General features: G+C 44.8%; 62 protein-coding genes (2 of these 62 cut by a window edge). 28 read left to right on the forward strand and 34 right to left on the reverse strand.

Features of this window, described 5'->3' with window-relative positions; all coding sequences use genetic code 11:
• The 8 genes from J7W08_RS09490 to J7W08_RS09525 form a co-directional block, all read right to left on the reverse strand.
• On the reverse strand, window positions 1-314 hold the beginning of the coding sequence (locus tag J7W08_RS09490) for an SLC13 family permease (RefSeq protein ID WP_233084237.1). 1078 nt of this gene lie to the left of the window's left edge; the window shows 314 of its 1392 coding nt (coding positions 1-314); it begins with the start codon at window positions 312-314; the stop codon falls past the left edge of the window.
• Between the two features lie 40 nt (window positions 315-354).
• Window positions 355-1905 carry a sulfate adenylyltransferase subunit CysN gene (gene cysN / locus J7W08_RS09495; protein WP_233084238.1) on the reverse strand — a complete coding sequence of 517 codons (1551 nt, stop codon included), beginning with the start codon at window positions 1903-1905 and terminating at the stop codon, window positions 355-357.
• Window positions 1902-2810: a sulfate adenylyltransferase subunit CysD gene (cysD, locus tag J7W08_RS09500; RefSeq protein ID WP_233084239.1), complete on the reverse strand. Its 909-nt coding sequence runs from the start codon at window positions 2808-2810 to the stop codon at window positions 1902-1904. The genes cysN and cysD overlap by 4 nt, the downstream gene beginning before the upstream one ends.
• A 9-nt stretch (window positions 2811-2819) precedes the next feature.
• The gene (cysC, locus tag J7W08_RS09505; protein WP_233084240.1) at window positions 2820-3350 is read right to left on the reverse strand and encodes an adenylyl-sulfate kinase; all 531 of its coding nucleotides are present in this window, start codon (window positions 3348-3350) and stop codon (window positions 2820-2822) included.
• A gap of 8 nt (window positions 3351-3358) precedes the next feature.
• Window positions 3359-4165: a 3'(2'),5'-bisphosphate nucleotidase CysQ gene (gene cysQ, locus J7W08_RS09510; protein WP_233084241.1), complete on the reverse strand. Its 807-nt coding sequence runs from the start codon at window positions 4163-4165 to the stop codon at window positions 3359-3361.
• Window positions 4166-4179: 14 nt separating this feature from the next.
• Entirely contained in the window at window positions 4180-5211 is a 1032-nt protein-coding gene (gene gmd / locus J7W08_RS09515) for a GDP-mannose 4,6-dehydratase (RefSeq protein WP_233084242.1), read from the reverse strand.
• Between the two features lie 132 nt (window positions 5212-5343).
• A complete protein-coding gene (locus tag J7W08_RS09520; protein ID WP_233084243.1) occupies window positions 5344-6696 on the reverse strand; it encodes a mannose-1-phosphate guanylyltransferase/mannose-6-phosphate isomerase in 1353 nt (450 codons plus the stop codon).
• A gap of 247 nt (window positions 6697-6943) precedes the next feature.
• Complete coding sequence (locus tag J7W08_RS09525) at window positions 6944-7336, reverse strand: DUF5658 family protein (protein ID WP_233084244.1); 393 nt, start codon at window positions 7334-7336, stop codon at window positions 6944-6946.
• 163 nt (window positions 7337-7499) lie between these two features.
• Between J7W08_RS09525 and J7W08_RS09530 the strand changes: the two genes are divergently transcribed.
• The 5 genes from J7W08_RS09530 to J7W08_RS09550 all read left to right on the forward strand — a co-directional run bounded on the left by J7W08_RS09530 (window position 7500) and on the right by J7W08_RS09550 (window position 11692).
• The gene (locus tag J7W08_RS09530) at window positions 7500-8675 is read left to right on the forward strand and encodes a M24 family metallopeptidase (protein WP_233084245.1); all 1176 of its coding nucleotides are present in this window, start codon (window positions 7500-7502) and stop codon (window positions 8673-8675) included.
• 42 nt (window positions 8676-8717) lie between these two features.
• Window positions 8718-9611: a type II methionyl aminopeptidase gene (map, locus tag J7W08_RS09535; RefSeq protein WP_233084246.1), complete on the forward strand. Its 894-nt coding sequence runs from the start codon at window positions 8718-8720 to the stop codon at window positions 9609-9611.
• A gap of 12 nt (window positions 9612-9623) precedes the next feature.
• A complete protein-coding gene (locus tag J7W08_RS09540; RefSeq protein WP_233084247.1) occupies window positions 9624-10250 on the forward strand; it encodes a hypothetical protein in 627 nt (208 codons plus the stop codon).
• Window positions 10251-10346: 96 nt separating this feature from the next.
• Window positions 10347-10634 carry a YunC family protein gene (locus tag J7W08_RS09545; protein WP_233084248.1) on the forward strand — a complete coding sequence of 96 codons (288 nt, stop codon included), beginning with the start codon at window positions 10347-10349 and terminating at the stop codon, window positions 10632-10634.
• A 17-nt stretch (window positions 10635-10651) separates the two neighbouring features.
• The gene (locus J7W08_RS09550) at window positions 10652-11692 is read left to right on the forward strand and encodes a methyltransferase domain-containing protein (protein ID WP_233084249.1); all 1041 of its coding nucleotides are present in this window, start codon (window positions 10652-10654) and stop codon (window positions 11690-11692) included.
• A 79-nt stretch (window positions 11693-11771) separates the two neighbouring features.
• Here J7W08_RS09550 and J7W08_RS09555 read toward each other — a convergent pair whose 3' ends face one another.
• Window positions 11772-12341: a M48 family metallopeptidase gene (locus tag J7W08_RS09555; protein WP_233084250.1), complete on the reverse strand. Its 570-nt coding sequence runs from the start codon at window positions 12339-12341 to the stop codon at window positions 11772-11774.
• Entirely contained in the window at window positions 12338-13165 is an 828-nt protein-coding gene (gene truA / locus J7W08_RS09560) for a tRNA pseudouridine(38-40) synthase TruA (RefSeq protein ID WP_233084251.1), read from the reverse strand. The genes J7W08_RS09555 and truA overlap by 4 nt, the downstream gene beginning before the upstream one ends.
• 191 nt (window positions 13166-13356) lie before the next feature.
• On the opposite strand from truA, the gene J7W08_RS09565 reads away from it, so the two are divergent.
• Window positions 13357-14427: a formate--phosphoribosylaminoimidazolecarboxamide ligase gene (locus J7W08_RS09565; RefSeq protein ID WP_233084252.1), complete on the forward strand. Its 1071-nt coding sequence runs from the start codon at window positions 13357-13359 to the stop codon at window positions 14425-14427.
• Between the two features lie 310 nt (window positions 14428-14737).
• Here J7W08_RS09565 and J7W08_RS09570 read toward each other — a convergent pair whose 3' ends face one another.
• From J7W08_RS09570 to J7W08_RS09580, 3 genes are all read right to left on the reverse strand, one after another.
• A complete protein-coding gene (locus tag J7W08_RS09570) occupies window positions 14738-16165 on the reverse strand; it encodes a carbon starvation CstA family protein (protein WP_233084253.1) in 1428 nt (475 codons plus the stop codon).
• 208 nt (window positions 16166-16373) lie between these two features.
• Entirely contained in the window at window positions 16374-16862 is a 489-nt protein-coding gene (locus tag J7W08_RS09575) for a hypothetical protein (protein WP_233084254.1), read from the reverse strand.
• A 61-nt stretch (window positions 16863-16923) separates the two neighbouring features.
• Window positions 16924-17544, reverse strand: coding sequence for a diacylglycerol/polyprenol kinase family protein (locus tag J7W08_RS09580; RefSeq protein WP_233084255.1), 621 nt, complete (start codon window positions 17542-17544; stop codon window positions 16924-16926).
• Between the two features lie 49 nt (window positions 17545-17593).
• Here J7W08_RS09580 and J7W08_RS09585 point away from each other — a divergent pair, with 49 nt between their 5' ends.
• From J7W08_RS09585 to J7W08_RS09610, 6 genes are all read left to right on the forward strand, one after another.
• Window positions 17594-18877 (forward strand): ATP-binding protein, encoded by a 1284-nt coding sequence (locus J7W08_RS09585; RefSeq protein ID WP_233084256.1) that lies wholly within the window; start codon window positions 17594-17596, stop codon window positions 18875-18877.
• 5 nt (window positions 18878-18882) lie between these two features.
• Window positions 18883-19824 (forward strand): aminopeptidase, encoded by a 942-nt coding sequence (locus J7W08_RS09590; protein WP_233084257.1) that lies wholly within the window; start codon window positions 18883-18885, stop codon window positions 19822-19824.
• A gap of 132 nt (window positions 19825-19956) precedes the next feature.
• Entirely contained in the window at window positions 19957-20439 is a 483-nt protein-coding gene (locus J7W08_RS09595; RefSeq protein ID WP_233084258.1) for a 3-isopropylmalate dehydratase small subunit, read from the forward strand.
• Window positions 20440-20541: 102 nt separating this feature from the next.
• Window positions 20542-21669, forward strand: a complete 1128-nt coding sequence (locus tag J7W08_RS09600; RefSeq protein ID WP_233084259.1) for an isocitrate/isopropylmalate dehydrogenase family protein — start codon at window positions 20542-20544, stop codon at window positions 21667-21669.
• A gap of 304 nt (window positions 21670-21973) precedes the next feature.
• Window positions 21974-23329, forward strand: a complete 1356-nt coding sequence (locus tag J7W08_RS09605; protein WP_233084260.1) for an AAA family ATPase — start codon at window positions 21974-21976, stop codon at window positions 23327-23329.
• Window positions 23304-24155, forward strand: a complete 852-nt coding sequence (locus J7W08_RS09610) for a DUF4435 domain-containing protein (RefSeq protein WP_233084261.1) — start codon at window positions 23304-23306, stop codon at window positions 24153-24155. Before J7W08_RS09605 ends, J7W08_RS09610 begins: the two co-directional genes overlap by 26 nt.
• A gap of 60 nt (window positions 24156-24215) precedes the next feature.
• On the opposite strand, the gene J7W08_RS09615 is transcribed toward J7W08_RS09610, so the two are convergent.
• From J7W08_RS09615 to gatC, 9 genes are all read right to left on the reverse strand, one after another.
• Window positions 24216-25190, reverse strand: coding sequence for a DUF128 domain-containing protein (locus J7W08_RS09615; protein ID WP_233084262.1), 975 nt, complete (start codon window positions 25188-25190; stop codon window positions 24216-24218).
• A gap of 112 nt (window positions 25191-25302) precedes the next feature.
• Window positions 25303-26982 (reverse strand): ABC1 kinase family protein, encoded by a 1680-nt coding sequence (locus tag J7W08_RS09620; protein WP_233084263.1) that lies wholly within the window; start codon window positions 26980-26982, stop codon window positions 25303-25305.
• Window positions 26983-27080: 98 nt separating this feature from the next.
• Window positions 27081-27392: a phasin family protein gene (locus tag J7W08_RS09625; RefSeq protein ID WP_233084264.1), complete on the reverse strand. Its 312-nt coding sequence runs from the start codon at window positions 27390-27392 to the stop codon at window positions 27081-27083.
• Window positions 27393-27500: 108 nt separating this feature from the next.
• Window positions 27501-29228, reverse strand: a complete 1728-nt coding sequence (locus J7W08_RS09630) for an ATP-binding cassette domain-containing protein (RefSeq protein WP_233084265.1) — start codon at window positions 29226-29228, stop codon at window positions 27501-27503.
• Between the two features lie 27 nt (window positions 29229-29255).
• Window positions 29256-29999: a phosphoglycerol geranylgeranyltransferase gene (locus J7W08_RS09635; protein ID WP_233084266.1), complete on the reverse strand. Its 744-nt coding sequence runs from the start codon at window positions 29997-29999 to the stop codon at window positions 29256-29258.
• A 7-nt stretch (window positions 30000-30006) separates the two neighbouring features.
• Window positions 30007-30156, reverse strand: coding sequence for a 50S ribosomal protein L40e (locus J7W08_RS09640; protein ID WP_048195887.1), 150 nt, complete (start codon window positions 30154-30156; stop codon window positions 30007-30009).
• Between the two features lie 561 nt (window positions 30157-30717).
• Window positions 30718-32139 (reverse strand): Asp-tRNA(Asn)/Glu-tRNA(Gln) amidotransferase subunit GatB, encoded by a 1422-nt coding sequence (gatB, locus tag J7W08_RS09645; RefSeq protein ID WP_233084267.1) that lies wholly within the window; start codon window positions 32137-32139, stop codon window positions 30718-30720.
• Window positions 32140-33567 (reverse strand): Asp-tRNA(Asn)/Glu-tRNA(Gln) amidotransferase subunit GatA, encoded by a 1428-nt coding sequence (gene gatA / locus J7W08_RS09650; RefSeq protein WP_233084268.1) that lies wholly within the window; start codon window positions 33565-33567, stop codon window positions 32140-32142. It lies immediately after the preceding gene.
• 10 nt (window positions 33568-33577) lie between these two features.
• Complete coding sequence (gatC, locus tag J7W08_RS09655; protein ID WP_233084269.1) at window positions 33578-33859, reverse strand: Asp-tRNA(Asn)/Glu-tRNA(Gln) amidotransferase subunit GatC; 282 nt, start codon at window positions 33857-33859, stop codon at window positions 33578-33580.
• Between the two features lie 46 nt (window positions 33860-33905).
• Here gatC and J7W08_RS09660 point away from each other — a divergent pair, with 46 nt between their 5' ends.
• Entirely contained in the window at window positions 33906-34085 is a 180-nt protein-coding gene (locus tag J7W08_RS09660) for a hypothetical protein (RefSeq protein WP_233084270.1), read from the forward strand.
• Between the two features lies 1 nt (window position 34086).
• Here J7W08_RS09660 and J7W08_RS09665 read toward each other — a convergent pair whose 3' ends face one another.
• Complete coding sequence (locus J7W08_RS09665; RefSeq protein WP_233084271.1) at window positions 34087-34491, reverse strand: pyridoxamine 5'-phosphate oxidase family protein; 405 nt, start codon at window positions 34489-34491, stop codon at window positions 34087-34089.
• A 129-nt stretch (window positions 34492-34620) separates the two neighbouring features.
• Here J7W08_RS09665 and J7W08_RS09670 point away from each other — a divergent pair, with 129 nt between their 5' ends.
• Entirely contained in the window at window positions 34621-35382 is a 762-nt protein-coding gene (locus J7W08_RS09670) for a winged helix-turn-helix domain-containing protein (protein ID WP_233084272.1), read from the forward strand.
• A gap of 672 nt (window positions 35383-36054) precedes the next feature.
• On the opposite strand, the gene J7W08_RS09675 is transcribed toward J7W08_RS09670, so the two are convergent.
• From J7W08_RS09675 to J7W08_RS09685, 3 genes are all read right to left on the reverse strand, one after another.
• Window positions 36055-36198, reverse strand: coding sequence for a hypothetical protein (locus J7W08_RS09675; RefSeq protein WP_233084273.1), 144 nt, complete (start codon window positions 36196-36198; stop codon window positions 36055-36057).
• Between the two features lie 54 nt (window positions 36199-36252).
• Complete coding sequence (locus J7W08_RS09680) at window positions 36253-36447, reverse strand: hypothetical protein (protein WP_233084274.1); 195 nt, start codon at window positions 36445-36447, stop codon at window positions 36253-36255.
• A 226-nt stretch (window positions 36448-36673) separates the two neighbouring features.
• On the reverse strand, window positions 36674-37519 hold the full coding sequence (locus J7W08_RS09685; RefSeq protein ID WP_233084275.1) for an EamA family transporter: 846 nt from the start codon (window positions 37517-37519) through the stop codon (window positions 36674-36676).
• 220 nt (window positions 37520-37739) lie between these two features.
• Between J7W08_RS09685 and hcp the strand changes: the two genes are divergently transcribed.
• The 5 genes from hcp to J7W08_RS09710 all read left to right on the forward strand — a co-directional run bounded on the left by hcp (window position 37740) and on the right by J7W08_RS09710 (window position 41663).
• Window positions 37740-39428, forward strand: coding sequence for a hydroxylamine reductase (hcp, locus tag J7W08_RS09690; RefSeq protein WP_233084276.1), 1689 nt, complete (start codon window positions 37740-37742; stop codon window positions 39426-39428).
• Window positions 39429-39587: 159 nt separating this feature from the next.
• Window positions 39588-39938 (forward strand): hypothetical protein, encoded by a 351-nt coding sequence (locus J7W08_RS09695; protein ID WP_233084277.1) that lies wholly within the window; start codon window positions 39588-39590, stop codon window positions 39936-39938.
• 118 nt (window positions 39939-40056) lie between these two features.
• Complete coding sequence (locus J7W08_RS09700; RefSeq protein ID WP_233085756.1) at window positions 40057-41046, forward strand: radical SAM protein; 990 nt, start codon at window positions 40057-40059, stop codon at window positions 41044-41046.
• A 25-nt stretch (window positions 41047-41071) separates the two neighbouring features.
• Window positions 41072-41401 carry a hypothetical protein gene (locus J7W08_RS09705; RefSeq protein WP_233084278.1) on the forward strand — a complete coding sequence of 110 codons (330 nt, stop codon included), beginning with the start codon at window positions 41072-41074 and terminating at the stop codon, window positions 41399-41401.
• A gap of 52 nt (window positions 41402-41453) precedes the next feature.
• Entirely contained in the window at window positions 41454-41663 is a 210-nt protein-coding gene (locus J7W08_RS09710) for a hypothetical protein (RefSeq protein ID WP_233084279.1), read from the forward strand.
• 38 nt (window positions 41664-41701) lie between these two features.
• On the opposite strand, the gene J7W08_RS09715 is transcribed toward J7W08_RS09710, so the two are convergent.
• Entirely contained in the window at window positions 41702-42721 is a 1020-nt protein-coding gene (locus J7W08_RS09715) for a restriction endonuclease (RefSeq protein ID WP_233084280.1), read from the reverse strand.
• Window positions 42718-42882 (reverse strand): hypothetical protein, encoded by a 165-nt coding sequence (locus J7W08_RS09720; protein WP_160174983.1) that lies wholly within the window; start codon window positions 42880-42882, stop codon window positions 42718-42720. The genes J7W08_RS09715 and J7W08_RS09720 overlap by 4 nt, the downstream gene beginning before the upstream one ends.
• A gap of 222 nt (window positions 42883-43104) precedes the next feature.
• On the opposite strand from J7W08_RS09720, the gene trxA reads away from it, so the two are divergent.
• Both trxA and J7W08_RS09730 read left to right on the forward strand, forming a co-directional pair.
• Window positions 43105-43497: a thioredoxin gene (gene trxA, locus J7W08_RS09725; protein ID WP_233084281.1), complete on the forward strand. Its 393-nt coding sequence runs from the start codon at window positions 43105-43107 to the stop codon at window positions 43495-43497.
• A gap of 21 nt (window positions 43498-43518) precedes the next feature.
• Entirely contained in the window at window positions 43519-44955 is a 1437-nt protein-coding gene (locus J7W08_RS09730) for a methanogenesis marker 14 protein (RefSeq protein WP_233084282.1), read from the forward strand.
• Between the two features lie 106 nt (window positions 44956-45061).
• On the opposite strand, the gene J7W08_RS09735 is transcribed toward J7W08_RS09730, so the two are convergent.
• Window positions 45062-45739 carry a DUF166 domain-containing protein gene (locus tag J7W08_RS09735; RefSeq protein ID WP_233084283.1) on the reverse strand — a complete coding sequence of 226 codons (678 nt, stop codon included), beginning with the start codon at window positions 45737-45739 and terminating at the stop codon, window positions 45062-45064.
• A 317-nt stretch (window positions 45740-46056) separates the two neighbouring features.
• Between J7W08_RS09735 and tmk the strand changes: the two genes are divergently transcribed.
• On the forward strand, window positions 46057-46662 hold the full coding sequence (tmk, locus tag J7W08_RS09740; RefSeq protein ID WP_233085757.1) for a dTMP kinase: 606 nt from the start codon (window positions 46057-46059) through the stop codon (window positions 46660-46662).
• On the opposite strand, the gene J7W08_RS09745 is transcribed toward tmk, so the two are convergent.
• Entirely contained in the window at window positions 46659-46907 is a 249-nt protein-coding gene (locus J7W08_RS09745) for a hypothetical protein (RefSeq protein ID WP_048195927.1), read from the reverse strand. The two genes, tmk and J7W08_RS09745, sit on opposite strands and share 4 nt — an antisense overlap.
• A gap of 68 nt (window positions 46908-46975) precedes the next feature.
• On the reverse strand, window positions 46976-47683 hold the full coding sequence (locus tag J7W08_RS09750) for a HisA/HisF-related TIM barrel protein (protein WP_233084284.1): 708 nt from the start codon (window positions 47681-47683) through the stop codon (window positions 46976-46978).
• A gap of 45 nt (window positions 47684-47728) precedes the next feature.
• Between J7W08_RS09750 and J7W08_RS09755 the strand changes: the two genes are divergently transcribed.
• From J7W08_RS09755 to J7W08_RS09765, 3 genes are all read left to right on the forward strand, one after another.
• Entirely contained in the window at window positions 47729-48421 is a 693-nt protein-coding gene (locus tag J7W08_RS09755) for a (5-formylfuran-3-yl)methyl phosphate synthase (RefSeq protein ID WP_233084285.1), read from the forward strand.
• Between the two features lie 148 nt (window positions 48422-48569).
• Window positions 48570-50768, forward strand: coding sequence for a CDC48 family AAA ATPase (locus J7W08_RS09760; protein ID WP_233084286.1), 2199 nt, complete (start codon window positions 48570-48572; stop codon window positions 50766-50768).
• A gap of 117 nt (window positions 50769-50885) precedes the next feature.
• A complete protein-coding gene (locus tag J7W08_RS09765) occupies window positions 50886-51521 on the forward strand; it encodes an RNA ligase partner protein (protein WP_233084287.1) in 636 nt (211 codons plus the stop codon).
• 3 nt (window positions 51522-51524) lie between these two features.
• Here the strand turns inward: J7W08_RS09765 and J7W08_RS09770 are convergent, their stop codons facing one another.
• The 3 genes from J7W08_RS09770 to J7W08_RS09780 form a co-directional block, all read right to left on the reverse strand.
• Entirely contained in the window at window positions 51525-52370 is an 846-nt protein-coding gene (locus J7W08_RS09770; protein ID WP_233085758.1) for a geranylgeranylglycerol-phosphate geranylgeranyltransferase, read from the reverse strand.
• Window positions 52371-52393: 23 nt separating this feature from the next.
• Entirely contained in the window at window positions 52394-53314 is a 921-nt protein-coding gene (gene nadA / locus J7W08_RS09775; protein WP_233084288.1) for a quinolinate synthase NadA, read from the reverse strand.
• A 108-nt stretch (window positions 53315-53422) separates the two neighbouring features.
• Window positions 53423-54238: an aspartate dehydrogenase gene (locus tag J7W08_RS09780; protein WP_048195938.1), complete on the reverse strand. Its 816-nt coding sequence runs from the start codon at window positions 54236-54238 to the stop codon at window positions 53423-53425.
• A gap of 135 nt (window positions 54239-54373) precedes the next feature.
• Between J7W08_RS09780 and nadC the strand changes: the two genes are divergently transcribed.
• From nadC to J7W08_RS09795, 3 genes are all read left to right on the forward strand, one after another.
• Window positions 54374-55210 carry a carboxylating nicotinate-nucleotide diphosphorylase gene (gene nadC / locus J7W08_RS09785; RefSeq protein WP_233084289.1) on the forward strand — a complete coding sequence of 279 codons (837 nt, stop codon included), beginning with the start codon at window positions 54374-54376 and terminating at the stop codon, window positions 55208-55210.
• 108 nt (window positions 55211-55318) lie between these two features.
• Window positions 55319-56569, forward strand: a complete 1251-nt coding sequence (locus J7W08_RS09790; RefSeq protein WP_233084290.1) for a COG1361 family protein — start codon at window positions 55319-55321, stop codon at window positions 56567-56569.
• A gap of 56 nt (window positions 56570-56625) precedes the next feature.
• A protein-coding gene (locus J7W08_RS09795) for an FtsZ/tubulin family protein (RefSeq protein ID WP_233084291.1) crosses the window boundary here: on the forward strand, window positions 56626-57671 show its 5' portion. Its footprint extends 61 nt past the window's final position; 1046 of the gene's 1107 nt are visible here — the first part of the coding sequence; it begins with the start codon at window positions 56626-56628; its stop codon lies beyond the right edge, outside the window.

The following is a 57671-nucleotide window of genomic DNA, read 5'->3' on the forward strand; positions in this document are numbered from 1 at the left end:
CTGATGCCGGTTTTCATCATGGCTGCTGCCAGGATGAAGGCACCCAGGATAAAAAATACTGCCTTGTTACCAAAGAGGGAAAAGGCTTCCTTGCTGGACATCACGTTGAGCAAGGGTAACAGAGCTATCACAAAGAGACCGGTTACGGAAAGAGGAAGAGCACTCGTTGCCCATAGGATAATAGCTGCAATAAATATCCCCAAGGCGTTCTTGCCCTCAATGGACAGTCCATCAGGCGCAGGAAGAAGGTAAATGGCTGCCAGAACTATTAAGCTCAGCAGTATGACCCAGTAGTTTGGCTTATCATTTGCCATTTATACCCACATCCAATATTAAATTAAGAGAAATCCAACTTCAAGATCGGTCATTAAAACATTCCGAGCATAAAACAACCGATACGCCTGATCTTGTTACAATATTGCACAGATTCTCAATTGTGTTGGAATATTTCTCACTATCAACTGGAACTCCTTTGCAAAGGCCTTCAAATAACACATCATCATCCACATAGATACAATGTGTACCTTGCATGGAAAGGCGGTCATAATTAGCCTGTGCCTCTGCCTTCTTATCTCCTGGATACCTGATAACCCTGGCTTTTACAGATTCACATGCTTTGTCAGGAGACACCTGCTTGTATTTTGAGATCATTCCGGCAGCAGCAGTCTGGTTGGTGTGAGGGTCAATTATAATAAATGAACCTGTGGATTTGTTCTCGGAATAAATATCGGCAAATATTGGGGTCTTCAATTCAATACTAACTTTCCCAATATCATTTAACTTCAGGAAATCCGCAGGTTTCCTGTGGATGTCTTCCGGATCGAACATATAAACTACTTCTGTAAATTGTCCTTTAATTGTGTTGGTCGTATGCTTGATCAGATAATCTTTGCCGATCTCCATGGGTTCAGCATCCATCCAGACCAAATTTGCTTCCATACTTCCAACAATTGCAGGCAGATTATGTGCCCTTGCAATGACATCACTGCGGCTGATGTCAATATCATCCTTAAGACAAAGTGTTACTGCCATTGGAGCAAAGGCATAATCAAGATCTCCTTCGTACGTTACGATCCTTGAAATTTCGCTTGTCTTTCCTGAAGGAAGAACCCTCACTTTTTCTCCTTTACGGATCACACCTGAAGAGATTGTTCCACAATAGCCTCTGAAATCATTGCCACTCCAGTTAACATACTGTACAGGGAACCTGAAATCAATAAGATTGCGACCACCGGATACATTGACGTTCTCCAGATAATCAAGTAGTGTCGATCCCTGATACCAAGGCATATTGTCGCTTCTTTCGATTACATTATCGCCTTTAAGAGCACTTAGGGGAATAAAATAAATTGATTCTGCAGACAATTTATCAGTAAATGTGTTGTATTCATTTACAATACTATCAAAAACCTCTTCTGAATAGTCAACAAGATCCATTTTATTGACCGCAACCACAAAATGCCGGATACCAAGTAATGATGATATGAAAGTATGCCTTCTTGTTTGTGTCATAACACCATTCCTAGCATCAATGAGGATCAATGCAAGGGATGCATTCGATGCTCCTGTGGCCATATTTCTCGTATATTGTTCATGACCCGGAGTATCAGCAATAATAAAACGCCTTTTCGGAGTTGAATAGAATCGGTATGCAACATCAATTGTAATTCCCTGCTCCCTTTCAGACTTGAGACCATCGGTAACCAGAGAATAATCAATATCCTGATCTCGATGAGCTTTTGAATAGTTCTTAATGGAATTCAGCTGGTCTTCAAATATTGATTTTGAATCATATAGTAACCTGCCGATAAGTGTTGATTTCCCATCATCTACACTACCTGCGGTAGCAAACCTTAACAGGTCAATATTCTGATTTTGTTCGATCAAAGACTCAGATCCTTTCAAAAATATCCCTCCCTCTTCTTTTGTTCCATTGAACTGTCCTGATCATGATCGATCACCCTCGTAATACGCTCGGAATGGCGGGCAACCATCATCTCCTCAATGATCTTTGGCATAGTATCTGCCTCTGACCTCACCGCACCAGTACAGTAATGGCAACCAAGGGTTCTGAAGCGGCACATGACCTCTTTGGCCTCTTCCTCGTGTTCATCCGTATAAACCGGAATTAATCGACCATTCTTTTCAATAACCTTTCTTTTATTTGCAAAATAAAGGGGCACGGTCTCAATGTTTTCATGGTATATGTATGTCCAGATATCAAGTTCGGTCCAGTTTGAGAGCGGAAATACCCTTATGGATTCTCCTGGATCGATTTTCGAATTAAAGAGGTTCCAAAGTTCAGGTTTCTGGTCCTTTGGATTCCATTGACCATGCTTATCCCTGAAGGAAAAGATCCTTTCCTTTGCCCTTGATTTCTCTTCATCCCTCCGGGCACCACCAAATGCAGCATCATAGCCACCTTCATTTAATGCATCAAGAAGAGCTTTTGTCTTAAGTTCAGCACAGCATTTGACCGTACCTACAAAGAGGGGATTTATTCCTTTTCGGAGAGCTTCTTCGTTCCTGTGAACTTTCAGGTAGAGGTTATTCTCCTTTGTATAGTAATCCCTGAATTCATACATTTCGGGAAATTTATATCCGGTATCAACATGCAATAAAGGGAAAGGTACTTTTTTAGGATAAAAGGCCTTGATCGCCAGATGTGCCATCACCGAAGAGTCCTTACCTACCGAATATAGCATAACTGGATTTTCGAACTCTGCAGCGACTTCCCTGATAATGCCTATGCTTTCTGCTTCAAGTGTTTTTAGATTTGAAAGTCGATAAGACTCTTCTTCACTGGCCATATTTAGTCCTCAAATAAGCCCATTTTTATCAAGATATTCAATGACTTCCCCTATTGATTCATTGATATCTTCTTTTGAAGTATCAAGAACTACCTCAGGGTTCATAGGTTCTTCATATGGAGCACTGATACCCGTAAAGTCAGAGATCTCATTATCAAGTGCTTTTTTATAAAGGCCCTTTACATCCCTTTCAATCAATGTATCTCGATCACATTTAACGTAAACTTCAATGAAATTGTGACACTTACATCTTGCATGATCTCTTAAAGCCCTATATGGAGAGATGAATGAAACAAGTGTTGCAACACCATTTTTTGATAATAGTTCTGCTACAAATGTTGCTCTTTTGATATTTTCATTTCTATCTTCTTTTGAAAAACCCAGGTCACTGCAAAGTACTTCTCTGACAATATCACCATCAAGTCTTTGAACATAACCAAAGTTCCTCTTTTTTAGTTCTTCCTCGAGAGCCATTGCAAGTGTCGTTTTTCCTGCACCTGACCAACCTGTGAACCATACTGTAAATCCTTTCTTTGACATAAAACCCCTCATGACATCTCTGGTATATCTATAGAAGAGATATCTATTCCAGGACCAAAAGTAATGAAATAATTATTTAGTAGTGACTCTTTATTATATTCTGGTTCTTTCATTGTCTTAAGATCCAACAATTTGCAACCTGCTTCTTTTGCAATAATATGTCCTGCAGCAATATCCCATTCCATGGAACCCTGGAACCTTGGATATAGGTGAGCGTGTCCCATAGCCACTTTGCAAAATTTAAGTGAAGAACCGGCAGGAACCACTTGGTCAACGTTATTCATTTGCATAAATTCGGAGTCTAGGGATGTCGCATGTTTTCTACTCCCGGTTGCGGTAAGGATATCAGATTTTGTTTCACAAAGTGGCAGTTCCTTGATACCCTCAGGATCTTCCATATACGAACCAAAATCTTCTGCCGCAAAAAAAGTAGTTTTGGTAACAGGAGTATAGATCACTCCCATAACAGGCTTGTTATTTTTTACATATGCAATGTTAACTGTAAATTCCCCGTTTCCTTCAATAAATTCTTTAGTTCCATCCAGAGGATCAACAAAGAAAAGATCAGTGTAGTCTTTTCTGACATTGTGATCAGGATAGTTTTCTTCAGAAACTATTGGAATGTCGTACAATTCCTTAAGTCTGGTAGCTATGTATTTGTCAGACTCCAGATCTGCTTTGGTTAAAGGGGAGTTGTCTTCTTTTATTTCAATGCATTTTCTGGAATCATTATAATAATTCAAAATGATTTTTCCTGCATTTCTTGAAATGTCTATCAGTTCAACCAGCATTTTCGGAAATGTATTTTCATCCATGCTTTGCATGCCCCTCATTTATCCATATCTTCTTTAACCATCAATTTTACGAGCTCATCTAATCCAACATTGGATTCCCATCCCAATTTCTCTTTAGCCTTAGTCGGATCACCAATAAGTATCTCCACTTCAGTTGGCCTGTAATACCTTGGGTCGATCTCAATCAAAACTTTGCCAGTGTTACTGTCCACTCCAACCTCATCCACACCTTTACCTTGCCACTCGATCTCGACATCCACCTCCCTGAATGCAAGCTCCACAAACTCCCTCACGGAATGCGTCTCACCTGTTGCGATCACATAGTCATCAGGCTTATCCTGCTGAAGCATCAACCACATGGCCTCCACATAGTCCCCTGCAAATCCCCAGTCCCTCTTTGCATCCAGGTTACCAAGATAAAGTTTGTCCTGACACCCCTTTTTGATATTTGCAACCGCCATTGTGATCTTCCTTGTGACGAATGTCTCACCACGGATTGGGGATTCATGATTGAACAGTATACCGTTGCATGCAAACATTTCATAGGCTTCGCGGTAATTCACAGTTATCCAGTAGGCGTATAACTTAGCTGCTGCATAAGGGCTCCTTGGGTAGAATGGAGTTGTCTCCTTTTGGGGGATCTCCTGCACCTTTCCATATAGTTCGCTGGTCGAGGCTTGGTAGAACCTGGTTTTCTTTTCCAGACCAAGTATGCGTATGGCTTCCAGCAAACGTAGGGTTCCAATTGCATCCGAATTGGCCGTGTATTCCGGGGTTTCGAACGAGACCTGCACGTGGCTCTGGGCTGCAAGGTTGTATATTTCGTCAGGCTGTGTTTCCTGTATGATCCTTATCAGGTTTGTGGAATCTGTCAGGTCGCCGTAGTGCATGAAGAAGTTCACGTTCCGCTCATGTGGGTCCTTGTAGAGATGGTCGATACGTGCAGTATTGAATGAGGATGATCTTCTTTTAATGCCGTGTACGATATATCCCTTGTCAAGTAGGAACTCTGCAAGATATGCTCCATCCTGACCTGTGATACCGGTGATTAAAGCTGTTTTTGCCATTTTATTGCCCCGATCGTTATAAATTTGATAAATGATATTATTATGTGACTAAATAGTTTCTTCATATTAAAATAATTGTAAGATTTTGGATGGTGAATTAAGCTATAACGAAGTAGAGTTCAGTCCTTTCTTTTACTGTCTCCCATACTCATCATCAAACCGAACAATATCATCCTCTCCAACATACTCCCCAAGCTGCACCTCGATGATCTCAAGAGGCAGCTTCCCCGGATTCGATAACCTGTGCCTGATACCAGCCTTGATGAACGTACTCTCCCCCTGCCTCAGGAAATACTTCTCGCCATCATTCTCAACGCAGGCCATCCCTTCAACAACAACCCAGTGTTCGCTCCTGTGGTGGTGCATTTGAAGACTCAGTTTCTTGTGTGGGAATACAATTATGTTCTTGATCTTATGCCTTTCCGAATTTTCCAGGATCGTATATGAACCCCAGGGCCTGTATACGGTCTGGTGTAGCTGTACCCTCTCATCTTCCTCATCCTTGAGAGCAGATACGACCTCTTTCACCTTCTGGCTGCTTTCCCTCGGGCAAACAAGCAGTGCATCCGGAGTGTCCACAACAACCATGTCTTTGACATCGATCATTGAAACAATCTTTTTGGGTTTTGAATAAATGAGATTGTCAGTAGAATTGAGCAGCATGTCGTCACAGTTGTAGATAACATTGCCATTTTCATCCTTGTCAAATTCATTGTAGATCGCATCGAAGTTTCCGAGATCGTTCCACCTGTGATCGAGCTTTACAGTAGCCACACGATCTGACTTTTCCATGATACCATAATCAATTGATATCGATGGCACTTTGCCATAGATCTCCTGTACATCCTCTGAGTTCTCAAATGCATCAGAGACTTCAGGAGCATGAGCTTTCAGTTCATTAAAGAAAACTTCTGTATCAAAGAGGAACATCCCGCTGTTCCAGAGGCAGCCCTCTTTGATGTATTTTTCAGCAACCTCAATATCGGGTTTTTCCTTGAACTCCGATACCTTATATCCGACCCCAAGAGAATCACCTGGTTTGATGTAGCCATACCCTGTTTGTGGAGATGTTGGAGAAATGCCAAAAGTAATAAGGTACTCGGATGCAAGGTCTTCTGCGCTTGCAATGGTTTCCATCGCCCTGGTATCGAGAACATGATCCGATGAGAAAATGCCAACAACAGATCTTCCGAACTTCTTAGTGATCTCCTGCATCCCATAACATATCGCAGGAAGGGTGTTCTTGCCCCGGGGTTCGAGAAGGAGATTTTCAAGAGGAAGCTCATAACCCAGTTCTTCAATCTGCCCGATAACGAAGAACTTTTGTGATTCATTTGTTACTACGAATATCTCGGAGATATCGGATACTTCAAGGCATCTGAGGACTGTGTCCTGGAAAAGGGAAGCATCGTTCAACTTTAAGAACTGTTTTGGATATTTTTCGCGGCTTAATGGCCAGAGGCGTGTTCCTGAACCGCCTGCCAAGATGATGGATCTTATGTTCTCAGCTCCGTGATCGAACCATGTTTGATGGAATCGATTTGATTAACATCATAATAATGACTGAATTTAGTGTTAATTAATAGAATAACACATATTAAGTTCTTTTGTGCTAATGCTCATTTGAGAACAAAAAAATCAGTCCAAAATGAGAAGAAAACAGATTCTACAACTGAATTAAAAGGATTTCCAGAAATCAAAAAGGTAATACTGGAGTTCACAACGAAACTTGTTACAACGATCCGATCCCCAGCAACTGCAGAATCCCGAAATTCCCCCAGATGACCATCAAATTGTTAACAACAAGGAACACACCGACAAAAGTGATAACTCCCCTGACCATTGGCCACATCTCGGATACCTTTGAATCGTAAGACATGAGGTCCTTGTAAAACCAGTATACTACAAAGACAAAAGCGACCTTCAGCACAAAGAATGCCCACACTCCGAACTCTGCGATGATCAAAGCCAGAAAACCGTTCTCTTCAATTCCGACATTCAATGCCTGTGCTGTCGTGATGAAATCACCGAGTACGTAGAATAGCAGAATGTATCTAATATCGTAAAGGAAGCTATTGAACTCCCTGAGAGAATACCAATTCTGTGTGGAAAACTCCTGCTGCATAAATAATAATATCCGTGTACATTGTTATGTATGAAATGTCCACATAAATTCGTTTTATGTACACACGTAACCTCAAGCCGTCTGGTGGCAACGAGATACAGGAACATCACTCAAAAAAGAATTGTCATGTAAACTTATGTAGTAGAATAACAAATCCAATTACATGAAACAAGACAAGAACACGATCGACATTACCTCATCACTTTCTGACAACAACTGTGATGCATACCTGATGATAGGGAACTCGAACAATGCAGACATATACTACTCAACACATTTTCTTGCGGGAGACCCTTTCACATACATCCAGACAAAGCAGGGAGAAGAAATCCTCATTGTCTCCACAATGGAGTTGAACAGGGCAAAGATGGAATCACGGGTGTCCAACATACATACCATGCAGGAATACGGATTCATGGAAAAAATGAAAGCAAGGAAGGACGGGGAGCTTGCTTACTGTGACTGTCTTGCCGAACTTTTCCAGAAAAAAGGGGCCAAACACATAATGGTGCCACATGATTTCCCGCTTTTCACCGCACAGACGCTGAAGGAAGAGGGATTCTCAGTGATTCCTGCGAAGAGCCCTTTCAAGGAAATGAGAAAACAAAAGGCTTCTGATGAGATCGAGAATATCAGAGCATCACAGCAGGCCTGTGAGAAGGCAATGGAAACTGCCATCGGGCTGATCGCTGATGCCAGGGTGGAGAATGGAATTCTTTACTCAGGAGAGGAAATACTCACCTCGGAAGCCATCCGTGCGGCAATAGAGCATACCCTTCTTGACCATGGATGTGAAGCTGAAAGCACCATCGTGGCCTGTGGATTAAAGTCATCAAACCCTCACTGGGAGGGAGAAGGAGAAATTACCGTCGACCAACCAATAGTCATCGACATATTCCCGCGCAGTAAGAGGAGCAGGTACTTTGCAGACATGACGAGGACCGTGCTTAAAGGGGAAGCTTCGAAGGAACTGATGGACATGTACGAGGCAGTGCATGCTGCACAGGAAGCAGCTTTTGCAGTACTGAAGCCCGGAGCGCTCTATAGCGAGGTCCATAATGCTGTCTGCGATGAGTTCGAAAAACGAGGTTATGATACCATCAGGAAGAACTCTGAAGTAGGATTCATACACTCCACCGGGCATGGCGTGGGGCTGGACATCCATGAGCAACCATCTGTAGCTATGCAGGACGGGAAAGTCGAGGTCGGCCATGTGGTCACTATTGAACCAGGACTTTACTATCCGGAACTTGGCGGGATTCGCCTTGAGGACATGGTCGTGATCACAAAGGACGGATTTGACAATCTAACAAAAATGGAAAAGGAATTTGTAGTTTAAGCCTACTAAGACCAATTATATACCTAAAGCTGGTGCAAATATATGGCAGATAAACTTCATGAAATCGAAGAGATAATCGGAAAGTACAGGAAAGCCGGAGAGATCCTCTCTACAGTGAGAAGTGAGGCGAAGGATAAGATCAAGGTCGGAGCAAACCTTCTGGAAGTTGCAGACCATGTGGAGCAGAGGACCATCGAGCTTGGAGGATTCCCTGCATTCCCATGCAACATTTCAAGAAATGATGAAGCTGCACATGCAACACCACTTTTAGGAGATGAAACGGTTTTCGCTGAAGATGTCGTTAAACTTGACCTTGGAGTTCATGTTGATGGCTATATTGCAGATTCTGCCCTTACAGTGGACCTCACAAATGAGAATGGAGACCTTGTAAAGGCATCAGAGGCCGCATTATATGCAGCCATCGACACAGTAAGAAGTGGTGTGAACACTGCAGAACTTGGATCTGTCATTGAAGACACCATCCATGAGCATGGTTTCAAGCCGATAGTTAATCTCACAGGTCACGGCGTCGGACAATATCTCGCACATGTGCCGCCTAGCATCCCGAACAGGCACATCGATCACGGTGCAGTACTTGAGACAGGAGACATCATTGCCATTGAGCCTTTTGCCACGGACGGAGCAGGCATAATCTCTGACGGGGCACTGACTGAGATATTCTCACTTGTCGGGAAAAAGCCAATACGCTTACCTGCAGCTAGAAAGGTGCTAAAAGAGATCGAACCTTACAGGACACTTCCTTTCGCAAGAAGGTGGCTCACTTCAGACAAACTGGACTATTCCCTTATGCAGCTTGAAAAAGCAGGGATCATCACATCATACCCTGTTCTCAAGGAAATAGAGGGCGGTCTGGTCTCCCAGGCAGAACATACCGTCATTGTCACCGATGATGGCTGTGAGATAACCACCAAATGAAGGACTTGTAAAATGAGATCTGCACTGATACTGGCATTGGCAATTGTATGCATCATGGCCGTTGTACCTACCTCATCCGCATATTCATGGACCAATGAGATCGTCCTGGAAGAAGATGGGATGTCATGGGACTACACTGAGGGTTACACTGGCCAGGTGGCTACAGCATACAGAAGCTTTATCGATTCCGAGGTTGGGAATGACGATGACCATGTCAGTGCATGGGAACTCATGAAAGTAGATCATATCACAAGGAACCGGTTCAAGGAATCCCTTATGGAAGAACTGGATGTCACATTTGACAGCAGCTCAGAGGACGTACATGTTACAGATGTGGATGCGGAGATCTCACTGGACGTCCTGGGAAGCACATCCAAGACAGACGGCATCACCAACATGTATTTTGTGACTTACAGTTTTGACAGGAACTTCTTTGACATGGGCAGTAGCATGGTCTTTGACGGGGAACCGGAAACAGAGGTCGCCATCACCCTGCCAGCAGGTGCAAAACTGCTGTCATACGATGGGATAAAGATCAAAACAATTGATACAAAGGACAACAGGACAGTCATCAATGGTTTCTTTGAAGAAGAGGGAAAGGTCACCATCGATTTTACCAGGGACGAAGTTGAAGCTTAAAACGAGGTTGAAACGAAGCTGTAACTGAAGTCGATGAAGCAGCCGAATGAGAAAGTCCTGAAAACATTAATATAAAGTGAAAGATTCCTTTTGTTCATGATAATAGAACAGATACCACTTGAAAATGGCACTGCTATTGGACTGAAGCTCGATATGCATAACGCCCCCCTTCTCGTCATAAGAGCTGACAAGGGGTTTGTCATGTGCGGTTACCTCGATACCGAGATGGCAAATAAGCTAGGCGATGTTGCAGCAAAGGTCAGAGGAGTGAATGATCTCGAGGATGTGCTCCACGCTGAAGTGCTGGATGTCTCAAACCACGCAAAAGCCCTTGGCGTCAAAGCCGGCATGAAGGGACATGAAGCACTTGAAATGATGTTCTGAGAACATCTTATTTTTACATGTTATACGCATTTGAACTGTCAGGCGAGCATGAAGACCTGCCACGAGCAGAAGTTCTTGCCTGCCTTGACCTTGTAGAACTTGAATATGAAGAGAGTGACTACTTTGACCAGTGTCTTGTTGTGGACATTGAAGGCGACCCACAGGAAGTGAGAAAGAAACTCGATTACGTCGCCGAACGTGTTGCAATGGCACACCACATACTGAAGGTCATTGAGGTCTGCCCTGCTGATGTAGATACTATTCTTGAGGTCGCTGAAAAGGCTGATGTATCCGATCACATAAATCAGGATCAGAAATATGTAGTACGTGCAAAGCGCATCAAGCACAATTCCACCATCGTCTGTGCGGACATGGAAAGAAGTGTTGGCGGTGCCATCTACAGGAAAGGCTTCAATGCGAACCTGAAAGAACCCGATGTAGAGTTCAGGCTTATCCTTTCCGAAAAATGCGTCTTTGGTTCTGTCATCGCATCTGTGGACCGCAGTGCCTATGAAGCACGTGCGCCCCACAAAAAGCCATTCTTCTACCCCGGCGTGCTCCGACCTCGCGTGGCGCGTGCACTTGTGAACATGGCCATGGTCAAAGAAAAGGACGTTGTGTTCGACCCTTTCTGTGGCACTGCCGGAATACTTGTGGAAGCGGGTCTTGTCGGTGCTAAAGTTATAGGACTGGAGGTTCGCTACAAGATCGCTGTCGGCGCACACATGAACCTGCAGCATTTCAATACCGACCACACCATGATCCTTGGAGATGCCTGCAGAGTGCCTCTTGTGGACGCATCGGTCGATGCTGTCATCGCAGACCCGCCTTACGGGCGCTCAGCAAGGATCGAGGCAGAATCACTTCACCATCTCTACGATGTATCTTTTGCTGAGATGTACCGGGTACTGAAACCAGGCGGTACAACCATAATCGTCTCAGAGATAGATATTGCCGAGTTTGTAGAAGATGCAGGCTTCGTCACTAAAGCTCAGTATTTACAAAGGGTGCACAAGAGCCTGACTCGGAAGATCACTGTACTTCAAAAACCTGAATGATCGAAGTATAGTTATTATTCAAACCAAATGATTTTGTGCAAAAAACATTTTCATACAAAGGGTCAATTATCGTGCACCCTCATTTCGGCACAGAATCCCGTATCAGGTACCAGTAAGCTGAAAGCTCCTTATCATAGTGGCTTCGGTCCCCGAACCTGGAATCGATCATCTGCCAGAAACGTGGGCTGTGCCTTAATTCTATAAGATGTGCCATTTCGTGGAACACCACATACTCGACAAGATATTCAGGCAGGTGCATCAAATGCCTATTGAAGTTCAGCCGGCCAGCGGAACTGCAACTTCCCCATTTTGTCTTCATTTTCCGAAAGGTCACTTTCTCAGGGCTAACTCCAAGCTCATCGGCGATCTTAGTGGTAAAAGAAAGAACAAGTTCCCTAAACTCAGCATCATGCCTTTCTACAAGTTTTTTGGAAGCAGCATTCTCAATGGTTGCCAGTGAATCCGTGTAACGCCTGTATACCCACAGCCTGTGCCGCAGGATAAGTTGTTCATGGTCCGGAAAGCTTTTTGGAACAACGACGTTCAGCATTCCTGCCCTAAATTCCAGTCTTGCCCGCTTAACCTTGCGATGGCTAAGGGTGTAAGGGACATCAATTCCATTGATACCAATGTGATGGCCTGAGTTCATAATTCATCGGAAGGCGGAATTATTGGAAGGAGATGCTCCAGTACATCGGCCATGACCCTGTAGCGTACAAGATGGTCGTGGACACGCTCATGAGCCCTGCGTATGGCATAACCGTCCTCCATCCAGTCAATAGCTATTGGATAGTGCACATCCATGAAAACAAGGCCGTACGCATGTGCAGGTTCCAGACCTTCCTCATAAGAATCAGGGTCAAGCATCTGTTCCAGCCATTCTTCATCGCGAACTCCGCTTCCCACCATCATTAAGGCAGTTACTATCTTGCGGATCATGTTCCACAGGAAACTGTTCGCCTCAACATCGATGCGTGTCAGGTTACCACTTACCCTCACATCTATACGTTCAACTTTCCTGACAGTGGTTCTGCCTGGAGCGGTCGTACAGAAATTAGCAAAATCATGACTTCCGATCAGAAGTTTTGAAGCAGAACGGATCTTTGAGATGTCATATTGCTCCCCGCACATGATGTAACGGTAGCTTCGACTTACAGCATGCCTGCGAGGATCGAAATTATCAGGCACCAGTGAATGTGCCCATGCCCAGATGGTTCCCGGGAGCTTTGAGTTGATCACACGGGGTATCGCCAGATTGGGTACATCAGTGTCAAAGGCAATTATCTGCCCCATGGCATGTACTCCGGCATCGGTTCGTCCGGAACTGATAAAATTAGCTGACTTTGGATCTTTTATTATCTCCAGCTCTTTCAATACTTTGAAAAGCTCACCCTCTATGGTTGGAGCCTGGGGCTGGACCTGAGATCCCTTGTAATTTGATCCGATATATGCAATTTTAAGCGCAACTCTCATTGAATCACTGATGCCACATATAGACCTCTATCTATAATATGATTACCATAATTCCACACATAGTCGAGCACATAGAATAACAATCTGAATATATTTTTTTATGTTCTATAAAAAGAGAAATACTTTTATCTTCATGCCACAAGTTTAAATACCAGATAATACAATCTAATCTAAATTTTTGAGGCGAAACTATGATATCAAAACAACAGATCTCTGAGATAATAAGCAAGTACGATCAAGATGATCTTGCTATTGCAACCGTCTGCTCACACTCAAGCCTCCAGATCTTTGATGGAGCCCGTAAAGAGGGATTAAAGACAATCGGGATCTGCGTAGGCCAGCCTCCGCGTTTTTATGATGCTTTCCCAAAAGCAAAACCTGACGAATATATCGTTGTTGAGAGCTATGCCGACATTCCAAAGATCGCACAGGAACTTGTCGATAAGAATGCGATCATAATCCCACACGGTTCTTTTGTAGAATACATGGGTGCTACGAACTTCGCAGAGCTTCCGGTCCCAACCTTTGGTAACCGCGCGGTCCTTGAGTGGGAATCCGACAGGGAAAAGGAGAGGGAATGGCTTGAGGGTGCAGGCATTCACATGCCAAAAAATATCCCGGACCCAAAGGATATTGACGGAGCTGTGATGGTAAAGTACTACGGTGCAAAGGGAGGAAGAGGTTTCTTCATCGCCAAGACATATGAAGAGTTCATGGAGAACATTGATCCCAATGAGAAATTCACCATACAGGAATTCATACTGGGAACAAGATACTACCTGCACTACTTCTATTCACCACTTGAGAACGAAGGTTACAAGTTAAGTGAGGGAACCCTGGAGATGCTGAGCATGGACAGAAGGGTTGAGTCAAATGCAGATGAGATCTTCAGGCTTGGCTCACCAAGAGAACTTGAAGAAGCCGGTATACACCCCACATACGTGGTTACCGGAAACGTACCACTCGTTGCAAGGGAATCCCTATTGCCACTGATATTCTCTCTTGGAGAACAAGTGGTCGAAGAATCCATCAAGCTCTTTGGCGGTATGATCGGTCCATTCTGTCTTGAGACAGTTTTCACAGACAAACTCGAAATAAAGGTTTTCGAGATATCCGCACGTATCGTTGCCGGAACAAACTTCTACATATCAGGTTCACCATATGCAGACCTGGTAGAATCCGGACTCTCCACTGGCAAAAGAATAGCGCAGGAGATCAAACAGGCAAAGGACGCGGGCCAGCTGGATAAGATCTTATCCTAAATACCCCGCTGCGAATGTATTATATGGGTGCGGAGGTTGTCCCGTACCCAACACTTTTTTTATATATCCCAGATGAGGCTGCATGGCAGAACATTGGGAAGAACTCTCAGGCGAACCGATGGACCAATCTATTTGCAACAAGAAACGATAGCTGGTGATCAAGGAAGAGCGCGAACGTTTCGACCAACGGAATACTTACGGACCGTATACTAAGAACTACTAAATAATATTGTTCTGATCTGAATGATCCATTGCGAAAAGAAAAGCCCCTACAAAAGAGGGAAAACGGAAAGATTTGGTCAAAGGAGAATCATACAGTTTCGAGTACATCTTCCGGGACCAATGCAATGGAGCGCTTCTTCGCCAGAAAGATTGCAAAGCAAAGAGCTGCTGAGACAAAACCTATTGCAGTCGAGAAGCCAAGAGGCAGCCCGAAACCGATCCCTGCATAGGAGATATACGTCATGACAACCGCAGTCATAAAGAGTGCGGGCGCCGTTGCGATCCAGTGGAACTTGCAGTGTTTTGCCAAGTAAGCCGCTGCAGACCAAAGGACAATGGATGCCATGGTCTGGTTAGCCCAACCGAAGTAACGCCAGATGATCTCGAAGTCAACCCGAGAGATAAGAAATCCGAGGACGAAGAGAGGGATGGCCAGAGACAAGCGCTTGAGGAGCTCTTTCTGAGAGAGGTTAATGATGTCAGCGATGATCAGGCGAGCACTTCGAAAGGCGGTGTCACCCGAAGAGATAGGCAGGATGATAACCCCGATGATAGCCAGGAGACCACCGAGAGGACCAAGCAAGGTGGTGGATATTTCGTTCACCACGTAGGCAGGACCGCCTTGCCCCAGAGCTGTATTCAAAGCGCTGGAGCCATTGTAAAAGGACATGCCCAGAGTCGCCCAGATCAGAGCAATGATTCCTTCGCCGATCATTGAGCCGTAGAACAGAGGATACCCGTATTTTTCATTGGTGATACAGCGGGCCATCAGGGGCGATTGAGTTGCATGAAAACCACTGATGGCGCCACATGCAATGGTGATGAACATCAGAGGCCACATGGGCAGATCTTTCGGGTGTAAGTTCGACAGGGTCAGTTCGGGGAAGAAACTGTAGCCTTTAAAGATCAGGGCGGTGATCAGCCCGACGCCCATAAAGATCAGGACGGCACCGAACAGGGGATAGATCCGGCCGATTATCCTGTCCACGGGCAGAACGGTGGCCAGAAAGTAGTAGCAGAAAATAACCGCCACCCAGAATGGAACAGCCAGCCCTGTCAGGTTGCCTAACAGCTCGGCAGGACCAAGGACGAAGACCACGCCTACCAAGAGTAGCAGGACAATGGAGAACAGGTGCATGAAATATTTGAAACCGTTCCCCAGTTCGTACCCAACCACATCCGGGATGCTGCGTCCATCGGAACGGAGAGAGAGCATTCCAGAGAAATAGTCATGAACCGCACCGCCAAAGATGGAACCTATCACAATCCATATCAGGGCAGATGGTCCGTACAGGGCACCGAGGATCGGGCCGAAAATGGGACCAATCCCTGCGATGTTCAGTAGCTGGATGAGAAAAACCTTTTTTGGTGACATCTCCACATAGTCAACCCCATCTGCGAGTGTTGTGGCAGGGGTGAGACGGTTGGGGTCAGATCCAAAGATATGATCAACGACCTTTCCATAGGAGAAATACCCGGCTACAAGAAGACCAACGCACGTGAAAAAATATAACATTGTTACCTCGATCGACAGATACAGACCATATTAGATAAAATATATGGCAATGTCAGGAGAGAGCTTTATGACCTCATTTTTAACAATGTTAGCTCTTTTTGATATTGCAGGAATATCCATGAGACAGTCCGTTTACATTTGAGAAAGTAACGGTATGATACATCCTTTGCGCGGTATTGCAACCAGTGGTATACTTTTTGGAACCCACTCAGGATTCCTGCTCCGCCATATAGGAGACATCATTGATCAGTTCAGAGGTCTCATTCATAAGCTCAATGGTCCTTTCGATAGCTTCGAAATCAATTTCCTGAGAATTTGTTTCCACGAACTCACCAAATTCATACGAGCGCTGCAGGAAATCTGCATACTTTGTTGCAACATCCTCGACCGAAGGAGACAACGAAAACCCTTCAAGCTCCTCAAGATACATTTCGGAATCTTCCCTGAGCTTTATCCCGCCCTCCTCCAGCATGACACCATCCCTTTCAGAAGATGCAACCTTGATAGCTTCATAATCATCAAGCAGGACCTCAGCAGAATCCGCCGTCCAGCGCAGGAAATCAATGTCTTCCATTGTCTGTGATATCGAACCTTCGATCCCATTTACACCGTTCTCAATATCTTCGCAGCCTGCAACTGACAATGAGAGGAATACCATTAACAATACGAGAAGGTTCCGATAAAAGGTTAGTTTCATGATCTGTTTCCCATCAATTCAATAAATGTACACCATAAATAGGTGAATTGCAGCAATATATTCAGGCAGTTATCGATATATAAGTATTGACCAGGAACTTCATAACAAGCATACCAAGAAGAGCTGCAAATGGAACAGCCAGGTTGTCTGAACTACCAGATCTTGCCTCCACATACATGCCAGCAACCCCACCTGCGATCGACAGGGGGCCTGCAAATGGAAAGCCACATAGTATTGCCCCGAGGAGGCCTGCAGCGGTTCCCTCAATTGTCTTCGATGAATTACCATAGCACATCTTGCCGTGAATGCCTATGATCGTGGCAAGACCATCACCCACTGCAAGCACAACGATGGAAGCATAACATATACCCTCATCCAGCCTGTAGGATAACAACAGAAGTACCAGTATTGAGATCAAATAAAGTAAAGGTGCTGAAGCAAATTCGTTGTACTCGTTCTTTCTCCAGAGGATCTTGAAAAGTGAATAAGACCTTATTTTTGGTTTTATCAGCTCCATACCCAGAAAGAGAAAAGTGAGGAACGTCACAATCCCTACTGCGATCTCCTTTCCGAAATAGACCGCCATCAGCGGAAAAAGAGCACCGGATAGGTGTATAACTTTTCTTAATGGCAGATAGGAAAGGGAGCGCGGGACCGTACATGCAAAGTTTTTCAGCACCATTTGTTCACCGGTGAAAAATCATATATGCATAGTTATTGATTAGAACTAAATGATAAACCTAAAGGATGATGTTCAAGCCGGCGTGGTCAAAAAACGCTATATACTCGGCAGAAGGGACGAGAACGAAGAGGGAGTGCTTCATATTGGCAGATACCTTGCGCTTGACAGGTCTTCAGGCTCACATGTCGCCATTGATGCACTAAAACCACATGCCATCCTCATATGCGGGAAAAGAGGGTATGGTAAATCCTATACCATGGGAACCCTCATTGAGGAGATCTCACTTTTGCCCCGGGAGATCAGGCAGAATGTCGCATCCCTTGTCATCGATACAATGGGAATATTCTGGACACTTGGAAGAGGCAATGACCCCCAGGCAGAGTTACTGCAGGAATGGAACATGGAACCGGCAGGCTTCGATGCAGAGGTCTTTGTACCTGCAGGCCATGTGGATGAATATAAGGAGAGGCATATCGAAGTGAAGCCTTTCTCGATACCTGTGGCTCATTTACATGGTTATGACTGGTGTGAACTTTTCAACATAGAAGTAACATCCCCACTGGGAGTGCTTCTGGTCAGGATAATAGAGGACATGCGGGAAAATGAAGGAAACTTTTCCTTCGAAGATATCATTACCAGGATCAACACGGACGACAAGTCCGATGATGTTACGAAAATGGCTGCTGAGAACTATCTCAGGACCGCTTCCTCATGGGGAGTTTTTGAGAAGGATGCCTGTGGAATTTCCGAACTTATCAAAAGCGGATGCACATCAGTACTTGATGTGAGCGCTATCGAAAATAAGATAGTACGCTCTGCAGTAGTGGGCATAATTGCAAGAGATACCTATAACAGAAGACTGCAGGAAAGGCGTTCTTATGAGAGAATGATCATGGGTGATGAAGAGATCGAACAGAAGATGCCTATGGTCTGGATGTTCATCGATGAAGCCCATCTGTTCGTGCCTTCAAAAGGAGAGACAATGGCATCAGACGTCCTTATCAACGAGTGGGTGCGACAGGGAAGACAACCGGGACTATCAATAATCTTTGCAACCCAGCGACCTGCGGCACTGCACCCGGACATTATATCCCAGTCCGACATTGTGATATGCCACAGGCTCACTGCAAGAGATGACATTGAGGCACTGGAAGCCATCCGTCCGACATACATGAAAGAGACCATCGGGGCCGCCATCAGGAAGATGGGACTGGAAAGGGGCATAGCATTCGTGGTGGATGATACGTCAGAGAGCACACACCTTGTGAAGATCAGGCCAAGATACAGCTGGCATGGCGGGAACGAGCCAAGTGCATTGAATGAAAGGAGATGAGAATAATGGATATTAAGAGAAGTGCAGACATGGTGATCAACACCTGCATGGGTGCAAAGAAAGGAGAAACTGTGCTTATCGTTACTGATACATGCACTGACGAGAAGATCACAAAGGCACTGTATGCCTCTGCGGTCGAAGCGGGATGCGAGGCCCTTATGTTGACAATGGAACCAAGGGAACAACACGGTGCGGAACCACCTGTAATTGTTGAAGAGGCAATGAAAAGCTCTGATGTACTGCTTGCTCCGGCATCAAAGTCACTTACGCATACACAGGCACGCAAACATGCATCCGAAAACGGTACCCGAACCGCCACAATGCCGGGAATTACCATCGGCATGATGAAGGAAGGTGGCTTGAACGCTGATTATGAGAAGATAAACAGCTTAGCAGAGGAATTGCTTGAAACTCTCAAGGGATCAAAGGAAGTCCGCATTACCACTGAACTGGGAACTGACCTTGTCATTGATGTGGATGGAGGAGAGTGGATGGCAGACACAGGTATGTGCCACGAGAAAGGTACGACTACCAACCTGCCTGCAGGAGAGATGTATATCGCTCCGAAAAATGTGAATGGCAAAGCTGTGATCGATGGGTCCATGGGAGGTATAGGGTTGCTTGAAGAGCCACTGGTTATCGATATCAAGAACAGGAAGGCAGTAAGCTTTGAAGGTGAAGGTGCTGAAAAGCTTGAACGGATGGTGAACGATGTCGGGCCGGACGGCCGCAACATTGCAGAGCTGGGGATCGGCATCAATCCGGCTGCAATGCTTATCGGAGTCATCCTTGAGGATGAGAAGGTCGGTGGCACGATCCATATAGCACTGGGAGACAATTCCACTTTTGGAGGTGATGTTACCGTTGACCTCCATCTGGATGGTATTATCACGAAGCCGAAGGTGGTTGTTGACGGCATTGACCTGAATGTCGAACGTTTTGCATGAGATCCTCTAATATTGTGCCGAAGTTATATGTTGACACGGAAATATTATTCCGGTAGAAAGTACTTAAATAACTGAAAGATATAATCAGAGCATAGATTTCACACTTACTTGAAAATATCACCGGTGATTATAATGAAAGGAAGAGTATGGAAATTCGGAGATGACGTTGACACTGATGCAGTCATCCCTGGAAGATACCTCATAATGAACACTCCTGAGGAACTGGCGCCGTATACTTTTATCGGAGTACGCCCGGATTTTGCTGAGAACGTTAAGGAAAACGACATTGTTGTTGCAGGCAACAACTTCGGATGTGGCTCATCAAGAGAACATGCACCAATCGCCCTTAAAGGATCAAAGGTCGGATGCGTTATCGCAAAGTCATTTGCAAGGATCTTCTTCAGGAACGCTATCAACATTGGTGTTGCACTCCTTGAGTGCCCTGACACCGACAAGATCGATGATGGAGATGAGATCTCCGTAGACTTTGAATCCGGTACTATCGAGAACCTCACAAAAGGTGAGAAGTACCAGGCTACACCTTTACCTGATTTTGTCCGCGGTATCGTAGATGCCGGCGGATTAAAGGAATACACAAGGAAGATCATTGATTGATCTTACCTTTCCTTTTTGTTCTTACGTTGATACATATCAACGTTCATGCTGACTGAATAAAATATGAAAATTTAACCTGGAATAACTATTGGAGGAAATTTTATGGCACAATATAAAGTACCAGTCCTGCCTGGTGACGGGATCGGCCCTGAGATCATAGCTGAGGGTAAGAAAGTCATCGATGCAGCTGGAGAAAAGTTCGGATTCGATGTTGACTGGATAGAATACCCACACGGTGCAGACCACTATCTTGAAACAGGTGAGTTGATATCCGAAGATTCACTTAAAGAGCTTTCAGCCTACGAGGCAATCTACCTCGGTTCTATCGGAGATGACAGGATCGCACCTGGTGTACTTGAGAAAGGTATCCTGCTTGCCGCAAGGTTCTACTTTGACCAGTACATCAACCTGCGTCCTATCAAGCTTCTTGAAGGCGTATGGTGCCCCCTCAAGGACAAGACACCCAAGGACATTGATTTCGTTGTTGTCAGGGAGAACACCGAGGACTTCTACATCGGTATCGGTGGACGTGCACAGAGCGGCAGGAGCAAGGACCTGCTTGAGGTCAACAGGACACTCTACAACGCAAAGTTCGGACTTGACATCGAGACCGACAGCGAGGAGATCGCATACCAGATCGGTATGATCTCAAAGGAAGGTACACAGAGGGTCATGAACTACTCCTTCGACCTTGCTGAGACCAGGAACAAGCACGTTTCATCAGTTGACAAGGCAAACGTCCTTTCAGACATTTACGGATTCTGGAGAGAGGAATTCAACACAATTGCAGCAAACCACCCTGATGTTAAGACCGACTTCAACTTCGTTGACGCTATCACCATGTGGTTCGTCAAGAACCCTGAGTGGTTCGATGTGGTCGTTACCCCTAACATGTTCGGTGACATCATCACTGACCTTGGCGCAATGGTACAGGGCGGTCTCGGACTCGCACCTGGTGGAAACATCAACCCGAACGGTACAAGCATGTTCGAGCCTATCCACGGTTCAGCACCAAAGTACAAGGGCCAGAACAAGGTCAACCCTATCGCAACCATCTGGGCAGGCGCAATGCTCATCGAGCAGCTCGGGGAGAAGGAAGCTGCAGACTCCATCGTCTCCGCTATCGAGAAGAACATCCTCGAAGCAAAGGTCCAGACCTACGACATGGGCGGCTCAAACACTACTACCGATGTTGGTGACGACATCGCAAGGATCCTGCTCGAGATGTAATTTCGGAACTAACTTTTTCTTTTTTGCCTTCACGTCTGAAAAGGCGTGGAGGAACTTTGAATTTTAAGATTTCATATTATTGATTGTATCCGGTTAGCTGTAAGTTTAATCTCATCTACCAATGAGTACAACATCAATGTGCAACCATAATACGACCAATATAGCATCTGCCCCCATCCTGATCTGAAAATCCCGCAGCCCAAAAAAGGAAACTATATATGAGCAGGAACAAGATATATTATAATGGGCACAATTCGTGTGCCATTGATACAAATTGACAAAAGGGGCTATCGCGGGGAAGAACATGAAGATCAAGAGAATAGTAGTAAACAACCTTTTTGGGACGTTCGACCATGATATCCCGCTGAACATCGATGAACACATAACAATTCTTCATGGACCCAATGGCATCGGTAAGACCGTGCTGCTCCAGATGCTCAATTCCCTTTTCCGTTCTAACTACTTCGAACTTTATCGCATTCCTTTCAGCAAACTGACAGTTGAATTCAGCGACAGGAGCAAGCTTGTTGTGAAGAAAAAGCTGCATCTGGAGGAAAATGCCCCGCATAGCCCGGAAGATAGCACCTATCGGGAATTGGCATTTGAATTATTAAGACCAGGCAAGAAAAAACAGCACTACACTGTCAAACCTATTGACATAGAGGAAGTGTTCTCGTCTTTTAAGGTCGAGCACATGATACCTGAGCTTGAGAGGATCGATGACAACACATGGGTCCATTTCACAACACAGGAAAAACTAACTTCTGAAGAAGTGATGAACCTATTCAGCGACCGTTTGCCACAGAAAAGGAAAGACGAACCTGCATGGCTCAAGAACGCACTGGCCTCGATCAATATCTGCTTCATCAAGACGCAGCGTCTTTTGAGCATCTCATACTCACAACCTGTAGAAACAGAGAGAAAAACATCGGTAACCCCTTCCGTGATCAGTTATTCCGGAGAGCTGGCAAACCTGATGCAGCATAAACTTGCAGAGTATGCAACACTTTCACAATCCCTTGACCGTTCATTCCCAGGCCGGATGCTAAAGAACGGAGAACACCCTGAAACATCCATAGAGGACCTAAAAGAAGAATTAAAGAACCTGGAGCAGAAACGCAAATGCCTCATCGATGCAGGATTCATTGATCCTGAAGAAGGAATTGACGTTGGTGAGTTCAAGGAGATAGATGAGAAGAACAAGAACTTCCTGCAGCTATACATTAAGGATGTTGAACAAAAGCTCAGTGTCTTTGATGAGCTTACCCGGAGGATAGACCTTCTTATCAAGATCATAAATTGCAGGTTCCTTTACAAGAAATTATCCGTAAATAAAAAAGACGGTTTCATATTCACGACATCAGAGGACATGCGCCTTTCTCCCACCAAACTATCATCCGGAGAACAACAGGAACTTGTATTATTCTATGAGCTGTTGTTCCATGTCGACCCCGAATCCCTTATACTCATTGACGAACCTGAGATCTCACTGCATGTCCTGTGGCAGCAGCAATTCCTCAGGGACCTGCAGTCAATAACAGAACTGGCTGGCTTCGACATCCTCATTGCTACGCATTCGCCACAGATCATACATGACCGCTGGGACCTCACCGTCGAACTTAGAGGACGTGACGATGAAGAAATACCTGACAGCCGATGATATAGCCAATAGCGCCAGAATGATGCGTACCCAGTATAGTGGGAGCATCGTGATAATCGAAGGCAGCACCGACATGAGGCTATACAAGCGCTTTGTGGATGACAGGAAATGCAGGCTTATTCCTGCCAATGGTAAGGAGAACGCTATCAAGGTTGTCAAAATCCTCGAAAGCTCTAATTTTAAAGGCATATTAACAATAGTTGACGCTGACTTCTGGCGCCTTGACGGTATCGAGGGCAAAGAAAAGAATGTGCTTGCCACCGATACACATGATCTTGAAACAATGCTTATAGCATCAGAAGCTCTCGACAGGCTTCTGGAAGAGTTCGCAGCACCTTTCAAGCTACAAAAAATGAGGACACCAGTACGTGAATTGCTTCTTGATGCTGCCATGCCCATAGGACTTTTCAGATGGCTTTCATCGTCCTCAAAAGACAAACTCTCACTCAGGTTCAAGGACATGCATTTCGATAATTTCATGCAAAAATTTCCATTATCGGTCAATATCAAACACCTGATAAGGGAAGTCAAGGAAAACTCGAACGAATACTCCCTTAGTGAAAAGAACATAAAGAGAAAAATGATCACCCTCCTGAAAGAAGAGCATGATCCCTGGCAGACATGCTCAGGTCACGACATCGTAGAAATACTGGCATTTGGGCTGCGTGAGGTTTTCGGAAATTCCGATTCCCGATATGTTACCGAAGGCATCATTGACAGAAGTCTGAGGCTTGCCTATGACATCACAATGTTCAGGGAAACCGACCTTTATACTTCGATACAGGAATGGGAAGACAGAAACCCGACCTTTGTAGTGCTCCAATAAAAATATAGAGATGAAATGTAAGCTGAAATACAGGATGAAATGAAAGCCTAAATGGAAAGATCAAAGTTTCGACATTTCACTATAATCAAGCACCATCGAAACAGGAGATGTGTCAACCGGAATACCTGCTTCCTCGACTGCAGCTACAAGATTCACACCTACGGCCACCAGAATGCCGGCCATTCCTTCATCTACAGGAGCGCCGACCATAGCATCTGAAGAGTCACCAATACTCAATACCCCGCCAATCCCTGAATCTTCCAGATATTTCAGCACTTCTTTTGTCTTTTCAACTGCTGAAGAGGGTATGTTTCGCATGTTGGCAAGGATACGGCCATTGCCTGTGTCCAGGACATCCAGAACCGATGTCTCATGGCGCATCATGAATATCTTGACAGGGTCTATCGAGGTTCCCGAATATGATATCATATCAAGGAACTGTATCGGATCATTGTGTTCCATCTCTATGATGCCGCCATAAGCAGGTTTGATAGGAATACCGCTTTTGAGAAGAAGACCATCGAATGTGATACTGCAAACAGTTGCTATATTAACACAGCCAGGAGGCACATATATACGTGGATCCGAGTCCTCTTCGAATACCTTTATGTTAGGACTTATGCTGATGTCCCCTGATGATGCGTATTTCATAACATCTATGGCATTATCAAAATCATCCTTGTCCACAGTGGAAAGGTTCACAATGACATTGCCTTTCTTTGAGAACGGGTCGTAGTCGGTCTTATAGATAAGTTCCTCGATCCTCGTAATAACAAAGTCAAGTCTGTCCCCGATCAGAGCATCGTCCAGTTCCTTCCTGCCGGAAACAGTAATGGTACGACCGTTGTAGCCGTGTTTTTCAGTAAATCCCCTCTCATCAAGGATCCTGAGGTGATAACGAACAGCACGCTCCCCCAGATTGTAACCGCGATTCTGCAACTCATCTGCAATATTCCTCGCACCTATGGGCTTATCGCTTTCGCTGATAACACGCATTATTTCAATGAGCTTACGTTCTATCTGGGGATCGGTCATCTCTCAGCACCTGATATTATCAAAAAATTAATGGTTTAATTTGGAAATACTGCCTATTCAGAATAAGCAACGTATGTACACCGGATATTAATTTATAATTTGCTATTGCCGGTTATATCTTTCCTGTTTTTAGTATATAAAGCATAAGCCATATTCCCATGAATGCAGCTATGACGAATCCCGCAACTCCAAAAAGAGGAACATCGCCAATATAAGGCTGCATCCCAGTCTGGATGATGAGAGAAGAACCTAAAATGATAGAAGAGATAATTAAACTGAATGCTAACCGGTTGCTCGCCGCATTGATCTCAGCAACAATACGGTCCATCCCATGATGTTCGAACTTTAAGTTCAGATAACCTTTCTCTGCCACTCCCAGTATATGCGAGATCTGCAACGGTGCCTTATGCAGCATTCGTGCCGTATACCACATGTCTGTGTAAAAAGTATCTGCAATATTGCGAGGCTTGAGGCGGTTATGCATGATCCCTCTGGCATAAGGCTCAGCAACTACGTTCACATTGAAATCCGGCACCATCTGAAGAGCGAAACCACTTACGGTCATTACACCCTTAAAGAGCAATGCGATATTTGGAGGTATCCTTATCTTGAACTTCCTTAGCAGTGTCATCATTTCTGCTATCATTAGCGGAGTATCAAGCTGCTTTAATGACCTGCCATAATATTTGTTCAAAATGTGTTCGTAATCGATCTTAAAAGCATGCACATCAATTTCTGCAGGCACCATTCCGAAGTCTTTCAATACTTCAAGGTACTGGTTTACGTCACCTCTGGTAATAGCGATCAGTGCATCGATCAACAGGTTCCTTATCTCTTTGGATATATGCCCGACCATACCGAAATCAAGGAGGGCTATCCTGCCATCTTCCAGGATCAGGACATTCCCGGAATGCATATCCGCATGAAAGAAACCATCCTCGAATATCTGCTTCATGAAGGCCTCTGTACCATATTCTGCGAGCTTGTTCCTGTCCAGTCCAAGCTCATCGATCTTTTCAAAATTATCACTCTTGATACCATCGATATAATCAAGGGTCAGGACTCTACGACTGCTGTATTGCCAATAAACGCCCGGTATGATTATGTTCGGATCATCCTTGAGATTGCTCTGGAAACGCTCGATATTACGAGCCTCCTGAGTATAATCCATCTCCGCGTATATGGACCTTTGAAGTTCGTCCACTACTTCCACAGGACTGTAAAGCTTTGCTTCCTCCACATGCTCTTCCGCAAACCCGGCTATACTATAAAGAATATCGAGATCTGAATCAATAACCTTCCTTATACCGGGCCTCTGGACCTTTACAACAACATCCGCCCCGCCGTGAAGCTTTGCACGGTGTACCTGTCCAATAGATGCCGCAGCAATAGGTTCTTTGTCAAATGACAGGAAAAGGTTGTCTACCTTATCACCCAATTCTTCTTCAATGACCCTTTCAACTTCCGAGCACTCGAATGGCGGCACATCGTTCTGGAGTTTGACAAACTCTTCTGCATACTCTTTTGGGATAAGGTCCTGACGCATGCTCATAAGCTGGCCAAACTTAACGTAGGTGGGACCAAGCTCTTCAAGTACCATACGTGCCCTTGCAGGACCAGTTCTGGGTTGGTTCCCTTTGCCTAAGCGATCCTTGAATCTGGACCTGAAGGACCCAAGGGACCTTATACCCATCTGGTCCACAAAATACCCGAAGCCATACTTGATGAGCGTATCAATGATTATCCCATAGCGTTTCACCATGGAATACCTGCGTACAATATTGGAAGCCATCCGACATTCTGCCTGCCATTAAATTCTATATGGCAACCTATGCAACAAATAAAACACCTAAGGTATTACAAAAATAAATGGAAGAAAGGATCAAAAGATCATTCTTCTTTGTTCTTTTCCTTTAGCAGCTCTTCCAGATCTTCGATCTTCTTTTGAAGGGATTCTATTTCTTCCTTGGTAGCAAGATCAGACTTGCCAAAGACTTCCTGGACCTTTGAAGAGATTTTGTCTTCCAGATCTTCCTGCTGTTGCTTTCGCTTTTCGATCATGTCCTCTACAAACTTCTTGCCTTCTTCCTTGTTGAAATCACCATTCTCAACAAGTTCTTTCACATACTCATCGATCTTCTCTTCTGTAATAGCATACATGCCCAGGCCAAAAAGTCCTAACTTCTTCATAGTGTCTATCATCAAAATTAAACCTCCCGTAATAGAAGTTAACTTTTTTAGGATATATACTTTATGAAAAATCATTTAAAAAAAGAATAGCGGAACGGTCTTCATGACCCCTGGCCGATATCAGTTCACTGATTCTGCGATCTCTTCGAGAGTATGCTCAAGGTATCTTGCATCACTCATCTCGATGAATTTCTGGCAGACATCCCGTGCATCGCCATCCATTATAATGGAACCATTATCGAAAAGAACAGCCCTGTGTGCCACTTCCTTGACGAAGTCCATGTGATGGCTCACAAGCACTATAGTTGTGCCGAAAGTTGCATTGATCCTCTTCAGGGAATTTGTCACATCCCTTAATGTTACAGGATCAAGATCACCAAACGGTTCATCCAGCATGAGGATCTCAGGGGATGTTGAGAGTGCAAGTGCTATGTAAGCCCTTACATGTTCGCCACCGCTTATCTGGTCGGGTTTCTTGTCAAGAATATCCAATGGAAGATCCAGTGCCTCAAAAATAGGTATTGCGTATTTGTCCACATCTGTGCTCAACACAGATGGGAATAGCTGCGGAAAGATATCCATTGAAAGACGCATCTGGTTAAGTGCCCGTGCCCTCTCATCCTCGCCCATATCCGGAAGCTTGTAAATGATATCCAGCATCTCGTAGGAGATATCCATTTCCTCTGCTTTCTTTCTTGCATGTTCAATTGCGCCATGCATCTTCATGCTTAACCTGAAACCTATCTGCTGACGTATGGTCGAGTGAGGTGAAAGGGAGAACTCCTGATGCATTATACTGATCTTTCTCCACAGTTCCAGACGCTGTTTGGTAAAATTGGACATGTCAACCCATTCGCCTTCATGATGGAAGGTAACATAACCTTCTTTTGGAATAGTCAGGCCTTCCATTATCTTCAAAAATGTGGTCTTACCTGCGCCTGATGAACCGATGAAACTTATGATCTCTCCTTTGTTGATCTCAAGGGATTGGTCTTTGATGTTAAGGACCTCACCTACACGCATCAGTACCAGCCTTTTTGAGATATTGGTCGCCCTTATACAAGGGACCTTTTCCTTTAGTTCGGTCAGGTCCACCCTTGGATTCAGGTCTTTGAGGAAATTCTTCAGAACCACTCTGGGTTCACCATCTTCAACTACCTTGGCATCCTCGATATAGATGACACGATCTGCAAGGTATGTATGAACCTCAGGAAGATGGGATACTACGATGATAGGTATGTTTAGCCGGTCCTTAAGCTTCAGGATGACATCCATGACCTCCTGCTTGGTATCAGGACCTGTCATTGTAACAGGCTCATCAAGAAGTAAAAGACGTGGCTGGGCTGCAAGCTGGCGGGCAACGATCAAACGCTGCTTTTCACCACCGCTCAGCAGGTTAGATGAATGAAGCGCTTTTTTTTCAAGACCCACAAGACGCATATATGCCATGGATCTCTCGTAAAGTTCATCATAACTAGGAGCATCCGGCTCAGGAAGAGCTTCATACCCGGTATAATGACTGTTCAGCCTGCGTATAATGTTCTCGATCGCCGGACCGTTCCACAGACCGAAATTACGCTGAAGATGAATAGCAGTGCCCCTGCCAAGAAGTTTTGAGCCATCAATGCCGGAATCACTGGTGATCAGTGAACCGTCCAGCTCGATACTACCGCCATTGAAAGGTTCAACTCCCCTTAATATCTTGAGAAGGGTAGTTTTTCCACTACCGCTTTTACCCGTGATACCGAGGATCTCGCCATCGGCTACTTCAAAACTGACACCATCCAGAACACGCAAATTGCCTGAACCTGTCTCATAATCTTTTACAATATCGGAAACCCTGAGCATAATTAAACCCCCAACAGTATCCACGTATTATTTCTTGATAGCTGATACAAGTTCTTCTATCTTATTCCTGACATCATCAGTCTCTTCAACGATCGTACCTGTCACGATCATATCAGCACCGGCATCGGCACAGATCTTTGCAGTCTTGCCATCGCGGATACCACCACCGACAATTAGCTTATTGTCTCCGAGAACGTGTTTTACCGCACCGATCGTAGCGGGAGTCACCGGCTGGTCTGCACCTGAACCGGCTTCAAGATAAGTGTAATGCATTCCCATGTATTTTCCCGCAAGGGAATATGCCACTGCTAGCTCCGGTTTGTTGCGTGGGATAAGTTTTGCATCGCCTACCCATCCAACAGTACCTCCGGGCTCAGTTATGATATATGCCATGGAAATAGGTTCAATCCCGTACTTGTAAACAAGTGGAGCCCCCATTGCCTGATTCGTTGTGACATAATTGATGTCACGTGAATTCAGCAGGCTCATAAAAAGGACGGCATCGGCATAAATGCTTAAGCCGCCAGCATTTCCCGGGAAAAGAATAGTAGGAACATCGATCTGTTCCTTTATCTTTAACAAGGTCTGATCTAATGCCAAACCTCCGGCTCCAGTGGAACCACCGATCATGATAGCATCTGTACCCCCATCCACTGCAGCTTTTGCAATATCTGCAGCAACTTCGGGGGGCTGGGATGCCGGATCGATAAGGGTTAAGTGAACTGTACCTTCGCGTTCTGCGATTCCGTTGAGGTACTCTTCCACTTTCATATATAGATCAGCTATTCCTAGCTTCCTTGGATTTTACACGCAGGTTACTGTAACCGCATTTTCTGCACCTTGTTGCTCTTATAGCATTTCGTGCACTGCACTTCATACAGATCTTTTTATTAAGGATCCTTTCCTCTGCTTCTGGGAATCTTGCCATGTTCTCACCTGATTGATTAATAGTATAATATAATGTGTTATTTGGAACTGATAGTCATCAGTAATACAGGCTGGCTACATGCATTTCAAAACATATAACTGTTTTGGGATAGGAAATCCACATTAAAAAACGGTTCTAAAAAAATTAGAACCCGGCGAAAGCAAAAATAAAGCCTTTGCTTGTCGAAAGTGAATGAAAATGAATAATAGGACTAATAGTAGAACAGTAATTTAAAGGCAGTGATCAGGGATCGATCTGCCGACCTTATTGGACGACATATCTTTGGGCGACCCTTACCCCCGATGTCCTCCCCATCTCAGGTCGACCTAAAGGATTTACGAATGCCAGACAAAACTTGAATGGTTATGGGTTTTTACACCCAATGGTTTCCTACCTTCTGATTCACTGCCACACCGTACCATTTGTGATACGGTAATAGAGAATATGTTTTAAAATTAGTAGTGAATTTTGATATACAATCTGATAACAAAAAAGAGTTAGAATTTCAAAAAGAAAAGTAAGAAAGATAATAAAAAGCGAAAAAGGACAAGATCGAGGATCTTAGTCCTTAAGAGCAGCAATAAGCAGCTCACGGGCCTGACGTGCATCTGCACGGCCCTTTGTTTTCTTCATGACCTGACCCACAAGGAAATTGAGGGATTTCTCAGTTCCTCCAAGGTAGTCCTGAACAGCTTCCCCGTTCTCCGCGATGGTCTCGGAGACTGCCTGTGTCACAATATCCCCTTCGACCTTCAGGAGGCCTTTCTCCTTTACGACATCCATAGGACTTCCACCGACATCAAGGATAGTTCTGATAACATCCACTGCACTCTTTTCAGTGATCTTTTCCTCCACTACAAGACCGATGATCTCAATGATATCCTCGGTGGTGAAGGAAGTGATAGGCAGATCCCTGTAGTTCAACTCACCCCTGAGCACATCGGAAACCCATGTACCTGCTGCATGAGGATCGACCTTGGAAGCAACGACCTCGAAGAAGTCCGCCACGCGGATATCCGAGGTAAGTGCCTTTGCGTGCATCTCCGTAATGCCGTATTGTGAGATAAAGCGCTCACGTTTCGTATCAGGCAGTTCCGGCAACGTTGCTGCAACAGCAGGCACTCGGTCTGCAACCCTCATTGGCATAAGATCAGGTTCCGGGAAATAACGATAGTCATTCTCAGTTTCCTTTGTACGCATAGAAAGAGTAACTCCCCTTGCCTCGTCAAAATGCCGGGTTTCCAGAGTGATCTCTCCACCACGGCGGATCAGATTTTTCTGCCTCATTATTTCATAGAGCAGAGCTCGCTCAGCTCCCTTAAAAGAGGAAATATTCTTGACCTCAACGCGCTCCCCCATAAAGACAGAAACATTAGCATCCACCCTCATAGCGCCCTCAAGATCACCATTAAAAACATCAAGGTAATCAAGAATGCTCCTGAGCTTGTCCAAATATCTCCTTGCTTCCTTTGGACTTCTCATATCCGGTTCACTGACAATTTCGATAAGTGTCATGCCTGAACGGTTGTAATTGATAAGTGTGCCCTTTGATTTCTCAATGGTTCCCATGTGCATCAGACGACCAGGGTCCTCTTCCATGTGCGCACGGGTGATCCTCACCACATGCTCCCCGTCCTCGCCCTCAATAACGACCTTTCCGTCACCAGCTATTGGAAAATCGTACTGTGTGGTCTGGAACCCTTTTGGAAGATCAGGATAATAGTAATTCTTCCTGTGGAACTGGGTCTGTTCAACAATGTCACAGCCAAGTGCAAGTCCGATCTTCATTGCATACTCCACAGCCTTTTCATTGATAACTGGCAATGCGCCGGGCAACCCCAGACACACAGGACACACGTGAGTGTTCGGTTCAGAATCATGGTAATCCGTGGAACATCCACAGAAAAGCTTTGTGTTGAGCTTGTTCAACTGAACGTGGACCTCAAGTCCGATCCTTACACCATCCGGATTTTCATATACCATTTAGACCACCTCTGCAGGACGTGCTTTATTATGATCGGTATTTTTCTCGAACGAATATGCTGCACGGATAAGGGTTGCCTCGTCGAAATGATTTCCTATGATCTGTAAGCCTACCGGCAGACCATCAGAAGAGCCACATGGAACCGAGATACACGGAACTCCTGCAAGATTCATTGGGACAGTGTTCACATCGGCCAGGTATTGGGACAATGGGTCCTCGATCTTCTCACCGATCTTAAATGCAGGCATTGGCATTGTCGGGCCCATCAGGACATCCACATTGGATAATGCTTTATCAAAGTCCTGCTTGACAAGGGTGCGCACTTTCAGTGCCTTGAGATAGTACTTGTCCTGGTATCCGGCAGAGAGAGCGTATGTTCCAAGCAGGATCCTGCGCTGAACTTCTTTTCCGAAGAATTCGGCACGTGTTCTTGATGCCATCACATGCCAGTTTTCACCATCGTTCCTTGGACCATAGCGTGTACCATCAAACCTCGCAAGGTTGGATGATGCTTCGCTCATGGCAATTGTATAGTAAGCTGCAAGAGCGTATTTTGTGTTGGGCATGGAAACCTTCTCCCATGTTGCACCCATTTCCTCGTACTTGCTGATAGCGTCCCAGACGGATTTCTCAACTCCGCTGTCAACACCTTCCCCGAAGTACTCATCAGGAACACCGATCTTCAGACCCTTGACATCGTCAACAAGTGCATCACGATAGCCGATCTCCCGATTAATGGAAGTACTGTCACGCGGATCGTATCCGCCTATTACATCCATGACAGTAGCAATATCCTCAACAGATGTTGCCATTGGGCCGATCTGCTCAAGGGAGTTAGCATAGGAAATAAGACCGTAACGCGAGACAGCGCCGTATGTTGGCTTGAGTCCCACAACACCGCAGAATGCGGCAGGACAGCGAACTGAACCGCCTGTATCGGAACCAAGTGAGATCGGAGCCTCGCCTGCTGCCACAACAGCAGCACTGCCACCGGATGAACCACCAGGCACTCTCTCGAGGTCCCATGGGTTCATTGTAACACCGTAGCAGCTTGATTCAGTGGATGTCCCCATTGCGAACTCATCCATGTTCGTCTTACCGAGTATGACAGCACCTTCTGCCTTCAACCGCTCAATGACATGTGCATCATAAGGTGGCACATAGCCTTCCAGTATCTTTGAGCTGCATGTCGTTGCAAGTCCCTTTGTAGAAATGTTATCCTTGATAGCAATAGGTACACCGGCAAGCAGTCCTTCACCCTCGCCCTTATCGGCCATTTTTGCCATCTCAAGTGCACCGTCATAGGTACACGTGTAACCATTGATCCTGCTCTTTCCGATCGTTTCAAGATATGCAGCTGTAACCTCTTCTGCAGAACTCTCGGAGATCTTCCTTTTAACATCTGATATGCTCAACCATTCAGCCATTCATTCCACCTCAAATGATCCTCGGTGCCTTGATGTAACCATCTTTCTCGGCTGCAGTGTTCTCAAGCACATCCTTCTGGTCAAGGGATGGTGTGACAACATCTTCCCTGAAGACGTTCATTATATCTGCCACATGATAGGTAGGCTCGACACCTTCAGTGTCCACCTCATCCAGCTGACCGAAATAATCCAATACAGAACTTAACTTCACAGCGTAGTCCTCGGCGTCCGCATCATCGATCTCGATGCGAGCAAGCCACCCTACGTGTTCTACCTCGTCTTTAGTGATCATTATAGGTTCCTCAGATAATTGGGATAATAACATAGTGTATTCTAATATGACTGATAGAAATCAAGTACTTAATATTAATATGTTGGGTTGTCCCAGCAGCTCAACATGTACTGGTTGTGGAAAGACAAAGATGAAGGCAAAAAAGAGAGGGAACTCCACAAGGGATGGGATGTGCAGTAGAGGAAATGATGGCACCCTTGTGGAGACAAAAAGGAAGAAAATTTGATTTAAAGCAGCTTTTCTCCTGCATTCGGACCCGGGGAGCAGTCATAGACATCTGTGATCTTCATAACAAGAAGACTTTTTGCCGGAGCCTGTACCATTTTGGAATGAACGATCTCCTGCATCTTCTCAAACTCCGGTCCGCTTGTCTTTAATTCGACATCGCCTTTGATCTGGAAAGAGCCTTTTGTCTTTGGACCCCAGATATATATAGAGACTTTTGGATTCTCCATGACATTTGAAAGTGATTTTTTCATGAAGTTGTCTGCGATCCAGATAGTACTGTCATCGACCAAGGAGACAAAACCGATCGGAACAACGTTTGGAACTCCCTCTTTTGAGGCAGTGGCAACAGGAAATACCTGTATTGTACTGATTGCTTCTTTCATGTCTTCTGTAAGTGTTACCATGTTGATCACCACAGATACTTAATACATGTATATTAATATAGTAGACCGTTAGAAAACTATACTAACAATCATCGAAGTACACATTTCTAACCAGCCACAGAACAGATCCATCCTGGAGAGCATGAAATAATGAGCGAGAAAAAATTGATAGCAGAAGAGATTACCCTGCTCCATGAAGAAATTGCAGGGCTTCGCAGTGAACTAAACCGTTTCAGAGGCGAAGTTGCGGGAAGTCAGACCAATTCACTATTCAATGAGTTCAGGAACCAATGCGCTGTAGAGATGATCAATGGATCTTTGGAAAACGCCTACGAGCTCATCGGGAACGAAGAGAAGGAATGCCCTATGCAGACAAAATGCATTCCACATCTAGTTCATTTTTTTGAAGAGTTGGGTGACTATACCAGAACTGGACAGGTGACTGAGGATAATATCGAAAAGATGCGCAGTAACTTTGATAAAGTGAAGAAGATGGCACCATTCGATCACTGTTCCAACTGTATAGGGAAGGCTCAAGGATACTTCGACCAGCAGATAGGGATGCTGCAGACAATAGGAGTATACAAAAATGAGACCGACATGCAATTGCAGGTGCGGGACCTCCATGAAGAACAGGTATCCAACCTGATCGGTGATCCGTTAAGCAGCGCAGTACGTGTCAGGATCTTAAAGTCATTATACAATGGAGGAAGATCATTCACCGAACTTTCGAAGCTCACCGAACTCCGCGGCGGAAATCTCCTTTTCCATCTGGAAAAACTGCAGAGTAAGGGGGTGATCAGGCAACGCGGTGAACGGGGCGAATACCAGATCAGTGTGCAGGGTTATGAGACACTCAATGCAATGGCTGAACTTGTGGGAAAATTAGGTGTCAACTATAGCAAGACATGATCTGGCTGACCATCTATCAACAAGAGAATTTTTGTGTCAGGGCAAATTTCACAATTAAAAGGGGAAAAGGGAAAAGAATTGGACCATAATACGTTTTTACAGCAAATGTCCTGTTAATACCCAGATAACACCCTGCTTTTTAGCTACCTTTTTTGAGATTATCCGGACTTTCATATCCTGTAAAAATCGAGCCCATGAAATACAATTTATACTTGCGCAAATTGAATATAAAGATAAATATACATTATGAGTAAACGTATTTCTTTTTTATTGCGGGTCATATATAAATACAATAATAACCAATTTGTAATTGGGAATAAAAGAAGGTGGTACAAATGAGACGAAGTTCAAACTTCAGGTTGGAACTCTCAAGCTCACCATGGGGAACGATATCAATGGACTTTGTGGAGATTGATGATGATCCCGAAAAGCCCCCATAACGAATAGTTGTTTTGAAAAGGTCAGCCTGATCAACAGGTTGGCTAAAGATTTACTCTTTTTCCGCGTCCTTCATTAGATTTTCACGCCATACCATCTTGAATTGCTAAACCTTAAGTTATTCAATATTTACTATAAAATTAAAGATCTAACAAAAAAACAACAGATATATCCATTCAGGGGAGTTCCTGAATGGATGGTTCCACAGGATGAATTTTAAAAAATAATGGAGGATCAGGAATTATCCTGTTTGTTCATATCCAGTGTTAACAGTTTACTGCTGTCAATCTTGCCATCAGCACTAATGCTGATAGAAAATGCAATTGCAGAGGAATCCTCAGCATTTGGCTGTACATAGAGCAAAGTTGTATCTTCCATTATTATACCTCATTTATTCCAAATTTTATCTTTTAAGCTATCTATCCTGAAATATCAGTTAGGTCGGTTATACCCGTGTCCGGAATATATCCGATAAAGACGCCTTCGTTTGATGGTTCCATCATCATTCACTATCGAAGAGAAAACGACAGCAGGGTCATTTCCCTTCTGTGGTTTGAATAAAACCATGTTGCTCAAAAGATATTGATACTTATACGCATCTACCAGATTTTCAGGTGTATCTGCCATATTCTTAGTCCCCAAATATTACACATTATATTCTTTAAGTCAGACCGATGCATGCCAGCAAATGGAAATCTTTAATTGAGAAAACCCAACCGTACCCCACCTGCAACCCCCATACATTGCCCTTGCTACTATGTTGTTATTTTAAGTATAAATAATATTGTATATGGCTAACTTATGTAATCTTTGTAGCTAACCGTGGCTGTTCAGATATTGAAATCTTCGATGTTCACAAAGAGATCAATACAATCGCAGTCAAAGCAAGTATAACCCCTATCCATTGCATTGATGAGAGACGTTCTTTCAGGATGATCCATGCAAGTAGAACTGTGCTTCCAGGGTACAGAGATGCGATCACGGTCGCAATATCAAGTCTGCCCACCTGCGAAGCCAGTGCAAAGAAAAGGTTCCCTGTAGCATCAAAAACTCCTGCAAGTATTATTAAAGGGAGGACTGCCTTTGAAGGTAAAGTTGCTGATTTTCTGAGCATGGCAAATCCCAGGATAACCACAACAGCAGAGATCTTTGCAACCGTAAGAGGCCAGAAAACTGCCGATTCACTGAAAAGGTCGACAGATATGAAGAAGAGACCAAATCCAACACCTGCCAGCAACGGATAGACCAGGTCCTGTCTTTTGATAGCCCCTTTCTCGCCGGTACTGCCGATAAGCCACATGGCTGCAATAGCCAACACAAAACCTGCTATCTGGTGCCCTGCAGGCAAACCTTCATTGATAGCACCATAGATCACGGGCAAAGCAACGGTCACCACGGCAGATACCGGGGCTGCGACTCCCATCTTGCCCATGGAAAGCGCATGATAGAGTGCCAGAAGACCAAAACTCCCGGCAACACCTGCAACAAATCCCCAGAACATACCATTCATTGGCGGGAACTCTTCTGAGAAATATAATGCAAGAAATGGCAAAAGAACAAGACCTACTGCCTGTGTTATTATTACAACAGAATAGACACTGGCACGTTTTGTCGCAAAACCACCACCAAAATCCGCAGCACCCCAGGTTGCAGCTGCTGCAAGGCTGAAGAAGACGACAAGGATCTCAGGAGATATCATATTGTTTGCTCCGAAACAAAAATAGGATCATTTTCGGGTAGATTTGTTCATTTCTATAAATAGGTTCTCACAAGGATGAAAACATCGCTTCATGAAAACTTGTTTTGATAGCAGGTATCCAACAAGAAACTGGGGATATATATACGAGTATCTTTAATGTACTTAATATCCTAAAGATACCAACCATCCAATCATTACAACAAAAAGGAGAGATCAAAAAATGTATTGCTATCAATGTGAAGAAACCGTAGGCGGACAGGCATGTACCAAAACAGGAGCATGTGGTAAGAAACCGGAAGTTGCAGACCTTCAGGACCAGCTAACCTACATCCTAAAAGGTATTGCATACTACAATGCAAAAGCACGTGACAACGGAATCACCGATGAGAAAGTAGATCAGTTCATCATGAACGGGCTTTTCTCAACCATCACTAATGTAAACTTCAGCGCAAAGGACTTCCAGAAATACATCAGGGAAGGACTTGAGATCAGGGATGGAGTCAAGCGTAATCTTGTTACAAGGAACATCGACCTTGGAGAAGCAAAGGATCTTTCATTCGGTGACAAGGTCAAAGCCACACTCGGCATGTCTGATCCGGAGACCAGATTTGAGATCCCGGGTGCCGCGATCGTCACTCCTGAAGTCCTCAGGACCACGAACACAGGCATCCTTGCGACACAGAACGAAGACATAAGGTCGTTGCGGGAAATACTCACCTACGGGCTTAAAGGTCTTGCAGCCTATGCACACCATGCTAACGTACTTGGTTACAGCGATGACAAGATCTTTGCATTCACAGAAAGAGCACTTGCTGCAACCCTTGACGATACCCTTTCAGTTGACCAACTTGTCGGACTGGTCCTAGAATGTGGAGAATACGGTGTAAAGGTCATGGCATTGCTGGACGAGGCAAACACAACAACCTACGGCAATCCTGAACCTACCGAGGTCTATCTTGGCGTCAAGGACAATCCGGGAATCCTCATCAGTGGACATGACCTCAAGGATATGGAACAGCTCCTCAAGCAGACCAAGGGAACAGGCGTTGATGTCTACACCCATGGTGAGATGCTGCCTGCAAATTACTACCCTGCATTCAAGAAATATGATAACTTCGTCGGAAACTATGGCGGTTCATGGTGGGCACAAAAGAGCGAGTTCGAAAAGTTCAACGGTCCTATACTGATGACAACCAACTGTATCGTCCCTCCAAAGGAAAGCTACATTGACAGGATCTATACTACCAGTATTGTCGGTTTTGATGGTGTAAAACACATCGATGCAGATGAGAACGGTGCAAAGGACTTCTCTGCCCTCATCGAGCAGGCAAAGAAGTGCAAGTCTCCGGAACAACTGGAAGATGGTACCCTGATCGGAGGATTTGCCCACAGTGCAGCTCTCTCTGTCGCAGACAAGATCGTAGAAGCTGTAAAGGGCGGAAAGATCACACGTTTCGTAGTTATGGCAGGTTGTGACGGAAGGCACAAAGAAAGGGATTACTACACCAAATTCGCAGAAGCTCTCCCCGAAAGTGCGGTCATCCTGACAGCAGGTTGTGCAAAATACCGCTACAACAAGCTTGACCTTGGAGATATCGATGGAATTCCAAGAGTACTCGACGCAGGACAGTGTAATGACTCATACTCCCTTGTGGTCATCGCACAGAAGCTTGCCGAAGCTTTCGGACTTGAGGACATCAATGAACTGCCGGTCTCATACAACATCGCATGGTATGAACAAAAAGCAGTCCTGGTATTGCTCGCACTGCTGCACCTTGGTGTCAAGAACATAACACTTGGTCCAACGCTTCCGGCATTCGTCTCTCCGAATGTCCTGAACGTCCTTGTTGAGAACTTCAACATCGCACCAAATACAACCGTCGATGAGGATCTGGAAAGGCTGCTCTAAAGCCTTTCCTTCCCCTCCCTTCATCCCCCTTTTTCCCACATTCCATCCCCGTTCGTTTCATCCATGTGTAACCATTTTTTTTCTTTTTCCGGTCTGAATTCTGACAATAGAACAAGTTGCTAAAAATTCTTTTATAGCATCATCGAACAACATATTATTGTGGAATATACAAGGAATGGGACCAAAGGCGATCAGAACAAGGTTTGGAAAATACTGCTTCCAGTTGTAGCAACCATTTTCCTGACAATTGCCGTTTCAATGATAGTATTTTATCAGAATTACTACACCGGAACACTATATCTGATCACTTCGATATTGTACTTCAGCTCTGCATATCTTATTACCACTGGCAGGGTCAACATGATGAAAAGCTCATTAAATGAGCAGGGAACTCTGGCACTGGGCTTTATCCTGCTCGCAATAGCATTGGCCTTGAACGGGCTTTTTTGGGGATTGGGATTCGTACTGTTCTTGGCAGGCATACTCTCGATCCGCAAAAAGAGTGAGTAATTGAATCCAGAAAGTGGCAAAATATACCGGAAAGAAGCATATATAATAGGCAAATGGTAATTTGTCATCTATACATAATTAAGATCCAAATTGATATCCGGAAAAAGATGGAGATATGATGAGACCAGAAACAAAAGCCGAGCTTATTGCCGTGGGTAGCCTTGATATAGAACCATCCCTGCTGGGGAAGATCACAGTCCCGACCGCAGGGCCGGGAGCAGGTAAGACAGCATTTTTCTTCCGCTCCGGTGACCAGAGAGTCAGGCTTGCCCTGAACAAGGAATCACCTCTCAAAGCAGTTGCCGATGGAGATGACATCGTTATAATGAGAGATGGTAAGGAGATCGCAAGGGGAGAGATCGAGGAAGAGCTTATCCATTGCCCTGACCAGGCTTATATAAACATGACAGAGAAATGTATCTTCGATTGTAAGTTCTGTCCGGTTCCAAAGCTCAACGGCAAGGTCAAGACCATTGAAGAGGTCGTAAATCTGATCGGTGAGGCAAACGCCACCGGCAAGATGAAAGCCATATCCATCACCACCGGTGTTGATGAATCAGTGGAGAAAGAGCTTGAAAGAGCCCTCACGGTAGTCAATGCTGTGAAGAAATACGGCGTTCCTATTGGTGTTGCAGTGTATCCAACCCCTGATTCGAACAGGCTTCTAAAAGAAGCAGGTGCTGACGAGATCAAGTACAACGTTGAAACGATGGACAGGGAACTCTACAAAGAGGTCTGCCCAGGACAGGACATGGAAGAGATATTACAGGCACTTAAGGGAGCCGTCGAGGTTTTCGGCAAGAACAAAGTATGTGCCAATTTCATCATCGGCCTGGGAGAGACAGATGAAGCTGTGGAAAAAGGTATCCTTGAGCTTGTTTCCATAGGAGTAGTGCCTATACTTCGACCTGCAAGCAAGCACCCTTTGCGTGAAGGGGAGGTTTTCATTGAAAGGCCTTCAAAAGAAAGGCTGCTTAAGCTTACAAGATTGCTTCGCAAGATCCTGGACGAGAATGGACTTCGTGCAGATGTGTTCAAGACCATGTGCCTCCCATGTACAGGGTGTGACATAAATCCCCACACTGACCTCTGTGAGGATGAAGATTAAAAAGGCAAAAATATACGGGAAACAAATGTCTGGAACAGGAACTGAGCCTGCATTCGAAGCTTCCATCGAGATGAACGAAGATGACTTCGAATTTGCAACGCCTCCAATGTCAAAAGAGTTCGTAATCCAGACTTTTGAGAAATACGACCTGAGACACATTGTTCTTTTTGGGGAAGATATGTTCTATGTCTCACAGCAGGATTTGGAACCTTTCCACCCTCTTTATGTTAAAAACTCATATCCGGACGATATTGAGCTTATATTCGATTTCATGACCATCGAAAGGATACATAAGATAGAATATATCGAAGGCGTTCTAAAACGAAGTCCTATAGAAGAACATCCAGATATCTGACCATGGATAACAATAAAATAGGATATCATAGAATACGAAGTGGCGAAGAAATATGATTGAAAAACTTTACAGATCCCCAATTGCCTACGTTGTACTGGGAGGCATATTGATCAGTGCTTTCCTTTTCAACAGCATGTTGAAGTTTGCAGATGAAGGAAATGCGGTTATGGTCATCCTGATAGGAATTTCCATTGGTATCGTTGCACTATTCATCACAAAGGCTATAGTCTACCAGAAACATGGCGGCCTTTTCCCAAAATGATACAATTATAAGAAAAAAAATAGTATTACATGTCCGGATCAGGCTGAACGCACAGCCTCATCTATCTGATTTTTCCATCCTTTTGCATCATTTACTTCAAATACATGTTTTTTGACAGCCTCACAAAATTCTGAAATAATGAGCTTCTGCCTGCTAAACATCCCGGATCCCGCTACTTCCGACCCAACAATATTCTTCAACTTAAGTTCCAGGCTCTCTTCCCCCCCGAGTGCAATGGTGGCAAGCCTGCGGTTTGTCAGGATAACGAAATTATTTTTTGCCTGCTCCAGCCGGAGAAGTGACTCACCCCTCATGTAATCGGTCTTTAATTGCTCAAGCACGTTCAACACCTTCAAGATATCCTTTGGCTGGATACGGATCACTTCGAACTTCTTTTTCCCCACTACAAGAAGGATGTCCTTTTTTAGATTTGAAAACCCAACAAGGTCCCTGACCTCTATGCGACGTGATATCTCCGGCTTTTTTGAGAACAGACCACCTGAATTCTGTTCAAAATAGATGTTCCTGTTAGTAATGACCAGTGTGAGTCGTGTGCCCTCAACGGTCGCAGGCTCCCTTAGGTGAACAGATTCACCGGTCTTAAGGACAGCACCGCCTGATGTGATACTGTTCTTTTCAACTCCATCTGAAACGTTCTTAGCTGCATCACCGCAATAATGATTGAGCATCGAGACCAATAGCTGACCCTCAATAAGCTTTACATTGTGTTCTGTGGCTTCCCGGTATGCATCTTCAGTAAACGTGGAAGTCGTGACTATTATGACCCCATCGACTTTTTCCCTATAACGTAGGCTGCTGTATTCCCTGACCTCTTTTACACCTACAGGATTAAGGTAACGTTTTACCTGGACAAGCCAGCGATGGGAAAGACCAAAATGCTCAAGCTTTACCTCTACATCCACCCCACCATCCTTTGATCGCGAAGTTACATTTGCCTTATACCCCATATTCCTGAAAAGAAAAGCTACAAGGTTTTCAAGATCGAAAGGATCTATTTCAAGAAGCTGGTCCAAAGACCAATTCGTAATACCAGTCATTTATCGACCGTATATGTAAGACCACATTCCGGGCAGGAATATGTGATAGTTGTGATTTCATTGGCTTTCTTTTCAGTACTTGCCATCCATGTACCACAGGTTATGCATTTCTGGTCAAAGAGTGACCGGTCCATCTTTTTATTTTCACCCTTGTCTTTCATGAAAACACCATATTCGATCTTTGAATAAACATTATAAAAAGGCTATTCTGAACACAATAAGTGGTTGTGTGGGTTTTGCGAATAACCATACAAAACTTTAAATCATTTCACAACATTAATCTGCAAACGTGTGAAAGTACATGGTAGATTATAATACCATATCAAATATTAATGTTATTACAAAATTTAGAACTGTTCTCACAGGCAGATCAGGTGAGCACAATGGATGATTTAGAAAAGATCAGACAACAACGATTGGAACAGATCAAAAATAACCTTGAAACAAGGTCATTCCCGGACAGTCCCATGCATGCCACAGATGCGAACTTTGATGAACTCATATCAAAATATCCAGTTGTAGTTATCGATTGCTGGGCAGAATGGTGTGGACCATGCCGAAAACTGGTACCTGTCATTGATGCCCTCGCAAGAGAGATGCAAGGCAAGATCGTTTTCGGGAAACTGAACACTGATGAGAACCAGACGAGCGCAAGAAAGTTCAATATCACAGCTATTCCCACACTTCTGGTATTCAAAGATGGAAAACCGGCCGGACAGATAGTGGGTGCATTCCAGAAAGAACAGCTTGTTGAAAGATTGAACAAACTTATATGATAATTACCGGAAGATGATATAATGTCCCATAAACCAAGATTCGCAGCAAATCCAGGGGTCAGGCTCCTTGACCTTAAATCAAGTTCAAAGCCTTTCTTCATCGTAGCTTCCGTGGAGGTAGGGAACACCACCACCAAGTGTATTCTGACAGCCACCAATATGGATGAAGGAAAGACATACCATGTTACAAAGACGGTTAAAATGACGAGGGACGTCAGACCACCAAAAGCTAATGAAACTGTTTTCGGAAAGACACTGAACGGAGTGGAGCTCACCCGGGAATCAGTTTCTGAGCTTGTCAGTGAAACATTGCTGGAAGCTGTGAAAAGTGCTCACCTTGACATCGAAACAGACATCAGTTTCGTTGTGCGCTCAACAGGAGTTGTTGCCGGATTTGATGCACCCGAGGAAGTCGGAGAGTTCATCAAGGCCCTTGCAGATGGATGTTTGATCGCAGGAGTGCCACCAAAGCACATGACACCACCTATGAGTGTGGATAACCTCCCGGAAAAGTTCCAGAAACATAGTAAACTGGACAAAGTGTTCTTCGATGGGGCTGTTGCCAGTGTACTACCGCCTACCGGTGCCACCGGTGTTGAGATCGTTGCCAATGAGATGGAAGGAGAACTCGCTACCGCAGGTATCAAAGAAGGTGCCAAATGGGTGGATGTGGACTTCCGCAACCCATGTATGTCCATGGACTTTGGAACGACCCTTGATGGCAGGATAATCAGTCCTGACAAACCCTATGCAAAGACCATTGGTAACTTCTGTGGATATGCAGGAGCAATACCCGATGCGATGATAAAAGGCACGGAAACGGTAGATAACAGGCTTGGAACTGCCCTGGATGTCTTTAATGATATTCATACAGACAAGCTTACAATGCTGCTTAAGGGCAAGAACATCAAGGAATACGCAAAGAAGGTTCTTGATCACATCATCATAGAAAAAGTACCGGAAAACCGGAATAGATATGGCAGCGTACCTGTAAACCCTAAAGCTGCAAAGGATATCGGAGTTGTGCTTATAGGATGCGATGTCGGGGACAATGGATCCGACATGGATAAACTGTCAATGTTAGGTGGGGAGATCTATAACAAGTACGGCCTCAAAGTCCTCTTTGCAGTGATAGATGAGGTCATGGCACAGGTCATCTACCGGTTGGTCAAGGTCGCAAAGGAAGAAGGACTCGTATATCCTGAGACAAGCATCGGAATTACCGGGCGTGCTGGTATCAGTGGTGACAAGGCTAAACTGGCATTGAAATATCTGGACGAGCTCGGCATGAACAACAAGATCGAAGAGAACGTTGTCTTCGTGGATGACGGTCTTGCAAGAGGAGCTGCGGTCATGGCCAGGTGCATGAACTCACTGGGAACAACATTTAACCCCCTTGGCGGTCACCGCGGTGGAAAATGCATCCTTGGACAACGTATGAAACTTCAGAACAAATGACATAAAGGGCAGGGGACCAATCCTGCCATCTTTATTTTTAGTTTTTTAGTTTTGCTTTTTGGCTTTATTTTCAGGTTTCTGCTTTTTGCTTCTGCTTTTTCGTCCTTCAATCTTTAGCTGAAGCCAGTTTCCGTTTTATGGCAGCCTCTATTTCCTGTTTGTGCATCTCCGAAGATTCATGTATACCCCCCATGTTCCCCCTGACCGCGCGGCAGGGATACTGGGAAACTATAAGACCTGCCTTCGGACCGGCTTCTTCGATAGGAATGCCTACAAGAGCCTCTGCCAGGTGCCAGGTACTGCCGCATGGGGCACCCCGTATCACATTCACTTTTGCGATCATCCCGTCCTTTATTTCGACATCAAGTACAGGGTTTCCAAAGAAACAGGTGAAATCATCAGTAGCAGGGTCGGATGCTACATTACAGCAGATCTCATCGACCTCTATGAAGATACCATATTCCTTTGATATATCTTCCAGTTCCTTAACAGGCGCCTTTGAAGCACCTCCGGGCACTATCAGGGCACGTACACCGGCCTTGCCTGCCATGCGGGCTATCTGGGGTGTGATATCAGGATGAAGGGAATAAGTGATTATGATGTCAGCATCGAATACTTTTGTATCAAAGTCCAGCCCGGAAAAGAACTCATCGGGTTCATCTATGAAATCCGGAAGATAAGCAGGAAGCTCTGCCACTATGACTTCCATATCGGTCTTCGAACGCACGGTCTCGACAAGCCTTGACCCATATTTTCCGCGCAGTATAACTCCTATTTTTGTCATTTTCAATACCTGCCTGTGATATTATTGAAATAGCGATATATTAATATTGTTTACTGTTCAATCTTAGTATTACTTCTAAAATATTAAGGTGATATAAATGGAAGATATCGACCAGTCAATGGTATATTTCAGATGTAATATGTGTGATTTTGTATTTCAGGCAGACCCTAACTTCTTTCCCATAAAATGTCCCCAATGCGGTAGTGAAGATACTTCCAGGACATAAGGTCAAAGGATACCAGGCCTATGAACATACAATTAAAGGAAATAAGTTCGAAGGATATAAAGTTAATAGGACCGAAGGACATTTGGCACTCATGAAAGGAAAGCTCATAACACTGGAAGGTATCGATGGATCGGGTAAATCCACAATCACACGTTTTTTGAACTCACATCCTTCCTTTTCCAATGCCGTGTTCACAAGGGAACCTACCACAAGCTGGATAGGGGACGCTGTCTACAAAGCTATTGAATCCAATACAGACCACCTTGCAGAGCTGATGCTTTTCACCGCAGACCATGCAAACCATATTGCAACCCTGATACGTCCGGCACTTGAAGAAGGAAAGATAATAATTTCAGACAGGTATTCAGACAGTAGATATGCATACCAGGGCGTTACACTCAGGGAAAAATTCGATAAGCCCATGGAGTGGGTGCAGCAGATCCATAAAGGATGGACAGTGGTCCCTGACCTTACGATCCTTTTTGATATTGATCCGGAAATTGCGGTCCGACGCTGTGGAAAAAGAGGGGAACAGACAAAGTTTGAGAAGATCGAGCTATTAAATGGAGTCAGAAAAAATTACCTTCAGCTTGCAGAGAAAGAACCTGAAAGGTTCGTTATAATCGATACCGACAGGGACCTTAAAGAAATAGAGAACGATGTGTTGCAGGCAATCACATCGATCATGGAAAGTTAAAGACCGTTCGCATCTGCGAACTTTATGAGTGTCTCACCAAGTTCACGTGCGTATTTCGGATTTATGTTAAAGCGGCTCCTTTTCTGACCGCTTCTTTCCTTTGCGACCTCAACATATTCACTGTCATACTTCTCGCTTTTTGCAAGGGTCATGGTAAGATACCAGCCGCCTGCCATCTTGATCTCCATGTACTCTTCGCCTTCAGCAACATTCGTATTATCTTCTACTGTATTATCTTCTGCCATATTATCACCAGATATGTAATTTTCAGTTTTTATCTGTTTATTGTAAGTTTAGATATAAATTTGTAATTTTATTGTAACATTGTAACAGGGATAGAGCCATTGTGTAAAGCTGTAGCCACCAATGCGCCTTTAATACCTATATCCTCAAGCTGTCCGATGTCTTCTAAGCCCCTTACGCCTCCGCCTAGAAGGACGTCGTGTTCACAAACATCTGCTATCAGACTTAAAAATTGTGCATCAAAACCCGCTGACGTTCCCACCATATCCATGTCAAGGAATATGACATCATTGATATCAAGACCGTTGAGCATCTCAACTATCTCAAGTGGATCTTTGGGCATAGAAGGGTCTGAAGAGAGGATCACACCATCCTTTTTATCGATACTGACATTTACCCTGGAAGGGTATTGTGAAGCTACCTTCGATATCGTGTCAAGTGAAGCTGTCTCCGTCCCCAGTACGGGGTGGTCTGCAAGGTCTATTACGGACAGGATATCCTCAAAAGAAGATAACCCCGCATCCAGCATGACATTTGTCTGGTCTGAAACAGCCCTGATAACATCAAAGTTGATATCCGGTGCCCCCTGCCCCTGAAGGCGGTTAAGGTCTGCAATATACACATCTGCCGGCCTGAGACTGCGAACGATCTCCACAGGGTCCGATGTTGTGCATAGCATACTGGACTCATGTACCGGCCGGTACATGCGACGGTCCCCGCCTTGTGCATGAACAGCATTATGATTATATACATCAAATACAAAGACGATTCGAAACATATTTAATCGATACTTTAATTCATCCTATAAAAAAGAGGCCAATATATGAAATTACTCGTAAGTCCTATTAACACTGAAGAAGCGATATCTGCACTCAATGGCGGAGCAGATGTAATTGATATCAAGAACCCAAAGGAAGGCTCATTAGGTGCAAATTTCCCATGGGTCATCAGAGATGTGAAGGAGGCAATTGAGGGTAAAAGACCTATCAGTGCCGCACTCGGTGACTTTAATTTCAAGCCTGGCACCGCAGCACTTGCCGCATATGGGGCTGCATCTGCAGGTGCGGACTATGTGAAGATCGGTCTCTATGACGTAAAGACCGAAGACCAGGCACTTGAAATGATGACCGGTATCGCTGAATCCGTAAAAGGAATGGATATCAAGGTCGTTGCCTGTGGATATTCCGACTATGAGCGTATCGACTCCATCAATCCGAAGTTACTCCCTGCCATTGGAGAGAAAGCAGGTGTAGACCTCGTTATGGTCGACACTGGTGTCAAAGACGGTCGCTCCACCTTCGAGTTCATGAACGAAGAGGACCTTGTTGAGTTCGTTAACGATGCACACGCACGCGGACTTGAGACCGCAATTGCAGGAACCATCAAGTTCGATGACATACCTGCATTAAAGCGCATCCAGCCTACCATCATTGGTGTGCGCGGCATTGTCTGTGGCGGAGACCGCAGCACTACCATCAAACAGGAGCTTGTCGAGAAATTAAAGAGTGAGATCTGATAGGTCTCATACCTATTTTTCTTTTGCAGAAGCTCTTCTGCATCATCTTTTATTTATACTATTACCGTAGAATTTACTCTGTAGTGGGTTTTGCATTCATCGCCCCTGGCACTGCCTTTCCTTCAATGCCCCACCACAGGTGATCGATATGTCCGAAGACCTTATTGTTCGTGTTGCAGAAGCAAACCACCGTGATGCAGGCAGAGGCATCGCCAGACTTTCCAATGCGCTTATGCAAAGAATTGGTGCAGTAAGTGGGGACATCATCGAGATAAAGAATAAAAAGAAGACCTATGCAAGGGTCCTGCCGGCAAACCTTGATGATGATGGGGAAGAGATCATCCGCATCGACGGCAACCTGAGAAGTAATGCAAGTGTTGGCATCGACGACCAGGTAACTGTCAGGAGAGTTATTGAAAAGGAAGCCGAAAAAATAACTCTTGCACCCACCCGAGCCTTCGCCCAGGAAAGGCTTTCACGCTCAATACACCGTAATCTGGAAGGGCGCCCTCTGGAAAGAGGACAGCGTATCAGGATAGAGACCGTTAACAATCCTCTTAACTTTATTGTCAAGTCAACAGTACCCCCGGGTCCCGTTGTTGTAGGTCGTACAACCCACATCATAATGGACAAGCCAATTGCTGAAACAGATATCAATGAAGGGGTGTCCTATGAGGATATCGGCGGCTTGAAACGTGAACTGGGGCTGATGCGCGAGATGATAGAACTTCCTCTGCGCCATCCGGAACTTTTTGACAAGCTCGGTGTTGATCCTCCAAAAGGAGTACTGCTCTACGGCCCTCCCGGCACAGGCAAGACAATGATAGCAAAAGCGGTTGCCAGTGAGAGTGAAGCAAACTTCATACCGATCAGCGGCCCTGAGATCATATCCAAATACTACGGCGAGAGCGAGCAGAAGCTCCGCGAGATCTTCGAAAACGCGGAAAAGGAAGGACCTTCCATCATCTTCATCGACGAGATAGATTCCATCGCACCAAAGCGTGATGACGTTGTCGGAGAAGTGGAAAGAAGAGTTGTAGCTCAGCTGCTCTCACTGATGGACGGATTGAAGAGCAGAGGAAAAGTTATAGTTATAGCAGCCACGAACCGCCCGAATTCCATTGACCAGGCATTGCGCCGAGGTGGCCGGTTCGACCGTGAGATCGAAATAGGGATCCCGGACAGGGGCGGGCGGCTGCAGATACTCTACGTCCATACCCGTGGAATGCCTATAGAAAAGAGCATGCGTCTTGATATGATAGCCGATATGACCCATGGTTTTGTAGGAGCAGACCTGTCATCCTTATGCAAGGAAGCAGCAATGCATGCCCTTCGCAGGATGCTCCCCATGATCAGCATAGAGGAGGAGATCCCAGCCGAGATAATGGAACAGCTGGAGGTCACTGAAGCTGATTTTATCGAAGCGCACCGGAACATCGAACCATCTGCACTCAGGGAAGTGTTCGTAGAGGTCCCGCATGTCATGTGGGATGACATCGGTGGACTGGAACAGGCAAAACAGGAACTCATCGAAGCTGTGGAATGGCCTCTGAAATACCCGGAGATGTTCAAAAGCCTGAACACCAGCCCGCCAAGAGGCATACTGCTTTTCGGACCACCTGGAACAGGAAAGACACTTCTGGCAAAGGCTGTTGCAAACGAAAGTGAGGCTAATTTCATCAGTATAAAGGGACCAGAACTTCTCAGCAAGTACGTTGGAGAATCCGAGAAAGCGGTCCGTGAAACATTCAGGAAAGCCAAACAGGCAGCTCCAACGGTTATTTTCTTTGATGAGCTTGACTCCATGGTCCCAAAAAGGGGAATGGGGCTTGAATCACAGGTAACTGAACGTGTTGTCAGCCAGATACTTACCGAGATTGATGGTATAGAGGAAATGAAGGACATTGTGGTCGTTGCCGCCACGAACCGTCCGGACATAATCGATCCTGCACTTTTAAGACCGGGACGTTTTGACAGGCTTATCTATGTAAAAGCACCTGAAAGGGAGGAGCGTATCAAGATCTTTAACATCCATCTTGCCGGCAAACCTCTTTCAGATGATATCAGCCCTTCCGAACTTGCTGATATGACACAAGGTTATGTTGGTGCAGATATCGAAGCGGTTTGCAGGGAAGCTGCAATGATGGCATTAAGAGAGAACATCAAACCGAAAATGACAAAGGAAGAAGCTTATGAAGCAGCCGGAAGAATAGTGCTTCAAACATCACATTTCAGGAAAGCAATGTCACGCATCAGACCCTCTACATCAAAAAGTGAGATGGAGATGTATGTAGAAACCGCCTGCATGTTCTCAAGATCATCAGGATCGGAAGAGAATGAAGACTGAGGGAAAAAAGAATAAGAGCCTAAATACAGATATTGTATCACTCAAGGGGGAGTAACAACGTTAAGACAAAGATTTGTAATAGATACTACCGCTCTGACCGACCTTCAGACTCGGGAAATGATGGGGATTGAGGATCTTTGCGAGGGGATGCGTACAATACTGGAACTGATAGCAGAATCAAGGCTCCATCTACAGATAAGCTGTTATGTTCCATTCCCGTCCGTATACAAGGAACTTCATGAGTTTGCAAAGAACAACGATTGTGACGATGAGGTCATTGCAAAGATAGATACATGGCTTGTCAAAAAAACACCGGACAGGCATGATGTGAAGATACCATCCCATATTTTCCACGAGTATGTTGCATACATGCGCGAGCGTATCAACAAAGGCATGAACGTGGCAGAAGAAGCCATCAGGGAAGCTTCCGTACAATGCCTTTCTGTCAACCCCGAAATGGATGCGGGCTATGACATGGATAATGTGATCGATCGCGAGCTTATTGGTGGCATAGTAGGCAAGTTCAGGAACAAGTACCGTTCAGCACTTCGATATGGAATCCTTGACAGCGCACCGGACATTGATGTGCTGCTGCTTGCAAAGGAGCTGGATGCTGCAGTTGTTGCAAGTGATTACGGGATCCAGAAATGGGCAGAACAACTTGGAGTCAGGTTCGTACCTGCAACAACATTTCCAATGATGCTACAGGAATACCTTAAGCACACGCCTTCGAAAAGTAACGACAGAAAGTGAGTATTAAGCACCAACGATGAACGAGACCAATGCGAAGAGCATTGCGAACTTAAATAATTTAGAAGAGCGTGCAGCATCATTCTTTCCAAGTATCTGATAGACCGCTATGAGGAAGAAGATGTCTGCAATTGCCACAACGAAAAGGTATCTTTCGTTCAGTATTGATTGAAGATAGGGCACAGGGCTTGCCAGCATGGCTATAAGACCAAAAACTGCTGCCACATAGGATGCTTTCTTTGAACCGATAAGGATCGGCAATGTTCTTGCACCTTCTTTTTTGTCGCCTTCCACATCCTCGATGTCCTTTACGATCTCACGAGCGATGGTAGCAAGCGTTGCCAGCAGGAAAAGAACAACTACTGCCTGGAGACCTTCCATGCCGAAAACTGCACCGCCGAAAAGGAATGTAGACCCCGTAAGGTAACCTACCGAAGCATTGCCGAAGAAGGGAGTTCGTTTCAGGCTCTTTGCATAGAGTATCAAAACAAGTGAATTTAGCATGGCAATGATGCCACAAAGCACATTGACAAGAAATGCCATTGCGATCCCTGCACCAAAAAGTATGAGAGAGAAATAAAGGGCACTCTTTAATGAAACCCTGCCAGAGGGGATCGGCCTTGAAGGCTTGTTCACGGTATCTATGTCGATATCAAAATAATCGTTAAGCCCGTTCCCGGCACCTGTGACGAAAAAGACAATGAAAAAGACAAGCGATGCATCGTAAAATGAAAGCGATGCAGCTGAACCTGCTGATGAGAGAATGTTGTATGCTATCAGGACACCGACCAGTGCAGCAAAAGCTGCCATTGCACAGTTGCCGCCACGCATCAGTTCGAGATAGGATCGCATCTTTATTTCCTCTTTAAGCAACGTTACCTGCTACGTTTGACCTCTAACATGCGGTCAAGGGACCGTTTTGCACCCAAACGTATGTCTTCCGGTACTGTCACAACATGTTCCATGTTCTCCAGTGAACGCAGTACTGCTTCCAGGTTGATCATCTTCATGTCAGAGCAGAAGGCAAATCTGGAAACTGGATAGAATATTTTTTCGGGGTTCTCAAGTTCCAGCTGGTGCATTATTCCCTGCTCTGTGGAAATGATAAAATCATTGCATGAAGAATTCTTTACATACTTCAGCATGCCTGTGGTACTGAACACGTGGTCTGCCTCCTCAAGTACCTGAAAGCGGCATTCAGGATGTGCTATCATTTCTGCATCCGGATGATCGTGCATTGCCTTCAGAGCATCTTCTTCAAGGATCTGGTTGTGTACAGGGCAGTAACCGTTCCACGGAATTATCTTCTTTTCAGTGTGTTTTGCAACATAAGCTGCAAGGTTCTTGTCCGGAACGAAGATGATCTCATCTGCATCCAATGAGTTCACAACTTCCACCGCATTGGCCGATGTACAGCAGATATCACTTTCAGCCTTGACATCGGCCCTTGTGTTAACATAGCAGACCACCATTGCATCAGGATGCTTTTTCTTCATCTCACGAAGAGATGGCACATCCACCATTGCCGCCATGGGACAGTTCGCATCTGCATCCGGCATAAGAACCGTCTTTTCAGGAGAGAGGACCGCAGCGCTTTCAGCCATGAAGCTTACACCACAAAACACGATCACATCGGCATCCTGATCGACTGCTTCCTGACTCAATCCAAGAGAGTCGCCTACAAAATCTGCAATATCCTGAACTTCATCACGTGCATAGCAATGAGCCAGGATCACGGCATTGCGCTCTTTTTTTAACGATCTGATCTTATTGATGATGGTTTGCCTGTCCTGCATATGATCACTTGATTTTTCAATTTTGTAGCCGGTTACGACATGTTAATGAATGTTGATAGACCGAGCTACAATAACTAAGGATTAAACGTTTTTGCCCCAACGGACCAATTATGTGCCTACCTGAAGCGGAGATGCGATCTTCTTTAACGTGGATATCGCTGACAGGGCCGCCAGGTAACTTGTTTTGGGGTTTGTCGGGGCCGGGACGTTCTCCACACGGCTTGTGAACATTCCGAACTCTCCTTCCACAGTAATTTCATGGATGTTCCTTGAAAGCGCAGGATTTGCAACGATCCTGACCTTCGTTCTGTCAAAACCGATACCTGCAATGCTCAGGGAAGCTGCAACGTTAACGTTGGCAGGAAAAGCTTTGACGGCTTCTGATGCCATACCATCAAATATCACGGTCTTTCCTGTGATAGCATCAAGATCTATGTTGTTCTGGATAACATAGGGTGCCCCTGCAAGGCTTCTGGGATGCTTCTCCGTGGTCAGTGTAACCGAATAGATCGTTTTTGCAGATGCGGATTTTAAGCCATCCAGACCTGCAATTGCTCCTGAGGGCAGGTATATCTTGCAGTCATACTCCTTTGCAAGGTCAGTGGTAGTTTTAAGGAGATTCTGATCAGCAAAAGCTCCTACACTTATAGACATGACATCACACTTTGCATGAAGAGCAGTAGGAACTACTTCGTAGACTGCCTGCTGGGACGCACATTCTACCACAAGGTCAACATGCTTTACCATCTCTACGATCTCAAGAACTTTCGGATCCACGTTCCTGAGCTGTTCTTTCAAATCAATTGTTGCCTGTTCGTGTCTGTCATACACTGCATACAGTTCGACATCTATGTGGCCGGAATCGATAGCTTTGCAAAGTTCGGTACCGATAGCTCCACATCCGAACACTCCGATCTTTAGCATTCTGGACTCCTTATGAATATTTTATTAATTAGATAATGGTTAGTTGAATATCGGCCGACCTATAAGTTCGACCATGGTATTCCAAAATACTCTAAAAGCATATAAACCTCTTGAGGCATTAATATATGTGGTAATATGATACTGAACTGTGAGATAGAACGATTCATCAGTGAAGATCTTGGGGCTAACGATATTTCCTGCACCCTTGTTCCTGAAACAAAGATCAATGCGATAATTTTTGCAAAAGAGGATTGTGTTGTCGCAGGGATAGAAGTTGCACAAAAGATAATGGAATACTTTGGTATCCAGACACATACGGAACTTGTGGAAGGGAATGAGATCAAAGCAGGGGATACGATATTTAAGATAACTGGAAACTCCGTAGCAATATTACGTGCCGAACGCCTTGTCCTGAACTTCCTGGGACATCTGACCGGAATTGCGACACTTACCCACAGATATGTACAGACCGTCAGGCAGTATTCGGATACAAAGGTGGCCGGGACCAGGAAAACAACTCCGGGGATCAGAAAGTTCGAAAAGCTTGCCATTATTGCAGGTGGAGGAGATCCTCACAGGTTCGATCTCTCAGATGCCATTATGATCAAGGACAACCACAGGAACGCCATGGGTCTTGAGAACGCGATCATTTCCGCCAAAGAACTGGCCGGATTCACACAGAAGATAGATGTGGAGGTCGAAACCGCAGAAGATGCCATCACAGCGGCACGACTGGGTGTAGACATTATAATGTTCGACAACATGTTACCCGGACAGGTGATCCATACGCTGGAAAAATTGAAGCGTGAAGGGGTCAGGGACGATGTCATAATTGAGGTTTCAGGAGGCATAAACCTGGACAACATTTCAGAATATGCCAAGACAGGCGTTGATGTGATATCTGTGGGTTCACTGGTGCATAAAGCAGAGTGGACGGATATCAGTCTTGAATTGGTAGAAACTGATATGTGATGCCATTATCACAAACTATTTATTGGATTCTCATATTGTATTGATGCTGGTGGAGTATATACTCTAAAAAACTAATAAATAGCAATTTACTTCTGCGTCGAGGGAATTATGTTTCGGTCTAAAAATTTGTTTGTGACGATAGTGGCGATAGCATTGATAGCTTTGATGTTCACATCGAGTGCATCTGCCAAAGATGTCTTGTTCAACGGAAGCATAGAGGAAGGAGACGGATACCAGATCAATAATATAGTGATCGATATTGCCGAGGTGTTCGTAGATGCTGGCACCTGTGTTTTCAAAGTATATGATCAGGATGAACTGATACATGACAAAATGCTTAACGAGGAAGACTCGTTCTCTTTTGACGTGGAAGAAGGAACTATAGAATTCACATTGGACGCCGTGATCGGAGGAATGGTGCCACGTGCAACAATGTCAATTACCATAGATGATGACGATGCAGTTTATCTGGATAAGATAATTGATGGTGGCCATGATAAGGCAGAATTCTCAGGTACACCTGAACTGAAGATAACAAAGGAAGTAAGTTCCTATAGCGTAGAGCAGGGCGATGTTGTCACGATCAAAGTAGTGGTCAGGAACGACGGAGACGGAAGAGCTACTGAGGTTCGTTTTACTGATCCGAAGCCTGCCGGATTTATCTTGCAGGAGATTACTCTTGAAGAAGCAGGTCCAATGTCAATAGACAAATATGAAGAAAGGATCATTTTCCTCTATAAGCTACAGGCAAATGAACCAGGCACATTTGAACTTAAACCCACTGTTGCAACATTCTCCAATGAAGCAGATCTGGACTTCCCACAGATTACCTCGAACAGACCTGTTGTTACGGTCACTGGCGAAGAGAAAGTAGCAGAACTTGAGTTCTCCACTTCAATGAACACCAGAAGCGTGCAAAGAGGCGATGATGTAGAGGTCACAATCAATATCAGGAACATCGGTGAAGCCTCTGCAAATGGTGTCGTATTGAACATCCAGATCCCCGAAGGACTTGATTTTGAAAGCACCAGTGATAACATTGAAATGATCAATAATGTACCAAAAGTATATATTGAGAACTTTGGCCTGAATCAGGAAAAAGAGATCAAATACAATATCAAGCCAACTGAAGTGGGAACTTATACAATTACAACAGAATATTCATACCAGTATGAAAGTGGTAGTTCTAAAGGACCAGAGGTTGTCAGCGGGGAGCTAACTACAAACTCACTCACTGTGGCAAAAGGTGAATATGATGTGCTTTTCGAACAGCCTTTGTATGTGTATGCCATTCCATTAGTGTTCATTCTTGCAATAGGAGGATGGATCTTCTACCGTTCTAAGCAATACAAATACTGATCACCAACTAACTTCATAATTAACGTTTCAAGAGAGATAAAATCTGGAGGAATTATTTGCTCAATATACTTGTCATAGGAAATGGTCAATGTGGTAACCGTATCCTTGATGCGATAAACAAAGAGGCTTTTGGTGGTAAAAGCAAATTTGCAAAGTTCTACTCACAGCAGAAATATAAGAGCAATGTTGAGACAATAGCGATCAACACTGCAATGAACGACCTGAAAGAAATGAGGTTCACCAAAGCAAAGGACAGATTGCATATCCCTCACCTTCACGGAGTCGGTGCAAACCGCAATGTCGGCAAGCATGTCTTTGAAGATAACAAAGCAAACATCATGCGCCAGATCGAGGAAAGGGGAAACTTCGATATCGGCTTTGTGCTCACGTCTGCATCAGGCGGAACAGGATCATCCTTTACACCTCCGCTTATCGAGGAACTGAAGAAGAACTATGATTTCCCGATCTATGCTGTCGTTGTCCTCCCTTTCAGGGAAGAGGGGACGCTCTACCTTCAGAATGCGGCATTCTGCCTGAAGGATATACGTGACAGCGGAGTTGACGGTATAATACTTGCTGATAACCAGTTCCTCAAACAAATGGGAGGAGATGTACAGTCAGCATACAACACCATCAATGATATGATCGCAAAGCGCATCCTATTCCTTCTCGATGCACTGGATAGCGAAATGATGATGGTGACCGATCTTGGGGACTTCAAGACAGTTATGAGTGGGGGTGCGGGGCTTGCAACCATCGGTTTCTATGAAGCCGATAAGGGAACGCCGATCAAGTCAACGATACAAAAAGCACTTTCACCTTCAGGACTTCTGTTCTCCACTGATGTTTACAAGGAAGGCAGCAGGGCAATGGTCATCATAAAAGGTGACAAGTCATACCTGAGCATTGACGAGATATCCACAGAAGTTGAAAAATTGTCATCATCTGTAGGTCATGTTTTCAAAGGTATCATTGTCAGGAAAGGAGAAAGTCCCCAAGTACTTGCTGTGCTGACACTGGAAGTTGCAGAAGAACTTGAAAACCTTTATTCTGTTGCCGTAGATGCGATCCATCAGGAACGCGAAAAGAAAACAAGGGTTAC

The sequence above is a fragment of the Methanococcoides orientis genome (genome assembly GCF_021184045.1).
GTDB lineage: Archaea > Halobacteriota > Methanosarcinia > Methanosarcinales > Methanosarcinaceae > Methanococcoides > Methanococcoides orientis.

Bases quoted from the DNA above. Each gene is read 5' to 3' on its own strand.
- cysD (WP_233084239.1), bottom strand. From the start codon at position 2,810: ATGGCCAGTGAAGAAGAGTCTTATCGACTTTCAAATCTAAAAACACTT.
- cysC (WP_233084240.1), bottom strand. From the start codon at position 3,350: ATGTCAAAGAAAGGATTTACAGTATGGTTCACAGGTTGGTCAGGTGCA.
- cysQ (WP_233084241.1), bottom strand. From the start codon at position 4,165: ATGGATGAAAATACATTTCCGAAAATGCTGGTTGAACTGATAGACATT.
- gmd (WP_233084242.1), bottom strand. From the start codon at position 5,211: ATGGCAAAAACAGCTTTAATCACCGGTATCACAGGTCAGGATGGAGCA.
- J7W08_RS09525 (WP_233084244.1), bottom strand. From the start codon at position 7,336: ATGCAGCAGGAGTTTTCCACACAGAATTGGTATTCTCTCAGGGAGTTC.
- J7W08_RS09530 (WP_233084245.1), top strand. From the start codon at position 7,500: ATGAAACAAGACAAGAACACGATCGACATTACCTCATCACTTTCTGAC.
- map (WP_233084246.1), top strand. From the start codon at position 8,718: ATGGCAGATAAACTTCATGAAATCGAAGAGATAATCGGAAAGTACAGG.
- J7W08_RS09540 (WP_233084247.1), top strand. From the start codon at position 9,624: ATGAGATCTGCACTGATACTGGCATTGGCAATTGTATGCATCATGGCC.
- J7W08_RS09545 (WP_233084248.1), top strand. From the start codon at position 10,347: ATGATAATAGAACAGATACCACTTGAAAATGGCACTGCTATTGGACTG.
- J7W08_RS09550 (WP_233084249.1), top strand. From the start codon at position 10,652: ATGTTATACGCATTTGAACTGTCAGGCGAGCATGAAGACCTGCCACGA.
- J7W08_RS09555 (WP_233084250.1), bottom strand. From the start codon at position 12,341: ATGAACTCAGGCCATCACATTGGTATCAATGGAATTGATGTCCCTTAC.
- truA (WP_233084251.1), bottom strand. From the start codon at position 13,165: ATGAGAGTTGCGCTTAAAATTGCATATATCGGATCAAATTACAAGGGA.
- J7W08_RS09565 (WP_233084252.1), top strand. From the start codon at position 13,357: ATGATATCAAAACAACAGATCTCTGAGATAATAAGCAAGTACGATCAA.
- J7W08_RS09570 (WP_233084253.1), bottom strand. From the start codon at position 16,165: ATGTTATATTTTTTCACGTGCGTTGGTCTTCTTGTAGCCGGGTATTTC.
- J7W08_RS09575 (WP_233084254.1), bottom strand. From the start codon at position 16,862: ATGAAACTAACCTTTTATCGGAACCTTCTCGTATTGTTAATGGTATTC.
- J7W08_RS09580 (WP_233084255.1), bottom strand. From the start codon at position 17,544: ATGGTGCTGAAAAACTTTGCATGTACGGTCCCGCGCTCCCTTTCCTAT.
- J7W08_RS09585 (WP_233084256.1), top strand. From the start codon at position 17,594: ATGATAAACCTAAAGGATGATGTTCAAGCCGGCGTGGTCAAAAAACGC.
- J7W08_RS09590 (WP_233084257.1), top strand. From the start codon at position 18,883: ATGGATATTAAGAGAAGTGCAGACATGGTGATCAACACCTGCATGGGT.
- J7W08_RS09595 (WP_233084258.1), top strand. From the start codon at position 19,957: ATGAAAGGAAGAGTATGGAAATTCGGAGATGACGTTGACACTGATGCA.
- J7W08_RS09600 (WP_233084259.1), top strand. From the start codon at position 20,542: ATGGCACAATATAAAGTACCAGTCCTGCCTGGTGACGGGATCGGCCCT.
- J7W08_RS09605 (WP_233084260.1), top strand. From the start codon at position 21,974: ATGAAGATCAAGAGAATAGTAGTAAACAACCTTTTTGGGACGTTCGAC.
- J7W08_RS09610 (WP_233084261.1), top strand. From the start codon at position 23,304: ATGAAGAAATACCTGACAGCCGATGATATAGCCAATAGCGCCAGAATG.
- J7W08_RS09615 (WP_233084262.1), bottom strand. From the start codon at position 25,190: ATGACCGATCCCCAGATAGAACGTAAGCTCATTGAAATAATGCGTGTT.
- J7W08_RS09620 (WP_233084263.1), bottom strand. From the start codon at position 26,982: ATGGCTTCCAATATTGTACGCAGGTATTCCATGGTGAAACGCTATGGG.
- J7W08_RS09625 (WP_233084264.1), bottom strand. From the start codon at position 27,392: ATGATAGACACTATGAAGAAGTTAGGACTTTTTGGCCTGGGCATGTAT.
- J7W08_RS09630 (WP_233084265.1), bottom strand. From the start codon at position 29,228: ATGCTCAGGGTTTCCGATATTGTAAAAGATTATGAGACAGGTTCAGGC.
- J7W08_RS09635 (WP_233084266.1), bottom strand. From the start codon at position 29,999: ATGAAAGTGGAAGAGTACCTCAACGGAATCGCAGAACGCGAAGGTACA.
- J7W08_RS09640 (WP_048195887.1), bottom strand. From the start codon at position 30,156: ATGGCAAGATTCCCAGAAGCAGAGGAAAGGATCCTTAATAAAAAGATC.
- gatB (WP_233084267.1), bottom strand. From the start codon at position 32,139: ATGGTATATGAAAATCCGGATGGTGTAAGGATCGGACTTGAGGTCCAC.
- gatA (WP_233084268.1), bottom strand. From the start codon at position 33,567: ATGGCTGAATGGTTGAGCATATCAGATGTTAAAAGGAAGATCTCCGAG.
- gatC (WP_233084269.1), bottom strand. From the start codon at position 33,859: ATGATCACTAAAGACGAGGTAGAACACGTAGGGTGGCTTGCTCGCATC.
- J7W08_RS09660 (WP_233084270.1), top strand. From the start codon at position 33,906: ATGACTGATAGAAATCAAGTACTTAATATTAATATGTTGGGTTGTCCC.
- J7W08_RS09665 (WP_233084271.1), bottom strand. From the start codon at position 34,491: ATGGTAACACTTACAGAAGACATGAAAGAAGCAATCAGTACAATACAG.
- J7W08_RS09670 (WP_233084272.1), top strand. From the start codon at position 34,621: ATGAGCGAGAAAAAATTGATAGCAGAAGAGATTACCCTGCTCCATGAA.
- J7W08_RS09675 (WP_233084273.1), bottom strand. From the start codon at position 36,198: ATGGAAGATACAACTTTGCTCTATGTACAGCCAAATGCTGAGGATTCC.
- J7W08_RS09680 (WP_233084274.1), bottom strand. From the start codon at position 36,447: ATGGCAGATACACCTGAAAATCTGGTAGATGCGTATAAGTATCAATAT.
- J7W08_RS09685 (WP_233084275.1), bottom strand. From the start codon at position 37,519: ATGATATCTCCTGAGATCCTTGTCGTCTTCTTCAGCCTTGCAGCAGCT.
- hcp (WP_233084276.1), top strand. From the start codon at position 37,740: ATGTATTGCTATCAATGTGAAGAAACCGTAGGCGGACAGGCATGTACC.
- J7W08_RS09700 (WP_233085756.1), top strand. From the start codon at position 40,057: ATGAGACCAGAAACAAAAGCCGAGCTTATTGCCGTGGGTAGCCTTGAT.
- J7W08_RS09705 (WP_233084278.1), top strand. From the start codon at position 41,072: ATGTCTGGAACAGGAACTGAGCCTGCATTCGAAGCTTCCATCGAGATG.
- J7W08_RS09710 (WP_233084279.1), top strand. From the start codon at position 41,454: ATGATTGAAAAACTTTACAGATCCCCAATTGCCTACGTTGTACTGGGA.
- J7W08_RS09715 (WP_233084280.1), bottom strand. From the start codon at position 42,721: ATGACTGGTATTACGAATTGGTCTTTGGACCAGCTTCTTGAAATAGAT.
- J7W08_RS09720 (WP_160174983.1), bottom strand. From the start codon at position 42,882: ATGAAAGACAAGGGTGAAAATAAAAAGATGGACCGGTCACTCTTTGAC.
- trxA (WP_233084281.1), top strand. From the start codon at position 43,105: ATGGATGATTTAGAAAAGATCAGACAACAACGATTGGAACAGATCAAA.
- J7W08_RS09730 (WP_233084282.1), top strand. From the start codon at position 43,519: ATGTCCCATAAACCAAGATTCGCAGCAAATCCAGGGGTCAGGCTCCTT.
- J7W08_RS09735 (WP_233084283.1), bottom strand. From the start codon at position 45,739: ATGACAAAAATAGGAGTTATACTGCGCGGAAAATATGGGTCAAGGCTT.
- tmk (WP_233085757.1), top strand. From the start codon at position 46,057: ATGAAAGGAAAGCTCATAACACTGGAAGGTATCGATGGATCGGGTAAA.
- J7W08_RS09745 (WP_048195927.1), bottom strand. From the start codon at position 46,907: ATGGCAGAAGATAATACAGTAGAAGATAATACGAATGTTGCTGAAGGC.
- J7W08_RS09750 (WP_233084284.1), bottom strand. From the start codon at position 47,683: ATGTTTCGAATCGTCTTTGTATTTGATGTATATAATCATAATGCTGTT.
- J7W08_RS09755 (WP_233084285.1), top strand. From the start codon at position 47,729: ATGAAATTACTCGTAAGTCCTATTAACACTGAAGAAGCGATATCTGCA.
- J7W08_RS09760 (WP_233084286.1), top strand. From the start codon at position 48,570: ATGTCCGAAGACCTTATTGTTCGTGTTGCAGAAGCAAACCACCGTGAT.
- J7W08_RS09765 (WP_233084287.1), top strand. From the start codon at position 50,886: ATGATGGGGATTGAGGATCTTTGCGAGGGGATGCGTACAATACTGGAA.
- J7W08_RS09770 (WP_233085758.1), bottom strand. From the start codon at position 52,370: ATGCGATCCTATCTCGAACTGATGCGTGGCGGCAACTGTGCAATGGCA.
- nadA (WP_233084288.1), bottom strand. From the start codon at position 53,314: ATGCAGGACAGGCAAACCATCATCAATAAGATCAGATCGTTAAAAAAA.
- J7W08_RS09780 (WP_048195938.1), bottom strand. From the start codon at position 54,238: ATGCTAAAGATCGGAGTGTTCGGATGTGGAGCTATCGGTACCGAACTT.
- nadC (WP_233084289.1), top strand. From the start codon at position 54,374: ATGATACTGAACTGTGAGATAGAACGATTCATCAGTGAAGATCTTGGG.
- J7W08_RS09790 (WP_233084290.1), top strand. From the start codon at position 55,319: ATGTTTCGGTCTAAAAATTTGTTTGTGACGATAGTGGCGATAGCATTG.